A 57,671-nucleotide genomic window follows, 5' to 3' on the forward strand; every position below is an offset into this window, starting at 1 on the left:
AGTTTCAGGCGAAATTACTTTCTGTAGATTTGGAAAATGAACTGATCCAAGTTGAAGTGGAAGGTAAACACGTGCTTGAAATTGATAGCAATAACATTGATAAAGCAAATTTAATCTATCAAGACTAATATTAACTTAATTTTATAAGAAATCGGTAGGTGACTTATGGGCCGCGAAATTCTTACCGTTGCAGAAACGGTTAGTAATGAAAAAGGTGTTAGTCGTGAAGCGATCTTCCAAGCGTTAGAGCAAGCCCTTGTTGCAGCAACGAAGAAAAAGTTTTACGAAGGTACACATTCAGAAGAAGCTCAACTTCGCGTTGAGATTGATCGTAAAACAGGTGATTACCGCACTTTTCGTCAGTGGACAGTTGTTGCGGATGAAGATCATGAAATGCCAGCTTGCCAAGATGCAATTTCAGATGTAGATCCATCGAAATGGTCGATTGGTGATGTGCGCGAACTTGAAGTTGAGTCAATCGAGTTTGGTCGTATTGCTGCACAGATCGCAAAACAAGTGATTGTACAAAAGATTCGTGAAGCTGAGCGTGCATTGGTTGCTGATGCTTATGAATCGAAAGTCGGTGAGTTGATTTACGGTGAAGTGAAAAAGCAAACGAAAGATGGCTTTATCATTGATCTAGGCGACAATGCAGAAGCTTACTTGGCGCGTGAAGAAACGATCCATAAAGAAATTTTGCGTCCTAAACAACGTATCAATGCAATTTTATATAGCGTGAATCGTGAAGGTCGTGGCGCACAACTTTTGTTGTCTCGCTCACGTCCAGAAATGCTGATTGCATTGATGAAAAAAGAAATTCCTGAAATTTCAGAAGAAATCATTGAGATTAAAGCAGCAGCACGTCAACCAGGCGTTCGTGCTAAAATTGCAGTGAAAACTAACGACCACCGTATTGATCCTGTTGGAGCTTGTATTGGTATGCGTGGTACACGTATTCAAGCAGTACAACAAGAGTTAAATGGCGAGCGTATCGATGTTGTGGTGTGGTCTGATGATCCAGCGCAATATATCGCAAGTGCTTTAGAGCCAGCAGATGTATCTGGTATCGTATTAGATGAAGATGCACGCAGTGCAGACATCATTTTTGCGACCAATGATCAATTGGCGCGTGCGATTGGTTCACAAGGACAAAATGTTCGTTTGGCATCTGAATTGACGGGTTATAAACTCGACATGATGTTAGAAGAAGAGTATCGTGCTCGTCAGCAAAATGAAGCTCAACAATATCTCGATATGTTTGTTTCTCGTCTTGATATTGATGAAGATTTAGCAATGGCATTGGTTGAGATGGGCTTTACTTCATTAGAAGAAATTGCTTATGTTCCAGCTGAAACATTTGATGAAATCGAGCTTGAGGCTGATTTAGTTGAATTGTTACAAAGTCGTGCGAAAGAAGCTGCATTAACGGATGCGTTAAAACAGCAAGAAAATATTCAAGAGCCAAGTGCAGAACTTCTCGGTATGGAAGGTATGACGACTGAGATTGCATATGCATTGGCGGCGCGTGGTGTGATTACGATTGATGATTTGGCTGACCAAGCGACTGACGATATCTCAGATATCGAAGGTTTAGGTCATGACAAAGCAGGTCAGTTAATTATGAAAGCACGTGAATCATGGTTTAATTAGGAGATAATAGATGACGGACAAGTCGATTCAAGAGTTAGCGCTCAGCGTAGAACGTCCTGTAGAGAAACTCCTAGAGCAGGTTCGCGATGCAGGTCTACCACAGCGTAAAGCAGATGACATTATTACCACTGAACAGCAAGATACTTTGGTCAATTATTTGAAAAAAGTACACGGTCAGGAAAGTGGTAACACAGGAAAAATTGCGTTGAAACGTAAAACAACGAGTACTGCTAAAGTAACAAGTACATCGGGTAAAGCTAAAAACATTAATGTTGAAGTGCGCAAAAAACAAGTATTTGCGAAACCGAGCCCTGAGTTACTTGCAGCAGAAGCAAAAGCGCGAGCTGAAGCTGATCAGAAAGTACGTGTTGAACAAAAAACACGTGTTGAAGCTGAACAGAAAGCCCGTGATAGTGCTGAGCAAAAAGCTAATGCCACTTTAGAAGCAATGCGTGCAGAGCATACTTCTGACAGTTCAACACAAGCACCAGCTAAAACAGCTGTTGTCGTTAAAAAACGTAACAGCGACAAGATTATTAAAGCACCTGTTGTTAAGCCAACAGAAACGCCAGAACAGAAAAAAGCTCGTGAAGCTCAAGCGGCTCAGTTAAAAGCGACTGAAGAAGCTGTACGTCGTAAAGCTGCTGAAGAAGCACAACAGCGTACACTTGAGCAAATGCGTAAAATGGCATCAAAATATTCAAATGATGATGCTACGACTACGATTCGCGTGATTGATGACTCTCCTTTAGCTGCTGGTCTTGTTGGTCAAGCATATGAAGATTCATTCAACAAAGAAGACCGTGAAATCAAACGTGGTGGTGCAACTGCAAATCCGCGTGCTGGTAAGAAAAGCGGTCGTGGTGGCGATGCTCAAGCAGAGCAAAGTTTCAGTAAGAGCCATCACAAGCGTGGTTTGAAAACGAGCCAAGCGAATAAACATGGTTTTGAAAAACCTGTTAAGAAGCAGATTTATGATGTTGAGATCGGTGAGAAAATCATTGTTGCTGATCTTGCTCAAAAAATGGCAGTTAAAGTCCGTGAAGTAATCAAAACACTCATGAAAATGGGTGAGTTAGTTACTCAGAACCAAGCAATCGATCAAGATACAGCTGTACTTGTCGTCGAAGAGTTGGGTCATAATCCAGTTCTAGTTTCTGATACTCAAGCGGAAGACAACTTACTTGAAGCTGCTGAAGAAGCACGTGGTGAGCAAACAACTCGTCCGCCTGTTGTAACAATTATGGGTCACGTTGACCATGGTAAAACGTCATTATTAGATCGTATTCGTCGCTCTAAAGTGGCAGCTGGCGAGGCGGGTGGTATCACTCAGCACATTGGTGCTTACCATGTTGAAACTGAGAAAGGTATTATTACTTTCCTAGATACACCTGGACACGCAGCGTTTACGTCTATGCGTGCTCGTGGTGCGAAAGCAACAGATATAGTGGTTCTAGTTGTTGCTGCTGATGATGGTGTAATGCCACAAACAGCGGAAGCGATTGATCATGCTCGTGCAGCGGGTACGCCGATTATTGTTGCAATCAACAAGATGGATAAAGAATCAGCTGACGTTGACCGTGTACTTAATGAGTTGACTACAAAAGGTATCGTGCCTGAAGAATGGGGCGGTGATGTTCCAGTTGCAAAAGTATCAGCACATTCAGGTGCAGGTATCGATAGCTTACTTGACCTTATCTTGATCCAAGCAGAATTGATGGAGCTTAAAGCTTCAGCAGAAGGTGCGGCACAAGGTGTAGTAATTGAAGCGCGTGTTGATAAAGGTCGTGGTGCAGTTACTTCTATCCTAGTACAAAACGGTACTTTGAATATTGGTGATCTTGTATTGGCTGGTTCATCTTATGGTCGCGTACGTGCGATGTCAGATGAGAATGGTCAACGTATTACTTCGGCTGGACCATCAATTCCAGTTGAAATTTTAGGTTTACCTGAAGCACCTATGGCGGGTGATGAAGTTCTAGTCGTAAATGACGAGAAGAAAGCACGTGAAGTTGCTGATGCTCGTGCAGATCGTGAACGTCAAAAACGTCTTGAACGTGCAAGCTCTATGCGTCTTGAAAACATCATGGCGTCTATGGGTAAGAAAGATGTTCCGACTGTGAATGTTGTACTTAAGACTGATGTACGCGGTACTTTAGAAGCATTACATGTTGCACTTGATGAGTTATCTACTGATGAAGTGAAAGTACGTGTAATTGGTTCAGGTGTTGGTGCGATTACAGAATCTGACGTTACTCTTGCAGAATCTTCTGAAGCTGTATTATTAGGCTTTAACGTTCGTGCAGATAACACAGCGCGTCAAAAATCTGACCAAGATGGTATCGACATTCGTTACTACAGCGTTATCTATCAATTAATTGATGACGTGAAAGCAGCAATGAGCGGTAAACTTGCTCCTGAACATCGTGAAACAATCTTGGGTGTTGCTCAAGTTCGTGAAGTGTTCCGTTCAAGTAAGTTTGGTGCTGCTGCAGGCTGTATGGTAATGGAAGGTGTAATCCACCGTAACAAACCAATCCGCGTCTTACGTGATGATGTGGTTGTATTCCAAGGTGAGCTTGAGTCATTACGTCGTTATAAAGATGTAGTAGAAGAAGTCCGTGCTGGTATGGAATGTGGTCTTGCGGTTAAAGGTTATAACGACATCAAAGAACTTGATAAAATCGAAGTTTATGATGTTCAATTGGTTAAACGGAGTCTTTAATGGCTGGTAGCCAACGCTTAAAGCGCATGGCGGATTCAGTACAACGTGAGTTGTCAGAGTTGATCCGTCAGGAGCTTAAAGATCCACGCTTAGGTGGTCTGGTGACCATCTCTGCGGTCAAAGTCAGTGCTGACTTAGGATATGCTGAAGTTTATGTAACCGTGATGGGGCGTGAGCTTGGTGATGAGCAAAGTGAAGCAGCAAATAAAGAAACTTTAGATGTATTAAATAAAGCATCTGGTTTCCTGCGTCATGAGCTAAGTCGTCGTATTAAGACACGTATTACCCCTAGATTGCGTTTCCATTATGATAAAACCAATGCATATGGTAACTACATGTTTGGTTTGATCGCGGAAGCTGTCAAGGATCTGCCTGAACAAGGGCAAGAAGATAAAGAATAAATTTAAAAAAGCCACCTTCGGGTGGCTTTTTTATGATGAGAATATATTGTTTAAATCACAAGATTTAGTTCTGATCTTCTTTATTTGCTGTACGACGATAACGTTGCCACGGTAGAGGACGATTTAATGCTTCTGGCACATCACCACTCATAGAACGTAATCGTAAATGTATCGCAGCTTGAGCCATCAAATTGGCTGAAACTGGCGCTGTGATAAAGATAAATAGAGTGATAAGTAATTCTGCAAAGCCAAACTTTCCTTGAGTTGCACCAAAGATCATCGCAGCGATTAAGAAACTACCTAAACCTAGTGTGCTTGATTTTGTGGGTGCATGTAGGCGCATAAATAAATCAGGTAAACGAATCATGCCGATGGAACCCACCAGCATAAAAAATGCACCAAAAATCAAAAAGAAGGAAATAATTATTTCAAAAACAAATTGCATGATATATCTCCTTAATCGATCACATGACCCGTTGTAAAGTAACGAGCAAGTGCCGCAGTTGACACAAAGCCCAACATGGCAACCAGTAGTGCGCCTTCAAAGACATTCGTGCTGACCCAATACACACCTAAAACGATAATCAGACAAGTCGCGTTCAGGAAAAGCGTATCCAACGCCAATAATCGATCAATCACTGAAGGTCCTATGATTAAGCGAATTAGGCAAAGAAACATAGAGATCGTAATCGCAATTAAGCAAATACCAAGAGCATAAGGCAAGATTGTCATTGTTCTACTCCTTGCATTGGCTTGACATTAAAAATCTCCAATAAAGGTGTTTCATATCTATTTTTGATTTCTTGAATATCAAGTTCTGCATTATCTGAACTGAGTGCATGAACTAGAATATCACCTCGCTCTTGATCAATACCTGCTGAAACTGTACCTGGTGTTGTGGTGATGATCATCGCAAGTAATGTATTAACTTCTTCATGTTCCGTTTCAAGCGGCACTCGAAACCATTTAGGTTGTAAGTGATCTATCGGTCCAAGCACCATTCGTGCAACACGAAAGTTTGAAATTACAATATCCCAAAACACAACAAAGAATAATTTGATAGCAGGTATCCAATGTATATGTGGTGTGCGTGCGATAAAAGGGCGTACTAATCGTGGAATAATAATGGCTAACAAGGTTGCTAGAAATAATGTCGATAGTTCAACGCTTCCTGACAACATTAACCAACTGAGAAATACCATAAATGAAACAAATGGGTGTGGAAACCACCGATCAAGCAAAGTGATTTTTTGCATGTTAGTGTTCCTCCATCGGTTTTAGTTGACTGGCATTTGGAATTGTCGGTGCTTCAAGAGTTTGCTCTGCAATCTGACGTTGTTTGTATTCCGAAATGTGCTCACCTTGCAATGTTGGTTTAGAAATCACATTTGGAATCAACAGGGCATTATGATCTTCTACTTCACCACCATATTTCGTTTCTGGCAAATAGCTAGGATCATAAGGTTGTACGCTAATAGGGCGACCTTGATCATCAAGTTTTAATATTGCTTCATTATAAAGTGCATGATTCTGAATTTGCTGAGCGGTCGCAGTCATATAATGTTGTACTGGCGCAGCAAAAACGACATAACTCATCAAGCCGAATAAAATGACATAAATCACGGTGTCATTACGATTAGGTGCTTTTTCAGGTAAATCTTGATAAGTAGCAAATGCTGCTTCATCAGGATTGTCTTCAGGTGAGGTCGCTCGCCAGAACAGAATAAAACCTACACGTGTTAATGCGATGATACTCAGTAAGCTGACAACTAGAATCACAGCAATAATCCAACCTTGATAAGCTGTTTCAGCTGTTGCTTGAAGAATAAAGACTTTACCTAAAAAACCGCTAAACGGAGGTAATCCAGCCATCATAAGTGCGATGGTGAAATAGGTAAATGCAGCTGCTTTTTCTTGCTTTATTTTGGGTGCGATTTTTAAATGATCTTTAAACTCGCCACGTTGTGAAGTCATCCAGCCACAGAATAGATAAAATGCTGCAGCGATTAATGTACTATGCACTAAATAATAAAGACCTGCTGCCCAAGCTTGGGTGTTTAGCATAGCGATCGCAATCAGTAATGTTCCAATTGACGATAGCACCATAAACCCAACAAAACGACGTAAGCGATCTGCTCCAAGCGCACCAATTACACCATATAGAGATGTAATTAATCCAATAACCAGTAAGACATGCTTTAAGATGTCTTTTGCCATCGCATCATCGAATACCGTTCCATTGACACGTAATATGGCATAGATACCTACTTTGGTCATGATTGTGAAAATCGCTGCAACAGGCGTGCTCGCTACAGCATATGTTTTCGGTAGCCAAAAACCCACGGGCAACATTGCGGCTTTGATACCAAAGACAACGAATAATAAAAAACCACCAGCAATCGCGAGTTTGTGCTGATCATTGTCTAGGGTAGGGACAAGACGGCTGACATCAGCCATGTTTAAACTACCGACACTTCCATAGATCATGCCTAAACCGATGAGGAAAAGCGCCGAGGCAAGTAAATTAATCGTGACGTAATGAACGCCAAGTTGAAAGCGAGGACGACCTTGACCATGCAGTAATAATACGTACGATGCCATCAACAAGATTTCAAAAAATACGAATAGGTTGAACAAGTCACCTGTTAAGAATGCACCAGATAATCCCATGAGTAGGAAGTGGAACATTGCATGGAAATAGCGACCACGAGTATCCCAATTATCACTGGCATACCAAAGTACAGGGAGCGCCAAACCATAAGTTAATACCAGCATGAAAGCTGAAAGTCGATCTAAGACTAAAACAATACCAAAAGGTGCAGACCACTCACTGAGTTGATAAACCGTTATCTGACCTGTGCTCGCTAACAGTAAATAGCTCACTGCAGTAATCAGCCCCAAAGTGACTGAACCTAAACTAATACTCCGTCGCCATGGTTGACGCCAATCTTGTTTTAAAGAACCAGAACCAGGATTTCCTAAAATTAATAGAAGGAAACTTGTAAATGCGGGAATTAAAATACTAAAAATTGGAGCGTGACTTAGCCAAAAATTTGAAAAATTGAACATTATGGCTCATCCTCGCGTGGGTCATATGTCAAGGTTGGTTCCTCTTTGGAGTCAACATGATCCGTACCAGACTCATAACGACTGCGTAACGCCAATTGCACAATAAATGCGGTTGTTGCAAAACCAATTACAATTGCTGTCAAAACTAATGCTTGAGGAAGTGGATCGGTTACTTTGGTTGCTTCAGTTAAAATTGCAGGCGCGTTGACTTGTAAGCGGCCCATTGCAAATAAAAATAAATTCACCGCATAACCAATCATGGCAAGTCCAAGAACGACAGGAAATGTCCTTGCACGCAAAATCAAATAAATGCCTGTTGCAGTTAGTAATCCAATTCCCGATGCGAGTAAAAATTCAATACTTACCATTTTATTTATCTCCACTTGGGATTGGACCCGACATACTTGAGTGGCGAGAGTCACCTAAAACTGAAATTAACAGCATCGTGGCACCCACAACAGTGATGTATACGCCTGAATCAAATGCAGCCGCAGAAGCTAAATGCATTTTGCCTAGAAGCGGAGGATCAACATAAATATGAGCACTGGTCAAGAATGGACGTGCCCAATACCAAGCGGCAATCCCTGTTAAACCTGCAATCGTGAGTCCAGAACCAATCCATACCTCATAAAGGCGACCAGATTTAGCTTTGATCATTTGCTCTGCCTGATCTTGACCTAAAACGATATATTGAATAATCAATGCCATCGAAGTAATCAATCCTGCAATAAAGCCACCACCAGGATAGTTATGACCACGCAAGAAAATATAAACACTAACCACTAATGCAAGAGGAAGTACCCATGAAGCAGTAATACGTAACATTAACGGTGACGGATTAAAACGATAGCTAAGACCTTGCGTCATGGTTGTACCATGAGCACGCATACCATCCATTAGACATAGGGCGCCGATTGCAGCAATACCAAGTACTGCAATTTCCCCAAAAGTATCGAAACCACGGAAATCAACGAGGATCACGTTGACAACATTTGAGCCACCGCCTAATGGGATTGACTGTTGTAAGAAGAACCAAGAGATAGAATTATGGTCTCTGGTTAGGATTAACCATGTAATCCAACCAATGCCAAAACCTCCAGCAATTGCCAAGCTTGCATCACGCCAACGACGTGGGCGACTTGATTCGTATGGTGTCAATTGCGGAAGCAAAGATAGGCTCATCAGGAGCAATACAGTGGTGACGACATCAACTGTGATTTGAGTTAATGCAAGATCTGGAGCGGATAAAGTCACGAAAACCATGGTTACGACTAAACCAACGGCTCCACTGATTAACACGGCCTTGATACGTTCATGATGGAACCATAGCATCATCCAACATGCTGAGAATAGAGTAAGCCAAAGAACGATTGCGACCCAAGGTGCATGTGTAAGTTCTCTAGTACCAGTGGTTAAACCTTGATTGAACAAAGGTAAGGCGACCATGATGATGCTGAACAAAACGATCCAGAGCAAATAGCTTTGTAATGAACCATTTTCAGTTTTTTGCTTAATTTTGCGGCTATTCAATAATAAATGTTTAAGGAATAACTCGAATAAAATCTTTCCTTGAAACTTGCCTAAATACGGATCTAAATCGATTTTACGAATGCGACCATCTTTGGCGAGGCTAAAATAGAAAATTGCACCGCCAATTAATGCAACCACACTCATTAGCAATGGAGCATTGATGCCGTGCCAAATCGCGAGATGTGTCCCTTCAAAATTTGGTTGCATGAGACTGGCACGTGTCACGCTGTTGACCATCGTACCTGCAAGAAGGGCAGGGAAAATACCGACTAAAATACATAAAGTCGCAAGAAAAATTGCAGGTAAACGCATACCTAAAGGTGGTTCATGCGCATCTTTATTCGGTACTTGATTCCCAAGCTCGCCGTCGAAAAACACCCCGTGAACTAGACGAATCGAGTAACTGACTGCAAATATGCCTGCCAAAGTTGCAACGATAGCTGAAATGACCATCACTGGTCCTGACAAATTAGCGAGCAATTCGGTAAAGAACATTTCTTTGGAAATAAAACCATTGGTCAGTGGAACACCTGCCATTGAGGCAGCTGTGATCATAGTTAATGTGCCAGTGAATGGTAATAATTGCCAAAGACCACTAAGCTTGCGTAAATCTCGTGTGCCGCTTTCATGATCAATAATGCCAGCTAGCATAAACAATGCAGCTTTGAAGGTGGCATGGTTAATGATATGGAAGATTGCGGCTGCTACAGCAAGAGGAGAACCAATACCAAGTAAACAAACAATTAAACCTAAATGACTAATTGTTGAATAAGCCAATAAACCTTTGAGATCTTCTTTGAAAATCGCAAAACCTGCTGCCATACACAAGGTAAACAGACCAACAAAAGTTACGATATTGTGATAAAGCGCAGCACCAATAAAAATAGGTGCTAAACGAGCAAGTAGAAAAATACCTGCTTTTACCATAGTCGCTGAATGTAGATATGCAGAAACAGGCGTTGGTGCAGCCATCGCATTTGGTAACCAAAAGTGGAATGGAAACTGGGCACTTTTGGTAAATGCACCTAATAAAATTAATAATAGTGTCGGAACGAATAAGGCATGTTGTTGAATTTCATCTTTCATCAACACCAGTTGATCGATTTGATAGGTCCCTGTAATTTGCCCCAAAAGAACAAATCCACCTAGCATCGCTAATCCACCCATCCCCGTAATGGTGAGAGCCATACGTGCACCACGTTGAGCGGCATCGTACTGACTCCAGTAACCCACTAAAAGAAATGATGAAATACTGGTAAGCTCCCAAAAAACTAAAAGGATCATCAAGTTGTTTGAGAGTGAAATCCCGAGCATCGCTGCCATGAACAACATCAAAAGTTGATACAGTTTAGCTAACGAATTTTTAGGACTTAAATAATAATAAGCATAAATATAAATAAGCGTACCGATACCGCTAATCAGTAAACTAAACAATAAACCTAAAGCATCTAAACGAAAGCTTAGATTGATCCCAAATTGCGGAAGCCAGTCCCAGCTTTGTACGAGCGGTGTGCCCTGAAGAACCGTTTCTGCTTGAGTTAGCAGTAATAAAAAACAACTCAGGCTAATGCCTATCGCCCCTAGTGCCGTCACACCACGTGAAAAACGTTGCAGCTGTGAGACAAGGGTGGTGCCGAGTATAAGCGGTAATAAGATAATAATCGGTAGCACACTGGTATCCATGTCGATGATTTAGATCAAAGGACCTAAGGGTGAATTTTCTTCCAAGATTCACAGGCATTCAAAGAGATTGCCAAAGTTTCAAATCTCGAAACCCAATCAAGTTAACGGAGGCAGCAAGTTGTATTGCACAACTTGAAAATAAAAAATGACTTTTATCTTACTATAAAACATCAATAAAAACCCGATGGTATTACATGAAGTAACAACATTCTAGCAACTCAAAAGCCAAAAATCGTTCACCAAAACAATCAATTAAAGTGAAGTCTCTTGAGGGGTATCATCTATTTTTAACAGATTGAATAAATCAGTTTTTTCTTGTGGATTAAGTTCCTGTATTTGATGAAATAACTCATCCACTTTACTTACAAGAGTTTCTGTTTCTAACAAATTATGCGTTTGAGCAACGTTAGTTCCTTCACTCCATACCAGTTGATTATAAAGTTGCGAGAGTTGGTTTTGAGATTGTGCAAGATTGATTTCGTAGATTTCGTTGGCATCCAAACGTAAACATTGATAATCAAGCGCATGTTCTAAAAGCTCATCTCGGTTACCTGTTACGATGATTTGTAGTCTAGGGAATGCAAGATGTAGTCGCTGTAGAATTTCTGCTGAGAAATTTTGATCAAGTTGATGATCAACCTGATCAATTAATAAAATCCCATCACCTTCTAAGCAAGGATCGAAGCAATGTTGGTTAAGTAAACATAAGCGACGTGTCACATCACCGATCAGTGCGATCCATGTTTTGAGGGAGGCTGATAATTGTTGAAATGGAATGAGTTGCTCTTTGTAGCGCACCATCAATTGCAGTTTTGGTACATATTGTATAAATAAATCAGTAACTTCTGGAAAAACTGTGTGTAGACTTTTTTTTAGAGCATATAAGTTTGGTGCAGACAGTTGTTTGGGATGATTGGCAAGTTCTTGTTGAAGCTGCTGTAAAACTTCAGACTGATTTTGTTGTTTGAAATCATTCCCCATTAAGCGTCGAACAATATGAGCAGAGTGCGCATTTTCCACGTCACTGATTTCTCGTAACCATTCAAAAAAACGTGCAAAGGTTGTGTAGGGAAGTGCTGTTAAATCATATGCCGCAATTTCTTGCAAAATACCTGGAACATTTTTGCTTTGTAGATTGACTTCTTGGACGAAGCGTTCAGCAGGGTAGTAAGCAATCAGGGGTAAGCCGAACAAAGGATCTTGCAGGCTGGTTTTCTGATAAAGATTCACCACTTGATCTAGTTGTTGAGTTTCAACCTGACTGATACCAACGCCTTGACTATTAAATGTTTTAAATAATTTCCATGAGCAACTATGCGTATCTGTTTCTAGAGCAGAACTACTTTCAGCAAGAGCACCATTTAACTCAGAACTGATTCTAACGTTGACTTGAACTTTTGCTTGAAGTCGAGTCAGCATAATATCTTGATCAGAGATCACTACGCCTGCGGTTCGAATATCTTTGAAACGTGCTGAAAACCAAGTCAGGGCTTGGTAAATATTTTTTAAAACTGTGGTTTTGCCTGTCGCCTGATCCCCAAGGATTAAGGTAATTGGGCGTTGTGCAGGGTGAAATTCAACAGTTAAATCTCGGAACATTCCGACATGTTTAAATTGAACCGACTCGAGTTGCATAAGCTCACCTCAATCCTGAGCGCTTTATCCTGCGGACTGGCGAAGAGTTGAGGGAGCGCATCGTTTTAATTGTTGTATTAAGTCATATAGATGATGAATATTTAGACTTACTTTAGCACGTGTACACGCAACGTAAAGTAATCTCAGCTCTTCATCTGTAATTTTATGTTCCAAGCCATTTATTTTAAATTGATAGTCATCTTCGATATGCACGCGATTCCACTCTAAGCCTTTAGCTTTATGAGCGGTTGAAATGACATAATCAGCTTGTTCAATCGGGGTGATTTTAGCTAAAGCGCGTTTGAGTGGCTCAGTCCCATGATCATCAACTAGTTTCACTAAGGGTTTGATATCACTGCCATCATTCGTTTCACAGTATTCATGTACATCATGCCATGAATTAAACCAAGCAAGCTCTGGTACATCGGTGATGCGTTTACCTTGTTTGAGTAAACTGGCAGCATCAACAAAACGGCTCAGTTTTTGGTGATCAGCTTGTAAGCTGACTTTATCACCATGAACTAAACCTGAAAGTAACAACTCCATCGCTCGTGCATTCGTCCGACATAGAATCGCATCGCGCATTTTGGTGTGCGGTTTGTTGACGACATTGGACTTAACATTTGGATTGCCGAGTAAAGGGACAGTTTCATTCAACGCACCTAGTATGGAGTTCGCCACATCAGCAATCGCATCACCAAAACGGAATGAAGTTGTCAAGCGACTTTCATGTAAGGGCATTTGCTGCATTGCATTGACTGCGCCACGCCATGCATAAATCTGCTGATGTGCATCACCTACATAAATCACTTGGGTGCTTTTTTGACGAAGTAATATGCCAAGCATCAGAGGATCTGCATCTTGTGCTTCATCAAACAAAACATAATCTGTTGGAATATTGGGTTCTGATAAAGCCCATAATTTCAAATAAATGTCATGCCCAATACCTGCTTGATGATTTGGATCAATTGATTCTAACCAACGTCTTTCTACTGCAGGGTAAAGGTGTTGTTGTAATGACTCAATATCATCTTGGTGCAACCAGCTAGGTGCTTGAATATGACGAGGCGCAGGATATTGCGAACTTGTCGAGCAAAAATAACTGACCGCATTTGCCACTAAACTCGCAAGTCGACTAGGCATCAGTACATATTTTTCATAACGTCCCCCCATAAGGCGACGTAATGTAATCGGCTCAAGACGATATTCTTTAGCGATAAAACTTGGGCTTAAACGTGGTAAGCGTAATTTATCAGTCACGCCACGAGGCACGCTGCGAAAGGCTAGGGAGTGAAAGGTTCTGCAATTCACATTGCCATGAAATTTATTTTGCGCTTCAGATGCGATGGCTTTGTTAAATGCCAAATACATACCACGCCGTTCAGGCATGGCATCACTAATCATTTGTAATGTCGTGGTTTTACCTGTGCCAGCATAGGCAATCACTTTAAATGATTGTCCTAAACGAGCATTATCTATGGCAATCGCTTGCTCGTAGGTAGCTTTGGGTTTCTCGTGATTTGACACAGGCTCTAATTACGCTTCTTTGCTACGATTTGCTTTTTCAACCAAACCAGATAGACCTTGACGGCGAGCAAGTTCATCTAAAACTTCTTGCGGATCAAGATCGAAATAGCCCAACATGACAATACTGTGGAACCATAAATCGGCAACTTCATAAATGAGGTCATGTTTGTTTTCGAGAGAGGCGAGTGCGGCATAATCTTTAGCTGCAATAATGCTTTCAATACTTTCTTCACCGACTTTCTCTAGAATTTTATTGATGCCTTTTTTGTAGAGGCTCGCAATATAAGAACTATCTGCGGCAGCATTTTTACGCTCTTGCATCAAGCGACCTAAATACGCAAGTACATCGACTTGTTCACTGTGGTTATGCTCGTGAGTTTCTACTTTCGCTGATGCGCCATAAATCGCCGTTGGATCTTTCAGCTGAGCATCTACAATCTCCCAACCTTGAGGGGTCAGTTTGCGATAGAAACAAGATTCACGACCTGTATGACAAGCAATACCACCATGTTGTTCAATTTGTAGAATAATAACGTCAGCATCGCAATCTAGACGGATTTCATACACTGTTTGGAAGTGTCCAGATTCTTCGCCTTTGTGCCATAATTTTTGACGTGAACGTGAGTAATACACCGCTTGATTCTTTTCAGCCGTCAGTTGTAATGCTTCACGGTTCATCCATGCAACCATTAACACTCGACCAGTTTGATGATGTTGTGCAATGGCAGGAACAAGACCATTGGAATCAAATTTAACTTCATCTAACCAGTTTGACATGAGTGAAAAATCCATTGAGTGGAAAGCCGTTAGTGTAGCGTTTGTGGCTTAGGTTGGCTATGCTTGTTGGGTAAAAAGTCATGGATCAGGCTTTAAAGGTAGTTTGAGATTTCAATCAAGTTCTGATCTGGATCACGAAAATAAATCGAAAGGGTTTTTCCCATCGTACCTGTTCTTTCGATTGGACCTTCAATGATTTTAATGTGCTGTGCCTGAAGGTGCGCAATCACTTCATGGAGTGGTGTTTCCGCAATAAAACATAAATCGGCCGATCCTGCGGTTGGACAATATGCTTTAGGTTCAAATTCTTTACCAGCTTGATGTAGATTGATTTTTTGATTGCCGAATTGCAGTGCTTTTCGGTTTTCGGCAAAAGTAACGACTTCAAAATTCAGGACTGATTGATAAAACTGGCAGGTGATTTCAATATTAGCAACGGTCAAAACAAAATGGTCTAAATGGCTAATTTTCATATTTAATTCAACTCTCTTTATTTTTTATTCACATTCAGGTAAGGATTGATTGTTTGTAATCAAACGATTTTCATGGTGTTGATACTCAGCAATTTGCTGATAACTCATTTGTTGAAGAGGTCCTTTTTTTAAGCCTGAAATTGTGATTGCCATTTCTTTACGAAAATAGGGGATTTGATACATCCACGGGAAAATTAAGTCACGTAAACTACCTGCCCACCAGTGATTAGATTGATAAAGAGGTGTCAGTAAACGGCTGAGAAATTGATAGAACTGAGTCGAAGAGCGGCGATGTTGGTGATAGTGTTGCCATAATATCGACCAATCAATCTGCTGATTCTTCCGAGCGAGGCGCAATGATTGCGAAAAAGCCCATGCATCTAACAGAGCCATATTGGCACCTTGCCCCAACTGAGGGCTCATCGCGTGCGCTGCATCACCGATGACCCCGATTCGACCTTGCCCAAATTTTGACATCACCACATCACGATATTGAGCTGATAGCCATTGCGGTTGATTTTGCTGGTCTAATAAAAGTTGACTGAACCACTCAGCCACATCTGGCCAGCGATCTGAAACTTGTTTTAGCCATTGCTGCTTTGCAGATTCATCTTTTAAGAAAGATGGTAGTTGCGATGTTGGTAAACTCCAAAACACACTTGAAAGCCGTTGTTGTGGTGTTGCAGGAATAGCCCCTGTCGGTAATATTCCCATCATGATGTTAGAGCGATCATAAAATTGATGCAGAATCTCAGGATTCAAGCTTAAGCATTCAGGCACGATTGTCCATGCAGCTCCCCAAGGATAGGGTTGATCGATTTTAACCCATACTTTAGGGCGAAGTTGGCTTCTTGCACCGTTGGCAATCAGTACCGCATCAAAACAATCATCGAAGAATTGGTGTTTGCATGAGCCAAAGATTCGAACTTCACTTTGTAGTTCCTCAAGTCCGTCGATACGATGTCCCATTCTCCAAGTGACATGACTCGAATATTCAGCCAATTTTTCAGTTAAGACGTGACATAAGGTGGCACGATGGATACCAAGACCAAAACGAAGAGCCTCAGCTTGGTGATAATGACTATTCACCAATAGACGTTTATCTGCAAGTTGACCTTCTAAACCTGTGACTTTTGCACCTAATTTCAATGCTTGATCAAGTACACCAAGATGTTCGAAAACAGCTAAGCCAGCAGGTTGTAAAAGTAAACCAGCACCAACAGGAGAGAGTTCATCAACGTGTTCAAAGATCGTGACTTGATGACCTTCGCGTGCAAGCAAAATCGCAGTGGCGAGTCCTGCTGTGCCTGCACCAATAATTGCAAAATGAGGTGCTTTCATTATTTTTTCTTTTAAAGTATTTGTATATTGATCTAGTCCTGATCTTAACTGATATCTATATTTTGAAAAAGATTAAAAAACTGACTTATAAAAAAGCCCTTGTGTGTACAAGGGCTTTGGAACTTATTTCACAATCCGCCACAGTGCCAAAAGGCTACTTAAGACGATCAGAATGATCGAAACAAACCAAGGGCTTATAATTGCGATCGTTAACATAATCAACATCGTGCTGCCAAACATCCAGCTACGACGTTGTTGCTGTTGCATTTGCAAACGCATTTGTTGTATTTCGCGCAGTTGTTTGTCTTGCCATGCCGACTGGTTTTTTAAACCATTCAAACTATCAATGAGTAAAGTTGGTAAATCCTGAGCACCCAAAAGTAAGTCTGGGATTTGTTGTCCAATCTCTTTGATATTTTTAACTGGGTTCATATTCGCTTTGACCCATTCAGTCAAAATCGGTTTTGCCAATTTCCAAATATCAAGTTGAGGGTAAAGATCAGTTCCTAAGCCCTCTACATGGACTAAGGTTTTCAACAACAACATCAGTTGCGGTGGGATTTCTAAATGGAATCGACGCGCAATATCCATGACTTGAATCAAAATACCTGCGAAATCTAATTGATCCATTGGTTTTGAGACCATTGGGCCTACAGTGCGGCGCATCTCACGAGATAAAGCATCTTGGTCAGTACCAGGTGGAATCCAACCTGCTTGATGTACGATCTGAATCAGTTGCATGAAGTTACTGTTCATGACAGCAAGTAACATACGCGCTACGGTCATTTGGTCATGTTTTGATAACTCACCCATAATGGCGCAGTCCAACGCGATAAAGCGTGGGTTACTTGGGTTAATTGTTTCTACGAAAACATTACCCGGATGCATGTCAGCATGGAAGAAGTTGTCACGGAATACTTGTGTAAAGAAGATCGTTAAACCTTTTTCCGCCAAATCAGCACGATCCATGCCTAGACGATCAAAAGTTGCTGTATCTGAAATTGGAACACCAGTGATGCGTTCTGCGACCATCACGTCTTTACTGTCCATATAGACTTCTGGCACATACATCATGCTTGAGCCAGTAAAGTAATGACGCATGCGGCGAGTGTTGTCTGCTTCTAGACTTAGATCAAGTTCATTTAAGATAATTTGGCGATAATCTTGAATGATTTCAGATAAATGCAGTGCACGTGCAGCTTCTAAACGGTTTTCTAGCCAATCGCCCAACCATGCCAAAATCTCAAAGTCTTGCAAAATTTGACTGCGAATATCAGGACGAGTGACTTTAACGATTACTTCACGTCCATCGTGCAAAGCCGCAGTATGAACTTGTGCAATCGATGCAGCCGCAAGGGGTTGTTCATCAAAACGTAGAAAGAGTGTTGAAATATCTGCTTTTAATGAGTCTTGAATGCGCTGTTTCGCCAATTGTGTGTCATAAGGTTTTACACGATCTTGTAATAAAACCAATTGTGATAACACTTCAGGTGGGATCAAATCTCGGCGAGTCGAAAGCAATTGCCCAAGTTTAATGGCTAAAGGACCCATATCTTCAAGGGCTTCTTTTAACTTAAGTGGATTCTTTTTCTCACGACTTGACCACGCCGCAGGATGCATTTTGATGATGTTTAATGCATGACGTGCTTTAACTGGTAACTCTTCCGCAGGAAACAAGGTGTCAAGGCGGTAATGTGCTGCAATACGCCAGAGTTCGAGTAACCGTGTAATATGCGGAATCATATGGAATTTTACCTAGTCTTGTGTGGGATTAAACTGAGATTTTAATTGCTGAAATTTTGCTTCTAAGCGATCAATTTCTTGATTGAGCTGACGAGTTTCTCGATTCAGATCATCCATTTGCCAACGTGGCGCAAACAAACCACTATCTTCTTTAAGTGTATCTTCGACAAAGAACAAATGACTTTGCAACGAGCGCTTTATTTGCTGAGGCGCAAGCTGAATTTTTCCTAACTCATGTGCGAGTTGTGGACCAATCCAAGGGGATAAATGTGCAGCGAGATCAGGTTCCGCCTGTTGCATGATGCGCTGGATATCTTGCAATAAATGATAATCACCCTGTAAAGGAATATTACCGATTTGATCCATATCACTTAGCAAAAGTCGAATCAGTTCTACCACGTTTGCAACATGTAAGGTTGCAGTGGCATCGGTGATCTTATTTTGATGATCGAAGGGGCGCTGCTCAAAAATAGAAGGAGTTTGACTCTGTCCAGTGACAGTGGGTTCTAGACGAACTTTATTTTCATCAAAGAAAACATCAACTGAGAGTTGTGGACTATCGATCACAACTCGTAATAGTTGACCTTGTAATTGATTCAGTTGGATACGCGTAATCGCATCCAAATCAATCACATGATGAATGATACGTTCGACTGCACCGAGTGCTAAAATCGACCACATATCTTAAGCCTTACAGTTTGAATCCACGGTGAACTGCAACAATACCACCTGTTAAGTTGTGGTAATCACAGCTTTGGAAGCCTGCATTTTCCATCATGCCTTTAAGAGTACGTTGGTCTGGGTGCATACGAATAGATTCGGCAAGGTATTTATAACTTTCAGAATCATTCGCCACCAATTTACCCATCATCGGAAGTGCGGTGAATGAGTAAAAATCGTAGAGTTTTGAAAATGGCTCAAAAACAGGTTTTGAGAACTCAAGTACCAATAAACGACCACCTGGCTTAAGTACGCGATACATCGCTTGTAAAGCCGCATCTTTGTCAGTCACGTTACGTAAACCAAAACTGATCGTCACTAAATCAAAACTATTATCCGCAAAAGGTTCTAATGTTTCTGCATTGGCAAGTACGAAATCAACATTGGTGCAGCCCGCATCAATCAAACGATCACGACCAACATTCAACATAGATTCATTAATATCTGAAAGTACCACATGCCCTTGAGGACCGACTTCACGGCTAAAGACTTTCGCTAAATCACCTGTACCGCCTGCAATATCTAAGACATGCTGCCCACGACGAACACCTGACATATTGATCGCAAAGCGTTTCCATAAACGGTGAATACCAAATGACATCAAGTCATTCATGATGTCGTATTTACTCGCAACTGAATGGAAGACTTCAGCAACTTTTTGAGCTTTCTCATCACTGCTAACAGTCTGATAGCCAAAGTGTGTGGTCGCGCCGACATTGCCCGTATTGGCACCACGCGGTAAGTTGTACTTTGGTACAGAGCCGCCTGTAGGGGGGGATGCAAGTCCTTGTTGTAATGATTGTTGTTGACCTTGCGGTGTACCTTGCGGAAGCGGTGAACTTAGGAATGGACTGACTTTGTCTGAACTCGGTTTTTGCTCAACTTCTGGGGTAGGCTGTTGGTTTTCGTTAGACATTGTTTTCTCCTAAACTCTCGTTCTAGCGATACGAATCAACATGCATGATGACAGATTTTGTAATTTTTTACAGGGCTTAGCATGTAATTGTTATGAATAATATACAGAAAGTCAGTGACTAAAAAGGGTTTCCAAATCGAAAAATGCTTATGCGTCATCTCTCAATAAAAATTAGCAGAGATGACGCTGATGTTTAAGGGCGAAATGGGTCTGGGTGACCTGCATGAACTTTCTCAATAATTTCACGCTCTTTGTCAGTGAAAGTTTTGATGAAGTTAGCCGCTGATTTCATTGGTTTCATCGCTGCAAAACCTTCTTGAATAAAGTCATACATGCGTTCGAACTGGTATTTATTGGCGATGCCTTTACACATTTTAAATGCAGCGTACATCATGGTTGAACGCATATATTTATCTAATGCGACACCTAACTCATCCAAAAGATGTAATTGCTCATAACGATCTTCGCCTTGATCCAATTTGATGAGCGTTTGACGCATAATCTCATCAGTCAATACAGTTTCAGCTGGGTAATCTTGTAAAAGTTGTACAGCAACTTGCTCATCCAAACGTGTTGCTAAGACAGCTAGGCTAACCGATTTGGTTCCCGTTTTAATTGCATTATCTGGCAATAGACTTTCTGCTTTGTGTGCATATTTCAATAGACGTTCGATCTGCTGTGCCATTGCATCAAAATCTGGTCCACCATACAAACGGTTTAAAAAGTATTGTGCCATCAACTGATTTTCAGGTTGGGCAAAAAACTCTTGGTGTGTGGCAGCAATACGTGCTTTCATCCATGCTTGTACGTCATGTAAACGCTGAGCTAGAACTGGATCTTGATGGTAATTTAAGCTTTGGTATTGTAATAAAAGTTGATCAAATGCAGCGAGTTTTGACATGTTCGAACTCAAAAGAAATAAAACCTTAAAATCATAGGCGTGATGATAACTTAGAACTATGACAGCACAAACCTAAAATCTTTAACAATCGGTCAGTCGAGATATGCACTGAATCTAATCTACATAAACTGTACACGGGATTTGATGCCTTTTTATCAGATTTAACTATACTTATTGTTAATAATTAAACATTTAGAATTAAATATGAGCACACAACAACCGACGTTTGAACTACGGTCAGAAGAAGAACTTTCTTTGGATTTGATCGAGGCTCAATATGCTTTAAAAGATAGCCAAGATAAAAAAAATGCCAAAAGCGTATTAATCCTTGTCAGCGGGATTGAACTTGCAGGTAAGGGCGAAGCAGTTAAGCAATTACGTGAATGGCTTGATCCTCGTTATCTTAAAGTGAAAGCTGATGCGCCTAAGTTGTTGAGTGCCGATCAAACATTCTGGCAATCCTATACTCGATTTATTCCTGCTGAAGGGCAAATCGTCGTGATGTTTGGTAATTGGTATAGTGATTTGTTATCTACTGCGATGCATGTTGCGAAGCCTTTGGATGAAACACTGTTTGATGCTTATGTTGAGCAGATGCGATCATTTGAACATGATTTGCAAAACAATAATGTTCATGTCATTAAGGTTTGGTTTGATTTATCTTGGAAATCATTACAAAAACGATTAGACCAAATCGATGCATCTGAGCAGCATTGGCATAAATTGCATGGCTTAGATTGGCGTAATAAAAAACAATACGATACATTGCAGAGTCTCAGCCAACGATTTACGGATGACTGGTATGTGATTGATGGTGAAGATGCAGAGCGACGTGATCAATGTTTTGCTCAATATATTTTGCAGACTTTACAAGAGCTCCCTGTTCATCAAACTAAAGTCACTGAGAAGTGGCAACAAGCCAAAATTCCAAACGAGCTATTAGAGCCATCCAAACAAGTTTTGGATAAAGATCAGTATAAGGATGAGCTTAGTAAACTCACCAAAAAGGTGGCTGATGCACTTCGATATGATGACCGTAAAGTGATTGTTGCATTGGAAGGAATGGATGCAGCAGGCAAAGGCGGAGCAATCAAACGGATTGTGAAGAAGCTAGACCCTCGTGAATATGAAATCCATACGATAGGAGCTCCAGAACGGTATGAGCTACGTCGTCCTTATCTTTGGAGATTTTGGAATAAGCTCAATGATGGGGAGAAAATTACGATTTTTGATCGCACATGGTATGGGCGTGTTTTAGTCGAAAGAATTGAGGAATATGCAACTACTGTAGAATGGCAACGTGCTTATGATGAGATTAATCGCTTTGAGCAAAGCTTAGTCGATAGTCAAACCATAGTCGTGAAGATTTGGCTTGCGATCAGTAAAGATGAACAGGCGGTTCGATTTAAAGAAAGGGAAGAAACACCTCATAAACGTTTTAAGATCACTCCTGAAGATTGGCGAAATCGTGAAAAGTGGGATGATTATTTAGACGCTGCGGCAGATATGTTTGAGCGAACGAATACTGACTATGCACCTTGGTATGTGATTGCGACTGATGATAAAAATACAGCAAGAATCGAGGTGTTGAAAGCGATTCTAAAACAGTTGAAAGTTGGGTAAGACTAAACTTCTGATGAGTTTGTGAATATGTGGAAGAAATTGTTAAAAATAGGATTAACTTTAAGCTCCATACTTCTGCTCGCTTTTGTTTTTTTTATTGGATTTTATATTTACATGATTTATGGAATTCATCCCTCGGATGAAGGAAATATAAGTATTAGCTGTACATGGGAAAATGGCAAGTTGACTACCGAAAGAACGACGATCATACAAGGTGAAAGAGTGGTATCGTCAGGCGAGGTAGATGATTGTGTTCATTGAAAAAGTGTGTAGTAATGACTAGATCACATCTAAGAAATGTGATCTAGTCATTCTTAAATTTAAGCCACGATGGTGCTTCGACTTTTTTGCTGAATACGTTTTGCCAAGTTATAGCAATCTTGGATATGTGCTTCAGTGATTTTACGCATCATAAAATAACCAAGGCTTGCTGCGATCAGTTGACCACCCAAAGGGATAAATTTGGTCACTTGTTTAGTGGCAATTTTGGTAAAAAAGCCGTTAAAAGATTTTTTCATTGCTGTGCGTGCGACAACGAAACCAGAGAACTCAAAACCACGTTTGCGTAATTCGTCCCAATGGATTTTCTTGGTTTCAGGATCGTAAACACTAATATGTTCAGGGGCTAAACCAAAGCGTGCATTAATATGCGGAATGATTTGCGTCAACATGCCTAAGTCGACAACAACGTCAAAAAATGGAATCGGTACAATTGCTGCACCAGCAGACCAATATGCACGTTTTTTTGTTAATTCTAAACATTCCTCTCGGATTTGCTCCAAGTTCAAACTTGGATCTATTGAATCAGGAATTTTTTCGATTTTCATAAAGTTATACCTAATGTCTATCCCTTGATAGTACATTCAATCGTATTGAATGATGAATTTCAAAACAAATTTTTTATTTGATTGTTGGATTAACGTGACATAGTTTGTTGAAGTTGTATAGTGATGATTGTGTACGAATTTGTGCATTCGAATGGTGATTTATTAAAGAGGTTTCTTTAACACATGGGTATTCATGTCATTCAAAGTCAGCGCCTAGATGTATTATTACAAGGGGTGATGGCCTCGATGAATCAGCCGAGTTCGTCACCATTTCAAGTTTTTCAAACGCAGCATTTTATAGTTCCTAGCCCTGCTCAAGAACAATGGCTAACGCAAAAAATTGCTGAGCAGCAAGGCATGTCAGCGAATTACCAATTTCACCAGCGTATTCGTGGTTTTCAATGGTATGCCTATCAACAGGTGCTCGAAAATAAAGAACAAGTCCGTAAAGCCAATATTCCTCGTTTGATTTTAAAATGGCGTATATACCAAGCTTTGCAACCTTTTATTCAGTCTGCACAGATCAGCTTGCTTGAAGATCATCCTTTATATTCGATTGTGCAGCGTATTTATGACAGTGCCGACCAATTACAAGATGGCACAGAGAAGCAGTTAAAAAAGCAAAGCATGCTGTATTGGGTCGCTGAGCAAGTCTCCCATCTTTTTAATAACTACATGATTTATCGCGGAAGTTGCCAACATGGCTGCGTACAGGATTGTAGTTGTGCGAGTAACTGGTTGTCTAAATGGGGGCGTAATCAAGCCCTAGATATTGAAAAGTTAATCTCGACAACAGATCAACAGACGTCTGCGTTTAGTTTGAACCAAATCGAACAGTTAGAGGCTTGGCAGCGTTGGTTGTGGCAGCATTATTTCCATGAGGATTTTGTGGAAATGCAGCGTATTGATACCGATTTTTGGAAACTTTTAGACAATGAGGTTACAAGAACGCAGGCTTTGGCTCAACTTCCCAAGCAGATCATTATATTTACACTATTAGATTTACCACCCAGCCAATTACAGTTTTTACGCCGTTTAGGGCAGTATCTTGATGTGTTGATTTTGCATTTCAACCCGTCACAAGAGTACTGGGCAGACAGTGTCGATCCGCAATGGAAGCAGCGGTACGATCTTGGTGTCAAAGAGCGCTTTATTCTTAAAAATCCAAAGGCGACAGATGCAGAAATAACGGCCTTTTTTGAACAATTCACTTTGTTTTTTAATGCGCAGGCCCGTGAGTCACGTCATCCTTTATTGACTCGACTGGGTAAACAAGCTCGAGATCATTTCTCACTTTTATCACAATTGGCAACAGGTGAGGAAGGAAAATGGGTCGATGCCTTTGTGGATCATTTTCCAGAAACTTTATTGGGTAAAGTGCAGTCAGATATTTTCTATCTTGCTGAACCCAAAGCTGAACAGTATCAGTTAGCTGAAAATGATCAGTCGATTCAGATTCATGTGTGTCATTCCAGTTTAAGACAACTTGAAGTGCTGAAAGAGCAATTGGTGCATTGGTTATCTGAAGCAGATGACATACCACGCCGTGCGAGTGATGTATTGGTATTAACGCCTAATCTAACTGAATTAGAACCTTTAATCCGCAGTGTGTTCCCTGCGGTTGCTCATACTCAAGAGGTGTTTTTACCCGTCAAAATTGCTGGAGTGGCGCAGCTTGATGCACTCAATGCATGGCGAGCTGTTTTAGGTCGGATGCAATTACCACAAGGGCGTTTTACTCAGGATGATTTTGCAGATTGGTTGAATCTAGCCGCAACTCAACAACGTTATGGTCTTGATTATAGTCAAGCTCAACGCATTTTAGCTTTGTTAAATGATGCAGGCTTCAAGCGTGGCTTGGATGCAGCACATTTACAGCAAAGCTTAAGTGCTAACGATGACGACTATCGCTATAGTTTTAAGTTTGCTTTAGATCGATTAGCACTAGGGATTGCCATCCCAGCTCATGTGATGGTGCAGCAGACTTTAAGTTATGCAGATGTTCAGCCAAGTGACTTTGAGTTGATAGGTTTGTTGATTGAAATTTATCAAGATTTATCAGCTCGACGTGATTGGTGGATTGCACATGAGTTAGGGCAGAGTTTTACTGTAGAAGCTTGGTTGAAAAAGCTAAAGGAAGACATCCACGAGTTTGAACAAGCTGATATTGTTGCCTTGAAAGCAGTACGCGATATTGTCCATAAGCAAGAGCGAATGCTGACTTTGGCGAGCTATTATGACGATGCTGAAACTCAATTACGTCAGATTTCACTGCCTTTGCCTTATATCGTTGATGAAATTCAACGAGCTTTAGAAAGCCAATCTGCACAAGTCGAACCGACAGGGCAAATTACATTTAGCCAAATTGGTCAGATTCGCCCGATTCCTTATCGATTGATTGTGCTTTTGAATTTAGATACAGGTAAGTTCCCTAATCGAGATAGTCATATCCCCTTTGATTTAATAGATGCTCTTCGTCAGCAATTAGGTGATCGTTCTCGACTGGAAGATGATCAAGGTGCATTTTTGGATGCAGTTTTGCTAGCACAAGAGCAGCTTTGGCTATTCTATAATGGTTTTGATGTGAATGATGGTGAGGTACGTGAGCCATCAAGTGTATTGCAGGGGTTTCGAGATCATTTGGGACTGATTATAAAGCCTGATCTCGCTGACTCATTTGCCAATACAGAAACTTCTTGCACGGATGATTATAAAGCTTTGCAAATCCCGTCAAAACTTTATCCACTTTATCATTTGCATCGCTTACAACCTTTTGATCCATTAGGATTTATCGCTGAGCAAAGACATATACGCTATCAAGATCATTGGTTTAAGGTGGCATCCCAGTTGCAGCAGGTTAAGGGTGAACGTCAGGCTTGGGTCAATACAAGTTATCCACTTGAACAGCAAGACATGATCATTCTAGATGCTCATTCATGGATTCAGGACGTGATTTTCCCTGCACGTTTGTATCTTAAAACGCTGGGTATTGAAAATCTAAGTGCTACAGAAATGGTGGATCAGACTGAACCTCTGATGCTCGATGGTCTAGGTAAATACGCGATTCGTCATTTTTTACAACAAAACATAGATGCTACGGCACCCGCTTTATTACAAGATCAGTTACCTGTCGGAAAAGTGCAACACAGCGCATGGCAACAAAGTCGTATAGAGCAACAACGTTTGTTAGAACGTTTGCAAGACTATGCAACTTCCCCAACAGAAACCACGCAACGTGTTTGGCGAGTATCGAAACAACTTCAGATCAGTTGCGTTACGCCCAAACACATCGCGCAAGACTGGATTAGCTTAGATGCTTCGAATGCACGTGCTAAACGCTTTGCCAAAGTTTGGCTTGAGTATTTGCTGTGGCTTGTCATTTTGGATCAAGAGACGGCCTCTGAAAAACGTCGTGTGGTGGTATTTAGTGATCAAACCGTGATTTGTGAAGGGGTGAGTTCACATCAGGCGAAGCACTATTTACAGCATTGGCTACAGCTTTGGCAACAGGCCCAACAGCAACCTGTGGTGCTGCCTGCGGCATTGTTATTAAAGCCTTTAGAAAAAGGGAAAGCATATGACTGGGTTGAACAGGATACACTACATACGCTGAGTGAAGAGAGCCAAAATGATTTGCTGAAAATCTGGAAAAATACCTACAACACAGGCTTTGTTGATTTCAGTCAAGATGAGGCGAATCAACAGCATCGAGATTGGCAGTTTATTTTGCAGGAACAGGATGCAACTGCATTGTTGCAATTCGCCTGTGATCATTATTCTTATGCTTTATATCAACCGATTTTTGAATTTTTACGAGTGGAGTAAGACATGCATTCACAATTTCCAGTGTCTTACCAACCGATTCGTGATATTCAATTCGAAGGTTTACATTTAATTGAAGCTTCAGCAGGAACAGGTAAGACTTATACCTTGTCGAGTCTCATGGTGCGGATATTTTTAGAAAAATATTTGCCACATCAGGTGATTGCAACAACATTTACTCGTGCGGCAGCAGCTGAGTTAAAAACGCGGATACGTGCGCGTTTAGTTGAGGTTCAACAGTTTTTAGAACCATTTCGAAATGTATTGGAAGCGGATATTTATCAGTTTGCCTTGCAAGAAAATGATCCATTAAAACAACATGTTCTACAAAATTTCGCACCGCGTATTGCTTATGCTTGTGAACGGTTAAAGCTAGTAATAGATCAGTTAGATGAGTTATTTGTTGGCACATTAGATAGTTTTAGTCAGAAATTATTACGAGAATTCGCTTTTGAAAGTGGAAAGATCGAACGCGCACAAATTACGGAAGATGCAAAAGCCTATACCCGTCAATTGATCCACGATGTACTGCGTGAATGGATTCAAGCCCAGCCCCAACCGTTGATTGATACACTTTATATGGTGGGCGGATTAAAGAATGTCGATTACTTTATTGGTATGGTCGAAAGTTCACTAAATTTTAGTTCAGCACAATTTAAGTTGCCGAATTTTCCTGAGATTGAATGGGCTCAACTGCAACAATGGCGGCAACAAGCACAGCAAATTGAACTTAATTGCTTGGCTGAATATTTTAATTTGGATGGTGCACATTATTCACATATCAATGGAACTTCTTTTCGTAATCATGCATTTAATAAACTGTTCAGTGAGTCTCTGCCTCAACTATTAAAAACACTTATTGAGACGGAGAATTTACAAGTTTTTGATGCTTATTTTTCCAGTCAACGTGATGCCGCATTTAAATTTTTAGATAAGCTCAATGAGCAAAAAATATTTAAGAAATGTCCAGCTGATATTTCAGAAGGTTTTTATCAACATCCAACCCTTTTACAACTACAACGATTACTTCAATCTCTGCAGCAGACTCAACAACAATTCGAACAATTACAAGTTTATTTAAAAGCTTATTTATGTGTTGAGGTTAAAAAACGTTTGCCACAAATATTACAACAAAAGGGAGAAACTACTTTTGCTCAGCAAATTAAAACCTTGTCAGATGCTTTAAAGGGTGAGCAGGGGCAACGTTTTGCAGTCTTTGTACAAGCCCGATATCCGCTTATTTTGGTAGATGAGTTTCAGGACACAAACCAAGATCAGGATGATATGTTGGCTAGTATTTGGCGGCATCCACAGCGTTATCAAAAGGGCTGCATGATTATGGTTGGGGACCGTAAACAGGCGATTTATGGGTTCCGTGGCGGGGACATGCTGACCTTTCTGAATGCCTATCAAGATATTATGGCAAAACAGGGACGTGAATATAAATTGATTCATAACCATCGATCAGTCAAAGAATTGGTCGAAGTGGTGGATGCTTTATTTCAACGACAAATAGATTTTGGCGAGCAAGTGATCTATGACCCGATTCAAGCAGGAGAGCGACCACATCCTGCCTTAATCGATGATCATCAAATTAATCCTGCCCCTTTACGTTGGTTACAGCTCGCAGACTCAAAAGAACAAGCGACTCAGGTCGCATGGAAAATTCAAAGTTTGCTCAATCAAGCACACTTAAATCAACTGTATCTTCAAGGTGAAACTCGGAAAGCAATTGACGAAGATGATATTGCTGTACTTTCACGTAGTCACAGACAACTAGACGAAGTACAACAGGCATTGCAGCATTTGGGAATTCGTGTCAATCGACCATCAAAACGCAGCGTATTTGACTCGCCTATCGCACAAGATGTGGCAGCCTTATTGACGGCTCTACTTCATCCCTTTGATGAGGCTAAGTTGAAACGAGCCTTACTTAGCCGTTTATTTGGATTTGATCTTAACCGTTTGTTAGCACTCGAGCAGAGTCCAATTGGGTTAAGTGAGTACATGCAATCCTTTGATGATCTTCGTGAAATGTGGATTAACCAAGGTTTCTTGGTGGCGTGGCAACAATGTCTAAATCAATTCGAGATTTGGCAGCAATTGGTGATCACTCAAAGTAAAGATAATGAACGTGCCGTGGTAAATTTACGTCATTTGACCGATATTTTGAGTCAGCATAGCGAACATGTACAAGGACCTCAGAATCTCTATCATTGGTATCTTAAACAGCTGAATTCGCCAAGTGATCGAGAGTGGGAGCTGGAACATAAACTATCCAGTGAAGCTGGTGTTCAACTCATGACGATTCATCAATCTAAAGGATTGGAGTTCAAAATCGTCTTTTTATTGGGTGCAAATAAATCACCCTCAAATCAATCAGAAGCTTTAAACTTTTCCACTACAGAGATTCAACTCCCTGAAACAGGACAAATCCGAACACAACGTGTCGTTGCGATCGCCGATAAGAATTTTCTTCAAGATACAGAAATCAATCAGCATCAACAACGTGCTCAAGCCGAACAAAACCGTTTATGGTATGTCGCACTAACGCGTGCTAGTCATCGTATTTATGCTGTTTTTGAACCTGAAAAAGGGGATAAAGCCAAAGCATCTGCCTTAGCTTTTTGGAAAAACCAAGCTGAGGTTTTTCAGCATATCTATAGCGCGGATGAGGCGTGTCTTCAGGAACGTCCTGCAACTCTTCGTACTGCAAAAATGTCTCAAGATTTGACACTTGCCGCACAGCCTTTACCGACACAACGTTTTTATGCACGCGGCAAAACTAGCTTTAGTTATTTGGCACAACATTTAAAACATAAAGCCAATCGTATGGATCGCTTGGCAAATATGGATCAGAATCTACAACAGGCTGAAGATGAATTAGAGCTCACACAAATCATCATTGATGAGAGACCGGTTTCGCAGCCAATCGCCTGGATTAAACAAAATTTTCCAAAGGGTGCTTTGGCAGGTAATTTCTTACATGAGATTTTTGAGCTGATTGATTTTCAACAACCTGATACTTGGGTCGAAGAAATTCGTCGCCGTTTTAAGAATACTTATCAAAGTTTATGGTCTGATCTTTTTAGCTTGTATCAACAGCAGTTTCCAGAACAGCCACAAGCTGAGCAGTTGTTATATCAATGGATTGCGGAATGGCTACAAGATGTTTTGGCTACACCTCTGAATGGTGATTTTCAGTTAAAGCAGTTAATAGCAGGACAGTATCTGTCGGAATGTCCATTTTATCTGTCTTTATCTGATCGTGTATTAGCAATGCAACGCATACAGCAGTTGTTTGAAGAATATGACATTTTTATGCCTGAACTATTGGAGGCGAAATCAGCACGTTATCTAAATGGTTCTATTGACTTGGTCTATTTTGATGGTCAGCGCTACCATATTGCCGATTATAAAAGTAATTATTTAGGTGCAGATCAATCAGATTATGGTGCTGAACAGATTGCTGACAGTATGTCATTGTCCAGTTATTGGCTTCAGGCAGGGTTATATTTAGTCGCTTTGCATCGCTATCTTCGCGTTAAACTGCAAAATTATAATATTGCAGAACATCTAGGTGGTGCATCTTATCTGTATTTGCGTGGTATGAATGGACAGGCTCAGCAAGGCTATTTTTATTGGAAGCCAAATGATGAGTTTATTTTACGATTAGATGCAATACTGGGATATTTTTCTGAGGATAAAAATCAGAAAATAATGTAGATAAAGTGTGTAATTTTAAATTAAACAAAAGTTTATCTTGTGAATAAGTCTGTCTATAACCTTGTGGACAAGCGTGTGGGTAAGTTTGAGGATAACTCTGTGGACAAAAGAATTAGTCAGCAACCAGAACAAAACCAGTGGTTGAATGTGTGGAGTCGCTATCTTTCTCAAGCACCGTTCTCTCAATCTGCTCAACCATCGAATGCTGCGAAAATATTAGAGCAATTGATGGAAGCCAGTTTACAAGGCGACAGTTGTATTGATTTTGAAGCAATACAGCTTGAAGCATTAGGTGATCTAGCGGTTTCCAGTGAAATCGCAATGACTCAGGTTGCCCCATGCGTATATGATCAGCAGGGCTTGGCATTATACCGATATTGGCAATTAGAACAACGCCTCGCTCATCAGATTTGTCGATTAAAGCGACAAATGGTACCAGAGGTTGATATTTCTGTTTATCAACATTTATTGAGTGATGAATTTCAGCAGAAAGCTTTAAGTATGGTGTTGCAACAATGGCTCAGCATCATTACAGGAGGACCAGGTACAGGTAAAACCTATACTTTGGCACGCATTATTGCTGCATTAAATCAAACAATCCCTGATATTCGGATTGCCATGGCTGCACCTACTGGTAAGGCAGCGCAACGTATGCAAGAAGCATTGCAAAACTCATTTAAGGATCCCAAGCTGCTTGAGTCTGGGCTAGTAACGGATAACCTACGACACCAAAGTACCCAAACATTGCATCGATTGTTAGGAATGGGGAATCGACAAGTTCCACGCTTCAATCTCAAACAACCATTACCTTATGATGTCATCGTAGTGGATGAGGCGTCGATGTTAGATTTGAGTCTTGCGACCGCGTTATTTGAAGCGGTTCCTGAGTCATGTCGAATTATTTTATTGGGAGATGCCAATCAATTAGCATCCGTCGATGTGGGAGCAGTTTTAGCAGATTTACAGCAGGTGAAAGGCTTGGCAGATAATCGAGTAGAGCTAAAAAATAGTCGCCGTTTTTCTGATGAAGCCAAAATTGGTCAGTTAGCTCGTTTTATTCAAGCACAATCGGCTTCTGCTGACTCTCATTTAGTTTTATCTAAACTTGAAAGTGAAATTGTAAAGCCTGCTTTACTTCAGCAGATTAAACTCAGTAAAGAAATGCCTGATTTTATTCAGTTGGAATATTTACCTGAGCAACAGGATATAGATGCTGAGCAGTATCAACAAAAACTAATGTATGGCTTTCAAGATTATGTCGACGTATTAAAAAACTATATAGAAGCCGACCAACCAGAATCATATATTCAACAGGTTATTCAGGTCTTTGATGATTATCGAATTTTAGTGGCAGTGAAACATGGTGCTTTGGGGATCGAACAACTCAATCGCTATGCTGAACGTTGGGTGAATCAGCAGCTTAAACAAATTGCAGTTGCAGAATGGTATGTTGGACGCCCTGTGATGATGACCTATAACGACTATCAGTTAGGGATTTCAAATGGTGATATTGGGATTTGTTTTAAACATCGAAGCCAAGCACAACAATTTGAAGTGTACTTTCCGAGTTTAAATAAGTGGATTGCAGCACATCGACTACCGCGTAATATGCAAACAGCGTTTGCATTGACCATTCACAAATCTCAAGGTTCTGAATTCTCTCATACTGCAATTGTCTTAGATGCACATGCAGAAAAATTGTTGAGTCAGGAATTGATCTATACAGCAATTACAAGAGCGAAAAAAGTCGTGAGTATTTTAGCGACACAGAAATCATTACGAGCAGCCCTTACGATTCGAACAGTTCGTCGCAGTGGTTTAGTTCAAAAGATTAATTTAGGTTGATTGTGAAATTAATCTTTAAAATGAGGGCTTTTGTAAGCAAAAGCTTACATAGATTCGAGATATTGTCGCTAGAGCTAAATACGTGTTTTTGAGATTATATAACCACAAACAGCCTAGCAAGGAATGCTAGGTAAATCGCACAAAGATAATAATAAAGTCGGTATGACAGCGAACTTACAGTGAAGTAAGTGATAAAAGAGGAAACTTACAGCCGCTAAGCCTTGTAGTTTTGGGAGAGACTACAGGGCTTTTTTATTTTCTTGATTTTTCTTTATCTGATTTCATCAAATTGCAATTTAGTTTGTTTAACTTGCAACACATTAATATTCACTCTGAGTCATTTTAAAATTTAGATTATTATTTAATCTAAAAAAGTGATTGTAGGACAACAAATTTGTATTATTAAGTTAAATGTTATACAGACCTGTACGTTTTTGCTTACATAGAGATAAGAAAAATGCTATTTTTCTCCACAATTGATTCTGAGAGAATAGTAAGCATAAAGAGGAACAAGCTCTAATAACTGCACAGTACACCAAGAAAATGATGTGCTCATACGTTCAGAGGGTTGAATGTAGCAAAACAAGAAAAGAAAGTGATAACTATAATTACGCGCAGAAGCCCAAGTCTAACTTGGGCTTTTTTATGCGTGAACGCTTCAGATTAAACTTTATCATTTTCAGTACGATCAGTTGCAAACAATGAGCGTCGCTGATTCTTTGGAATTTTTGGACAGTTGGTTGAGATTTGATAGAGGGTCTTTGCTAATGCAGGTAAATGAGTTCCGACGACTGATTTGCCCGTTGTGAGTAGAGAAACACTGATGTCGCGCTCTGGGTCTGCCCAACATAAAATATTTGAGAACCCGATATGCCCAAATGCTTGTCCAGTCATTGGACCAAATAAGCCAATTGGATTGCTTCCAAGCATAGGTCCTAACGCATAGCGCATAGGGGCTAATAAGGTACGATCTAAGCTAACTCCAGAAGTTGGCAGGGTTGAACGGAATACCGTTTGTGGCGACATAATTTGTTTGCCTTCATATTCACCACCACTCAACAACATTTCAAAGAAACGTCCTGCTTGTTCAGCACTGGTGTAAATATTTCCCGCTGGACAGATGGTATCCATAAAACGGTTGTCATTGGTTACATCAACTGCAAGTTGTAGTCCACCACCTAATACGTGGTGTAGATAGTGATCCGTCCCTAAACTTGGATGGATTCCTGTGGCATAGTTTAATGCCGCATCGGCACGATATTCTGGTTTGAGACCGTAGTTAAAATAGTTAAGCCCCATTGGTTTTTCGATTTGTTCAGCCAAAAAGTCACGAACATTTTGTCCTGTTACACGTTTAACGATTTCACCCAAGATATAACCTGCGGTAACTGCATGATAGGCGAGGTGAGTACCTGATGGTGAAACAGGTTTAGCAGCACAAAGTAACTTTAAAACTTCATCTTGGTTGAACAGAAGTTCTGGAGTAACTTCTTGATCAATACGAGGGATTCCACCACGGTGAGAAAGTAAATGAAAAATGGTGGCACGACGCTTTCCGTTGACACCATATTCAGGGATATAGTAGCTGATTGGATCTAGTAAATTTAGATCACCACGCTCATCTAACATATGGATGAGCATCGCTGTGACCATTTTCGATGCTGAAAATAAACAAATTGGAGTATCTGGTGTTCCGATTTGCGCATCAGCAGCTAAACCTTCTGGCGCATTTCCCCGTGCATAGCCAATACTTCGGTTGAGTAGAATCTGTCCATTACGACGTAAGCACAGGGTTACAAGCGGGTAATTACCTGTTTTATAAAGTTGTTCGACACTATTCCAAATTTTTTGGATTTGACGTTCCGTCATCCCACCCAATTCAGCTGCGACCTCATCTTTGGAGCGAATAACTTGATTCAGGTCTTTTGGAACATAACAGGTATTGGTAGATAAAATTTTCACGATTCCCTCGAATTTTTTCGTTTTCTTTCACTTCTGTTATAAATTGAAAACAGATTCATCCTAGTGTGCCGTTTTTGTTCAACGCTGTCAGCTGCCGAATTGCCAGTAAACATAAAACATTTTTGCAATATAACGATAGATCACTTAAAATAGCACCTTGCTGTAGTGATGCACGGCAGTCGGTTGCTCGCAACTGATCATTATCATTTAACTTTTAAGCATCTCGGAGAAATCGAATGGCTTTAACTAATACTGATCGCGCAGAGATCATCGCTAAATTTGCTCGTGCTGAAAATGACACTGGTTCACCAGAAGTACAAGTTGCTTTGTTGACTGCTCAAATCAATGATTTGCAAGGTCACTTTAAAGAGCACAAACATGACCACCACAGCCGTCGTGGTTTGATTCGTATGGTTAACCAACGTCGTAAATTACTTGATTACTTAAACGGTAAAGATCACGGTCGTTATGTTGCTTTGATCGGCGCATTAGGTTTACGTCGTTAATTCGATTTTACTTTGTTTTCGCTATTTCGCATGTTGTTATGCTTTATCGCTGAAAAGAGAGTTTCATCTAATTTATTTTAGGTGATTTTAAGAAGGGGCGCTTGTTCGCTCCTTCTTTGCGTTTAACTTTTTTAAATATTTGATCTAGTGCGATGGCTTCTAAGCTTTGTCATTTATCTACACAGCAGTTGTGGTCTGAATGCCAAACCTTAGGGGTCTCACTAGAATAAAATTAGGAAAATACAATACATGTCTATGTTTAATATAGTTCGTAAAGAATTCCAATTTGGTCAACACCAAGTTGTTTTAGAAACGGGTCGCGTTGCACGTCAAGCAAATACAGTTTTAGTCACTATGGGTGGTGTAACTGTTTTAGTTGCGGTTGTTGCGCAACCTAAAGCAAAAGCAGGTCAAGATTTTTTCCCGTTGACTGTTAACTATCAAGAAAAACAATATGCAGCGGGTCGTATTCCAGGTGGTTACGGTAAACGTGAAGGTCGTGCATCTGAAGCTGAAACTTTGATTTCACGTCTAATCGACCGTCCAATTCGTCCGTTATTCCCAGAAGGTTATTTCAACGAAATCCAAGTAACAGCGACTGTTGTTTCTTCTGATAAGACGATGGATGCTGATATTGCCGCTATGCTAGGTACATCAGCTGCATTATCAATCGCTGGTACACCTTTCCGTGGTCCAATCGGTGGTGCTCGTGTTGGTTTGATCAATGGCGAATACGTTTTAAACCCGAACTTTGAACAACTTGCACAATCTGATCTTGATTTAGTTGTTGCGGGTACAGAATCAGCAGTATTAATGGTTGAGTCTGAAGCGAAAGAACTTTCAGAAGACCAAATGTTGGGTGCTGTACTTTTCGGTCATGACGAAATGCAAATTGCAATTCAAGCCATTAAAGAATTTGCTGCTGCCGCTGGCGCAGTTGAATCAACTTGGGTTGCCCCAGTTAAAAATGAAGAGCTTCGTGCAAAATTGAAAGAGGCTTTCGAAGCAAAAATTTCAGAAGCTTATACGATTGCAGTTAAACAAGATCGTTATACAGCATTAGATGCATTGTATGCTGAAGCTGTTGCACAGTTCGTTCCTGAAAATGACGAAACTGGTATCGCTGATGAAGTAAATGAATTATTTGAAGATCTTAAATATCGTACAGTACGTGACAACATCTTGTCAGGTAAGCCACGTATTGATGGTCGTGATACTAAAACTGTTCGTGCGATCGATGTTCAAGTCGGTGTATTAGATCGTGCTCACGGTTCTGCGTTATTTACACGTGGTGAAACTCAGGCCTTGGTAACAACAACTTTGGGTAATACTCGTGATGCGTTGATGGTTGATACCCTTGCTGGTACTAAAACTGACAACTTCATGTTGCACTACAACTTCCCTGCATACTCTGTAGGTGAGACTGGTCGTGAATCGGGACCTAAACGTCGCGAAATCGGTCATGGTCGTTTAGCACGTCGTGGTGTTCAAGCTGTTCTTCCTGCTGCTGATCGTTTCCCGTACGTGATTCGTATCGTATCTGATATTACTGAATCAAACGGTTCATCTTCTATGGCTTCTGTATGTGGTGCTTCATTATCACTTATGGATGCAGGTGTTCCACTTAAAGCGCCAGTTGCTGGTATTGCAATGGGCTTAGTGAAAGAAGGTGAACGTTTCGCAGTTCTTTCTGACATCTTAGGTGATGAAGATCATCTTGGTGATATGGACTTTAAAGTAGCAGGTTCAGCAAACGGTATTACTGCGCTTCAAATGGACATTAAGATTGAAGGGATCACTGAAGAAATTATGGAAGTTGCGTTAAACCAAGCATTTGCTGGTCGTATGCACATCCTTAATGAAATGAACAAAGTAATTTCACGTGCTCGTCCTGAAATTTCAATGCATGCTCCTACTTTTGAAGTGATCAGCATTAACCCAGACAAGATTCGTGATGTCATTGGTAAAGGTGGCGCAACGATTCGTGCCATTACAGAAGAGACTAAAGCTGCGATTGATATCGAAGACAATGGTACAGTTCGTGTATTCGGTGAAACTAAAGCTGCTGCTCGTGCTGCGATTGCAAAAATCCAAGCACTTACTGCTGAAGTTGAACCAGGTAAGATCTATGACGGTAAAGTAATCCGTATCGTTGAGTTTGGTGCGTTTGTAAACATCATGCCAGGTACTGATGGTTTACTTCACATTTCGCAAATCTCAAATGAGCGTATTGCAAACGTGACTGATGTATTGAAAGAAGGTCAAGATGTGAAAGTACAGGTTGCGGATGTTGATAACCGCGGTCGTATTAAGTTAACAATGAAAGATATTGAACAAGCGTAAGCTTCTCAATATACAAAAAGTCCGCTAAATGCGGACTTTTTTATGGCATCATCTTTTTAAAATTTAATCTGAACATTAGAGTTATGCAGCTTTATTATTTTTATCGACATAACAGTGAAAATACGATTTTTATTAGTGCAGAAGAACAAGCAGAACATCATCTAGAGTTTTTATGGGTCGATAGTTTAAGACAAGATTTAGTGAATCATAACGAGATGTGGCAAAAGAACATTTATGAGCATACTGGTGTGGTGCTCAATGAATTTCATATGCGAGATTTATTAAATATCGAACATCCGTGTGCTTTTGATAGTGTTGAAGAATATGATCTTCTGGTTTTTCGTAAGTTAATCACGCCAGATGACCAAATTTATGAAAATGAAGCATCTGAATCTCATGAAAGCGTTTTTGGTTTGGCGACAACGCCTATCAGTTTTATTTTAACGCCTCATATTTTGATTAGTCTTAGAGAGCAGGGCAATAAAGCGGTAGAGAGTTATATCCAACGTATTCAGATGATTATGGAAAAACCCATAGCTGAACAAAACAAACCGCGTAAATTACCAAGTACACCTGCTGATTTATCACTTCGTTTATTAAACAGTATGATTGATGGTTATCTAAACCTAAGAACTCCATTAACACGACGTGTTGAATATTGGCAGCAACAGTTATTGCAAGGAAATCGTCGATTTAAACAATGGCATCAGTTGTTTCATGAAGATATGGCATTTCAGCAGATTGAAAATCTATGTGAAGAGCAAATTGAAACTTTACAAGAGTTTCGGGATGAGCTTGTAGATAATTATCATCATGTGGTTGGAGAACATAAGCACAAAACTCAAGATATTCTGTTAGTTCGTTTAAATGATTTGATGAGTCATGTCGAACGCGTGCAAAAGCATACTTTGAGGCTTCGCAATGCCGTTCAATCTGCAATTGATCTACATTTTTCTGCGATTGCGAACCAAACTAACGAGAATATGCGAATACTGGCAATTATCACGGCAGTTTTTGCACCATTAACTTTACTTACGGGAATCTATGGAATGAACTTTGAGTTTATTCCTGGTCTCAAATCACCCGTAGGTTTTTGGATTATGTTAGGTGTGATGTTGCTGAGTACAGTCTTGCTACTTTATTACTTTTATCAGCAACATTTGGTTGGTCGTGGTGAGCGTAGTGTGATTGATTTGCTCGCACAACAAAACAAGCAGCGAAATATTAATCTGCTTTGGTTCTTAGATTATGAGCCAATCAAACAAACACTGAAGGAAGTTGAGAAAATGACCAAATTAAAATGATGAATTTGGTCTGTGTATTTTACTCAGTGGAAATGTTTGAGTTGTCTTCTTAATTGTTGAACTTCATCAATTAAATCCAACATTACCGCCACAGCTGAGAGACTAGCATCGAAATCTCGTTGCAGGCGATAGGCACGACGGGCGCGAGCAACATCTTCACCAATAAACTGGTGGCTTTGTGGATCAACCTGAATCTGCAAAATATCGTAGTCGATCAGCTTGAGTACCCAGTCGGTGCTTTGACCACAGGCTTCGGCAAAGTGCTCAAGATCAAGTGCCAATTGTTCATCAATGATTTCAACTTGGCAGTGACCGTCATATTGAATTTCTTTGTATTGAATAGTTGTCATGATCTTACTCCTTATGATGCACGAGGTCTGAATGAAGCAAAAGCATCTGCAAACTGTTGATAAGCTCGTTGCTCTTGTTCGCTGTGTGCTGGTGGTAAAACAATATTAATAATTAGATATAAATGCCCTGCAGTTTTATTTGGTATCCCTTTATCTTTGAGACGTAATTGTTGTCCATTTTTAGCATTTTTAGGTAAATTGACTTTGAGTTGCCCTGCGGGAGTATTGACTTCAATGCTTTGTCCTAGAGCTGCTTCCCACGGAGTTACATCAATAGTTTGGTAAACATCTACACCATCGACATGGATACGATTGGTATCTTTGTATTGGATTTCGATATATAGATCGCCATTTGGTCCTCCATTGACTCCTGATTGTCCTTGTCCACTGAGACGGATTTGTTGTCCTTCTTTCATTCCCTTCGGAATTTTCACCTCAAGTGTTTTACGTTGAATTTCGGGTTCGCCATAGACGTTATAAGTTGGAATTTGCAAGGTAATCTGCTGGGTTGAACCGTGATAGGCAATATCTAAATCAACTTGAATGCTGGCATGCTGGTCTTCGCCCTTGTAACTGCGTTGCTGGCGTTGCGAACGCTGCTGCCCGCCACCAAACCCTGCGCCAAAACGGCCAAACAAGTCTTCAAAACCACTAAAGTCTGCACCCCCATCGCCTGAACTTTGGCGATAGAACTGGGAACCGTCAAAACCACCCGTGCCTTGACCAAATCCGCCTGCACCCTGACCAAAGCCAGCAAAACCCTGTGGATGATCCAGCATCTGGTCATATTCAGCCTTTTTAGTGGCATCACCCAAGGTATCGTAGGCGACATTAATCGCCTGCATTTTGGCTTCAGCATCTGCCTCTTTACTAATATCTGGATGATATTTCTTTGCCAGTTTACGATATGCTTTTTTGATTTCGTCTGCTGAAGCATCTCTTGAAACACCGAGCTCTTCATAATAATTTTTTGCCATGATCTTAAATATAATAATGAGATGTTTCTTTTATTATGAAACGAATTGCCAAGATTTCAATAGGCTGGATTGTATAAGACTTGTTTTGTTGTTTTGGAAAAAATGCCAGCACTTTGGCTTGGCTGACACCGATCATGATATCCATTGGGCTATAACTTTAACTGAGATAGAGTTTTGGATAATGCCTTATCCAGTAGACCTTAACGTAAAATAAAAAAAGACGGCAGCCCGTCTTTTTTATGAGAAAAATCAATTAACTCAAATGTTCACCAAATAAGCCTAATGCTTCTTCGGCGGTAAATTCATAGCGTGCATTACAGAACTGGCAATCCATTTGGATTGGGTTTTGTGCTTCAAGCGTTTCATGAACTGCATGAACACCAATTTGAATCAATGCATTGGCACAACGCTCTTTTGAACAAGTACAGCCGAATTTGAGCTGTTCAACTTCTGGTAAGCGAACCTCTTCCTCGTTGTATAGTCGATACAAAATCTCATTGGCTGGAAGATCTGTTAGTTCTTCTGATTTGAGTGTTTCAGTTAACATTCTCAAACGTGGCCATATATCTTCATCAACAAGTTTTTGTTCTTCCTCATCGTTTCGAGGTAAGAGCTGGATTAAAAGACCACCAGAACGCTCTCCATTGGTTGCTAGTACAATATGTGTTGGGATTTGCGCTGACAAATCATAATATTGCATTAGACAACCTGCTAAAGTCGGTTGATCAAGAGGTACAATCCCTTGGTAACGTTCACCATGTTCAGGTTCGATATTGATAAAAAGAACAGGGGTGGTGAGGGCTGCCAAAACAGTTCGACTGTCACTACCTTCATTAAATCTTGGATCTTCTTCGTAATCAGCTAATGCACGTACTTCACCTAAATGATTACACTCCGCCATTGCCCATTTGAATGTCCCGCTCGCCTGAATTTGTAGGCTGATGCGCCCACGAATTTTAAGCGTGCTTGCAAGTAATGCCGTTGCGCTGAGCATCTCACCTAAAAGGCTTTTAACCGCAGGCATGTATTCTCTTTGAGCCAAAATCGTTTGTAATGTTTCTTCTAGATGAACCACTTCACCACGAACAGGACAGTCTTCGATATAAAAGCGTTGGCGTAAATCAGACATATTTTTCTCCAATACCCCGTTAGGGGAAAACAAAGCAATGCTTTGCCTTGAAAAGCGCTTATGGCTTTATAAGAAGGTGAATGGTTATGCAGTCAATAATGGTGTCAGTTTGCAAAAACTCAAGATATTTCCTGCTGAGAATTTGCTTCACTTTGTGTATTTTGCTCATTCATCAAACGATGTTTTGCAGAAATAGATGTGTTTTCAAATAAATTTTCAAGTTCTGCAAGTGCATTCGGGTAACGCTCTATTTGATCGTCTTCATCATATGTACTGTAATGCGATCTCAAAAGCACCTGATCGTGCTGTTTAAACTCTTCAATTCGAGTTTTTGTCTCATCAATTGATAGACCTGTTTCGATCAGCACATCTTCTGCCATACCTAAAGATGAGAGATAGGTTTCACGATAAATTTGTTGCACGCCTAATTGATGCAGTAGGTGGGCATGATGTCGATCACGAGCACGTGCAAATAAAATTAATTCTGGATAATTCAAACGAAGGTGACGAGCGAGATTCATACTATCCTCAACATCATCAATCACTAAAATTGCCAGCTTACAGTGTTCTATACCAGCGATACGAAGATTCTCGATTTGAGTCACGTCAGCATCAATAAAGCGATGTCCATATTGTTCTATAAAATGAGCAGCAGGTTGATTGCTATCAATGACGCTAAAGTGTTGACCTTGCGCATGTAATACTCTAGCGATGATTTGCCCAAAACGCCCGAAACCTAGAATTAGAATTGGATGTTGCGCAACTTCGTCTGAATCGGGCTGAACTGGCTTTTTCAAGATCAAAGGTAAAACTTTAGAATTCACCAGCCAAAATAAAGGTGGAGTCAAAAGCATTGACCCAAATACCACGACTAGAGTTGGCTGTAATATTTGCGTACTGATGACTTTTTCACTTTCAGCAATTTTGAGCAAGATAAAGGTTAACTCTCCACTTTGTGCCAGCAATACAGCGGACAGGTTACTGAGTTTTAGTTGGCGTTGTTGAAAATAGCTTGTCACTCCAATAATGCCTGCTTTAATCACCACAAGCCCAACGATCGCAGCGACAATAAAAACAGGAGTTTGGAATAAGGGATTGAGTGTTAGGTTCAATCCTAAAGCAAAAAACAGAAGTCCGATGAGCGCATGTTTAAAGGGTTGAATAAAGTTTCCGATCTCAGTACGAAAATCAGTTTCAGCAAGCACTAGACCTGCTAAAAAGGCAGCGATTAAGATATGAATATTTAAAATCTGTAGTATCAAAAAAATACTGAGTAAAACCAGCGTGCTGAGGATGGGAAGAAGTTCCAGACTTTTATGACGCGCTAAATAATGAAAAGCTGGACGCACTAGATAGCGGCTTGCTAAAAATAACCCCGAGATTGTTGCAATGATTGCAGCAAAATAGGCGATACCATGACGTGTAGTTGCGGTATCTTCGAGTAATGGAAACAGGATAATAACAATAACAGCGAAACAACTTTGTAGTTGAGCTGCGGTTAAACTATTTTGTCCTAATTGATTACGAACCTGATTTTTTTGCTCTATAAATTGTTGTACTAAAAAGACAGATGAAAAGCTCAGGGATAGCCCCAAAAGACAGCCTAGTAACAACTGATCCAACAAGAGAAAGCATACGACACATAGGACAATGCTAATTAAAGCCAAAGGCGTAGCATAGAGCTTTAAGACACGATGACGTTGTTGCCACAGTTGTTTAGGTTTTAAATAAAAACCTAGGAAAAACAAAACGGCCAACATGCCTAAGTCGGTTAAAAGTTGAATTTCATCAACATCATCAATCAGTTTGAAAACACTAGGACCTAACAACAGTCCTGCAATCGTAAAGCCTAAAATGGTTGAGAATGTATAACGCTTTGCGATAGGTGCAAAAATTAATGCTGCTACGAGGAAAAAAAGGACAGTAATCAATAAAGACATTTAATGCCTCGAATCTAAAATTCTTATCGTGAATTCAACTAAACTCTTGTGGATCAACATCAATTGATAATCTGAGTTGATGTTGGCGAGGTAAATGTACCACTTGTTGCCACCATTGACGTAAATAAAAATGCAGTTTTGCTCGGTCGGCAGATAAAATCACCATATGCGCTCGATAACGCCCTGCTTTGCGTTCCATTGGGGCAGGAATAGGTCCCCAAATTTCAATAATATCTGCTGCAATAGCTCTTAAGCCTTGTGCTGCTTCCATCAAAAACTGTTGACTGTAATCACGATCTTTCGACTCCACACGGACTAAAACAGCGTAACGATAAGGCGGTAACATCGCAACTTTACGCTCACTCAGCATTTGTTTTGCAACAGCACGATAGTCTTGTTCAATCAAGGTTGTGAGCATTGGATGATCGGGTCTTAAACTTTGTAAATACACGCTGCCTTTATGTTCACCACGTCCTGCACGTCCTGCAACTTGTATGATTAATTGTGCTGTGCGCTCAGGTGCTCTTGGGTCTACGCTTAATAATCCTGAGTCGATATCCAGAATAGCGACTAATGTGACGTGTGGGAAATGATGTCCCTTCGCCAGCATTTGAGTGCCTAACAAAATGCTTGGTTTATTCTGTTGAATTCGATCATAGATTTTTTGCCAACTACCCACACGACTTGTACTGTCACGATCTACCCGAATTACTTCATGATGGGGGAATAACTCGTGTAACTGTTCTTCAACTTTTGCAGTTCCAGCACCAATGCTTTTTAACGTTTGATGTTTACAAGCAGGGCATTCGTCTGGCAGGCGATTGATCGTACCGCAATGATGACAGTGTAAATAAGAATAAGGCTGTGAATGTACAGTGAAATGTGCATCACAATGTGGGCAATTTGCTTGCCACCCACAACTTTCACACAGTAAAACAGGAGCGTAACCTCGACGGTTTAGAAAGATAAGAACCTGTTCTTTGCGCTCTAAAGTTAATTTAATTTGATCAATTAGGTTTTGACTGATGCCATTTTTCTTCTTTGCTACTTTTAGATCAATCACATGCATTTTCGGTAAGACCGCAGTTCCAGCACGTTGATTGAGTTCAAGTAAATGTAATTTGCCAGACTCCACTAGATGATAACTATCAATACTTGGTGTAGCTGAACCCAAAATCACAGGGCAATTGTGTAAATGACCACGATAAAGGGCAACATCACGAGTATGATAACGGAAACCCTCTTGTTGTTTATAAGAGAGATCGTGTTCTTCATCTAAGATGATCAAACCTAGATGCGGCAAAGGGGTGTAAATCGCAGAGCGCGTTCCAATGATGATAGATGCTTTACCAGTTTGTGCATGTTGCCAAGCTTGCAAACGTTTTGAATCATTAAGTCCCGAGTGTAGTAAAGCAACATCGCAATGAAAACGTGATTTGAAGCGTGCGACTGTTTGAGGTGTCAAACCAATTTCAGGCACCAACACCAAAACTTGTTTACCTTGCTTTAGGACCTCATGCATTACTTGCAAATAGACTTCGGTTTTACCACTGCCTGTAAGTCCATCTAGTAAAAAGGCTTGGTAACGTTGTTGAGCTTTGAGTATTTGTTGAATTGCTCGCTTTTGATCTTCGTTCGGCGTTAAAGGCATTTGTGCAAGTTGTATAGGCATCGGTGTAAAGTCATGAGCTTCAAGCTGACATTCAATCAGTCCCTTTTTTTCCAATGCCTTTAATGTTGCAGTTTCTACACCACTAAGATTTAAAATATTTTCGGTAGCGCCATGTGGATGAAGTTTTAGAATCTGATAGGCATCGTATTGCTTTTGAGAACGTTTTAATAAAGATTCTGGATCGTCATGCGCGAGAATATTCCAGTGGTGAAATAAGATATCTAAAGCACGACCCTGTCTTAAAAGTGCAGGAAGTGCACTTTGCATCACTTCACCAATCGGGAATTGATAATACTGCGCAGACCATGTCAACAAAGTTAAAACTTGTTGGTCTAAGATAGCATCTTCATCAAGAAGTGCTGTAATCGGTTTAAGTTTGAATTGCCCTGTAAACGGCTCATTTGGATCAACTTTCTCAGTAATGATACCGATCAGGTTTTGGCGACCAAATGAAACAGAAACACGTGCGCCTATTTGAGCTTGCAGGTATTGCTCTGCACTGACCGTATAGTCAAACGTGTCATACACATAGACGGGTAATGCAACTCGAATACGGTAAAGAATAGCGTTAGAATTTTCGGTAGGCATATTGGCTTTATTCACGTGTAAAATGGCATGACGTCATATCATGGAATTATGCTAAAGTGCTGTGCACAAGGCGTATCAAATATTCAAATCAAAACAGTAATTTTACGATCTTGATGAATATAGAATGGAACTATCGTTCCTTATTCCTTACATGGATGCAACAGTAACGACAACTATTTTTGGACAATTAGAACAGAACCATGCCTGCTTATCAATTTACTGCAATCGATGCTGCTGGAAAGCAACACAAAGGTGTGCTGGAAGGCGATTCCGCTCGACAAATTCGTCAACAGTTGCGTGACAAAGCGTGGACACCGATTGCTGTTGATGCGGTTGAGCAAAAAGACAAGCAACAACAGCGATCATGGTTTAGAAAAAGCTTTAGTGCTTACGATTTGGCACTGATGACACGACAGTTATCCGTTTTAGTCGCAGCAGGCATTCCTTTGGAAGAAGCACTGCGAGCTGTGAGCAAGCAGAGTGAAAAGTCACACGTTCAAAATCTTTTAATTTCGGTTCGATCAAAGGTTTTGGAAGGACATTCACTGGCACAGGCAATGCAACAATCAGGACGGTTTCCAGAATTGTATATTGCGACGGTTGCTGCTGGCGAAAGGTCTGGACATTTGGATCTGATCTTAGATCAGCTTTCTGATTACACTGAAAATCGTTTTGCGATGCAGAAGAAAATTCAAGGTGCAATGATCTATCCGATTATCCTGATGTTGATGTCATTTGGGATCGTGATGGGATTGATGACTTATGTTGTTCCTGAAATCGTAAAAACCTTTGAACAAAGTAAAGAGGCATTGCCTTGGATCACCGTGTTATTGATGAAAATTAGTGCGTTTATTCGTCAAACATGGATAGGTATGTTGATCATTGGTTTTATTGCTCTCATTCTGTTTACGAGGTTTTTAAGAACAACTGCAGGGCATTATGCATTTGACCGATTAACACTCAAATTGCCACTATTTGGTAAACTTTCACGTGGTATAAATGCTGCACGGTTTGCCAGCACACTATCAATTTTGACACGTTCAGGTGTTCCTTTGGTTGAAGCTTTGCGTATTGGTGCAGAGGTGAGTAACAATTGGGTGATTCGTGATTCGATTGAAGTCGCAATGGAGCGTGTAACAGAAGGTGGTAATTTGGCAACACAGTTAGAACGTTGCGGTTATTTTCCACCAATGATGGTACAAATGATTCGTAGTGGTGAGGCTTCAGGTGAGTTAGACCGCATGTTGGATCGTGCATCTACGATGCAAGATCGAGAAGTCACGACTTTTATCTCCACCTTATTGGCACTGCTAGAACCTCTGATGTTGGTTTTCATGGCAGCGATTGTATTGGTGATCGTGATTGCGGTAATGTTGCCAATTATTAATATGAACAATATGATTTGATGAATTGCATGAAAGAGATGAAAATGAATAAGCAAAAAATGTATATGAAGCAATCTGGCTTCACCTTAATTGAAGTGATGGTTGTGATTGTCATTTTAGGTGTTCTGGCTGCATTGATCGTTCCGAACGTGATGGGACGCGGCGAAAAAGCTAAAGTTGATACCACGCAAATTACTTTAAAAGGTGTTGCTGGCGCTTTAGACCAATATAAATTAGATAATGGGCGTTACCCATCGATGCAAGATGGCGGTCTAGATGCATTAGTGAATCAACCTGCAACCGCAAAAAATTGGTTGCCTGGTGGCTATGTCAAAGGTGGTTATCCTAAAGACAGCTGGGAAAATGACTTACAATATGTGATTCCAGGTCGAGAAGGTCGCTCTTTTGATTTGTATTCGTTTGGTGCAGATGGAAAAGAGGGTGGTGAGGGTAATGATGCAGATATTTATTATCAACCATAAATTCTAATTAAAACGATCACTTCACTTTTAGAATAAATAAATCAAGAGTGAAGTGATAATGTTTCTTAATTCATAAAATAATCATAAATTTATGAAAAACATGATAATAATATAATTAAACTAATTTGAGATTTATAATAAGAATTATTCCCATATTTAATAGTTACAAGAAACAGAAGTGATTCATTAAATTAAACTTTTTATTTAGATTAAAGCTTTGCATAATAAATTCAGATCATTTAAATGGGTGGTGGAGAAATCAGATGAAAGCATTTTTTTTGTTAGATGAACCGAATCAGTTTCATTGGGCAATGCTTAAATCTGTATTGCTCATTTTAAGTTTACTACCTGTCTGTGAAGGGGCATTAAACTTATGGCAAACGGCTGAAGGAAGTAGTCAGATCGTCATTGGCTTTTTTGCGATCAGTTTATTGAGTACGTGGTTTATCGTTTGTTTCTTGAGTGCTTTGAAAACTAGTATTTGGAATATTAGTCATCTAATTCCAAAATATGAACAATTCATTTTTAAAGCGTATCGAGCTTTGCCGATGTTTTTCTTATCTGGTTTAGTCGCTTATCTCACGGTACAGTTTTCAATCTTATTTTAATTTGAATATTATGAATAAAAAAAGAGCGCTTTGGATTCAAAACGCTCTTTAGAAATTATCGACGTGATTTAAATGAAATATCGACTTTTCTAGGGCGATATATCCAACCGATAATTAAAAGTAGAACAGAGAAAATAAGAATCGGGAAATCACTTAAACGATTATAAAGTGTTTGACCTTGCATCGCTGGTAAATCACCACGTAATACTGCTTCGTGATCCATAGGAGCCTGTTTCACAATATGACCATTCTGATCAATAAAGGCCGTGACGCCTGTATTGGTTGCTCGAATAAACCAACGACCATTTTCTTTGGCACGCATTTGCACCATTTGTAAATGTTGCCAAGGTCCAGCCGTTCCTGTAAACCAAGCATCATTTGAAACTGTGATTAAAAAGTCGCTATTGAGTGCATTACGGCGAGTGAGATTTGGATAAGCCACTTCATAACAAATTGCAGCTGCAAGCGCATGTCCTTTCACAGACAATGGTTTTTGATCTGGTTCTCCGCGAGAAAAACCACTCATACTTACATCGTTCTGCATTGCAGGAAGTACCCATTTCAACATTCCAGACAACGGAATGTATTCACCAAAGGGTACGAGGCGTTGCTTTTTATATAAGCCAGACGATTCACTACCAGAAGCCATGATACTGTTGTAGTACAAAGGCTCGCCTACTTGTTGTGATTTAGGGATGTCCCAATAAGGAATACCCGTAACCCAAGCAGTATCTGATTTTTTAGCCTGTGTATCCATTGCTTTTAAAAAGTCAGGAATGTCTGTTTGAAACAGAGGAATCGAAGATTCAGGCCAAACAATTAAATCACGTCCCCATTCAGCACGACTCAGGTTGGCATAGATTTCCAAGGTTTTAATTTGATATTCAGTCAACCATTTCAAGTCTTGAGGAATATTGCCTTGGATTAATGAAACACTGAGCGGTTTTTCTGTTTTGGGTTGTACAAATTGAATGAAACCCGCACCCCATGCACCTAAGATCAGTAAACCAGATGGAATGGCCCAAAACCAACGACGATTAAGGATTTCGACAAGAGCACATGCGAGCACGATCACGACAAACGATACAGCATAGACTCCAAATAAAGGCGCATAACCATCGAGTAAGCGTTCAGTGAAGGCATAGCCTGCAAAAAGCCATGGAAATCCCGTGAAGACCCATGTTTTTGCCCATTCAAATAAAACCCAAAGTGGTGCAAATGTCAGTGGAGTTTCAGGGAAAAATCGACGGTAAAGCCAAGTCTGAAAAGCGGTAAATAAGCCCATTGCGGCTGCCATAAAGGCAATCATCAAAACGCTTAAAAAGGAGTTAGTATCACCATAGACGTGAATGGAGGTATATAACCAAAATGCACCTACGAACCACAATCCGAATCCGTATGCCCAGCCCAATACAAATGCCTGTCTAGGATTACGCTGGCGTAATACGGCATAGAGTAAAGCAGGAGATAAGATTGCTAACCACCAAAAGTAATACGGTGCGAGCGAAAAACTAAAAATTGCACCTGAAATAAGTGCAATCAGGAGTGGAAAGATAAACGGAAGCTGTTTTTGGGTTTGGGATGGGTTGAACAGCTTTTCAAAGTAGCTTCTCATTGACGGACAGCTCGAATCAGATGAATAGTGCGTGCATCTGCTTCAATAATGGTAAATTCCCAATCACCAAGCTCAATCGTCTGACCTTGTAGATCGCTCACTAAACCGATTTCTTGCAGCAGTAAACCGCCCATAGTTTCAACTTCATCGTCAGAAAAATCTGCATCTAAAATTGTGTTGAAATGTTCAATTGGTGTAAGTGCTTGAACAATCCAAGTATTTGCTGTGGTTGGATCATTGTCAGGAACAATGTACAAAGCTTCTTCATCAGCAATGTCATGTTCATCTTCAATTTCACCAACGATCTCTTCAAGAATATCTTCCAGAGTAACTAAACCAGAAGTTGAACCATATTCATCAATCACAATGGCGATATGCGTTTGTGTGTTTTTTAGCATACGAAGCACTTGATCTGATCGCGCACTTTCAGGAACAAACACAGGTTGGCGCATCAATGAGCGAATGTCGACTTTGACATTGCGTTCAGTGAGAAATGGCAATAAGTCTTTTGCAAGAAGAATGCCCACAACATTGTCAGTTTGATCAGCAGAAAAAACGGGAAAGCGAGAGTGTGCTGATTCAATTAAAACATGCAAGATGTCAAGCAGCTGATCATCTTCTTGTAAGCTAATAATTGCAGTACGAGGTGTCATAACCTCTCGAATCTTCGTTGCTGGCAGATCTAGAACACCTTCAAGCATTGCGACTGTGTCGGGTTCTAAGAAGCGACGTGAATCTTGAACTAACTTAAGTAATTCATCGCGAGTTTCAGGTGCAGTACCTAACCATTTTCTTAAGCCACGCATACCCCACGACGGACTGGATTCATCGACCATGATCTTTCCTAAAGACTCTCTATATCAATTAGATGATTTTCATCATACCGAAGAAAAAGCGGATATGCATCAATAAAACGATGCAAGAAATGTACAGTTTTTCAAAAAAGTGCAGGTGATTTCTACAGTATGACTTTATGATAAAATGTGAAAATTAGCATATTTGAGTTATATGATGTCTGAACAAACCAAACTCCCAACAGTACAACTTAATACCCGTGGTTTACGTTGTCCTGAACCAGTGATGATGCTGCATCAAGCGATTCGTAAAGCAAAATCTGGGGATGTGGTAGAAGTTTTTGCAACAGACCCTTCAACTTCTTGGGATATTCCTAAATTCTGCATGCATCTAGGGCATGAATTACTGTTGAAAGAAGAGTCTTTAGATGAAAATAGCAATACTGAATATCATTATTTAGTACAAAAAGGTTAATCGTTTGCTTTCGACCTATTTCTCAGGTTTTGCGCTGGGACTTTCACTTATTGTCGCAATTGGTGCACAAAATGCTTTTGTTTTAAAGCAGGGATTGCTCAAACAGCATGTATTTTGGGTATGTCTGATCTGTGCTTTATCTGACGCATTTTTAATTTGTTTAGGTGTGTTTGGATTTGCTTCAATATTGAGTCAACAAGCATGGTTGATTCAAGCTATGAAGTATTTCGGCGCACTCTTCTTGTTTATGTACGGCGCCCGCAGCTTTTACAATGCTTATAATTCGCAGTCAGGTTTAATTGCTTCTGAACAAGAAACAACGACTTTCTGGCAAACGATAGTTTTATGTCTCAGTTTCTCTTGGTTAAATCCGCATGTCTACTTAGACACGGTTGTATTATTAGGTTCAATATCTGCTCAATATGCAGATAAGATCTCTTTTGCTAGTGGGGCAGTATCAGCGTCATTTTTATTCTTTTTTAGTTTAGGATTTGGGGCGAGATTATTGCGTCCTGTATTTGCAAATACTAAAGCTTGGAAAGTCTTAGATCTATTGATTGGCTGTACCATGTGGTTGATCGCACTTTCACTATTAAGATAGGTGTTTATGCACCTATCTTTTTGATTTAATTAGTTTTCGACTGATCCAGTAATCACAACTTACATATCTTCCACCGCCAAGAACCAGTAGTGCACCCAACATAACCAAATAGGTCACTGCAAACTCAACGCCATTATTCAATATGACAAATGAGCCACTTGATGTAAGCCAATCATAATTTCCATAAGTGCTCAGAATCTCTCTCGCTTTCTCTAGTTTTTCAGCCGATTCAATCACTTGCATATTTGCAAAAGGAGCGTGTGGATCAGCAATCGCTTGCCATCCATTTTGAATGTGTACAGTAAAGATAGCGACCAGCATAGTGATGATCAATGGAATACAAATCAGTCGCGTTGCAAGACCTAAGGCAAGTAAGACAGCACCACCTAACTCAGCCGAAATTGCAAGGCTAGCCATAACCAATGGGAAGGGTAAGCCCAAGCCCCATTCACTATTGCCAAGCCATTCAACTGTATCATTGAAATGTTGTAGTTTATTGTGTCCAGCCATCCAAAAAATAGGAATTAAATATAGGCGAAGCGCTAAAGAAGCGATTCCATCAAAATAATTTAAGTTGGAACCCAAATTCTGATAGCGTTTATGTAAAGAATAAATTAGATTTTTCATGAGAAATTCACAACGAATAAGTTTTATTAGTTATTAGTCGTTTGAATTTTTGATTTCTTACACAAAAAAAATCTAAATTTGACTGTAATAATTTGATTGTTCGCACGTCTAATTTTATGTACCTAGTACAAAAGCAATATTTACTTAAAAGGAACTTCACAATGAATAAATTAAACTCAATGACTTCGGTTGCCGCTTTAGTTGCATTATCTATGGTTGGTGCAGCAACCCAAGTTTCGGCAGCATCGACGACGACTGAAACACATGTGACTAAAACTGCAGATGCAAAATGTGGTGAAGCGAAATGTGGTTCAGATAAAGCGAAAAAACAACACAAAACTACTGATGCAAAATGCGGCGCAGATAAAAAAGCTGCGGATGCTAAATGCGGTGCAGACAAAAAGATGGCAGATGCAAAATGTGGAGCAGACAAAAAAGTGGCTGATGGGAAGTGTGGCGCTCATTAAGCCTTATGCAGACGGTAGATGACAGCATCTAAAAAGATGGCTGTCATTCACCAAAAGGATTCTTTATGGATGCAATCACAAGTGTGGGTCTTGGTCTAAGACGAGATTTTATCGAGGCATTTTTAGGTGTGACTCACCATCCTGACTTTATTGAAGTTGCTCCAGAAAATTGGATGGGCTTTGGTGGTCGACATGCGAAACTTCTAGCTCAGTGTGTAGAAAAATCTCCATTAATTTGTCACGGACTCTCTTTGTCGATTGGTGGTCCTCATCCCTTAAATATTGATTTTATTCATCAAATAAAAAAATTCTTAGATACTTATCAAGTCGAGATTTATTCGGAACATCTGAGTTATACCAATGATGGTGGCTATCTATACGATCTCTTGCCTATCCCAATGACTGAAGCTGCTGTGAAGTATGTAGTGGAACGAATTTCTCAAGTTCAAGATATTTTAGGGCGAAGATTAGTATTAGAAAATGTTTCTACTTATCTTATGCCGAATGCTGAAATGTCCGAGGCAGACTTTGTCCGTGAAGTCATCACACAAGCAGATTGCGAATTATTGTTGGACGTGAATAACGTTTATGTAAATAGTATCAACCACCAAGCAGATGCTTATGCTTTCATTGAAGCGATGCCGAAACAACGTATTCGTTATTTACATATAGCAGGGCATGAACAGGTGAGTACAGATTTACTCATTGATACGCATGGTGCTGAAGTATGTGATTCCGTGTGGGCATTGTTGGAATACACTTATCAGTTTTGTGGTGTGAAACCAACGTTATTAGAGCGCGATTTTAATATCCCAACATGGCAGCAACTTCAGAGTGAATTGAATAAGATTCAGCAGTTACAGCATCAATATTCAAATCAACATACACTAATCCGAATGAGCCAGAATTTGGTCGATGGGGTGAATGTATGAGTATGAATGAGCATACTTTTCAGCAGACCCAACATGTTTTTTGTAACTGGCTGCGTGATCCAAATTCAGTAAAAGCAGTGTCTTTTGCTTTGGATCGTATGCAAGTTTATCGAGAACTGTTGTTCAACAATGTTTGCTCATTTATCAATTTGGTTTATCCGGTGGCTCGATCTTTATTGCCTGAGCAGCAATGGCAACAGTTACTGGCGGATTTTTTTCGAGAATCTCAGAATCAGTCTCCGCTTTATAACGATATCTCATTGCAATTCAGAGAGTTTCTCACAGAAAAACAGCATCCTATTTTATTTGAATATCCGTGGCTTACTGAGCTGTTGCAATACGAATGGCTTGAACTGTACTTGGATACACTTGAAATTGAAGATGTTACTTTGAATGCCGAATTAAATTGGCAGCTGACTACACAAGTTTGGGTGTTGGTGTATCAATATCCTGTTTACCAGTGGTCAATCAATCAAATTAACAAAGATCCCGCTCCAAGTGCCATCATGGTTTGGCGAAACAAACATGATCGGGTTTGTGTTGAATTATTGACTCCATTAACCGCTTATCTAATAGAGCAATTAGCACAACAACCATTGCCGCGAATAGCACTCGCTGAGTTTATCCAGCAAATAATTCCTGATCTATCGTTCAGTGAAGTGAATACTCAACTGGATGAACTTGCAGAAGATTTGATCCGCTTAGAATTGTTATACAAACCTGACTAGCATAGTGAGAAACGCGATGCCTGAAATGACAACATCGAATGCTAATGCATCGCAGCAACTGTATAACGATGATTTTCTGATGGAACTACGACAACAAATGATGAAATTTGCAGTATTGCAACTTTCTTCATTTCATCAAGCTGAGGATGTTGTGCAAGAAGCTTTAGTCAGTGCTTTACAACATTCAGGTTCTTTTTCTGGTCGATCAGCATTTAAAACATGGGTATTTGCTATTTTAAAAAATAAAATTGTTGATCTGATTCGTCAGAAGCAACGTTTAGTCAGTATGTCTGAATTGTTTGATACGGAAGAAAATGAGCGAAGCGTGGATGAGTTGTTTGATGCTTCAGGGCATTGGCAAAAATCAGAAAGACCAAAAGCATGGTTGAATCCTGAGGAAATGATGGAGCAGCAAGATTTTTGGATGATTTTCGATACCTGTTTGAATCATTTACCAGCAAAGTATGCACAAGTGTTTATGTTGCGGGAAATGATAGAACTTAGTTCAGATGAAATCTGTGAGAAATTAGAGCTAAGTGTCTCAAACTTGAACGTTTTAATGTATCGCAGTCGAACCAGACTACGTGAATGCTTAGAAAACAAATGGTTACTTCAGGAGGATTGTTCATGTTGACGTGCCGAGAAGCGACCCAATTGCTTTCAGAAAAACAAGATCGGACACTGAACTTCAAAGAAATGAGTGCCTTACAGTTTCATGTGGTGATGTGTAGTTCGTGTCGACGTTTTGGCAAGCAGATGAAGAGCTTAAGTTTGTTATCAAAACAATATAAAAAATTTGATGAAAAACAGAAAGATTAAAATAAGAAAGCCTCATATTTCATGAGGCTTTCTTAGCTTAATTCGTACTAAAAACTGAGTTTCAGCACAAATTAAAAATTACATATTCGGGTAGTTTGGACCACCGCCACCTTCTGGCGTTACCCATGTAATGTTCTGTGATGGGTCTTTAATATCACAAGTCTTACAGTGTACACAGTTCGCAGCGTTGATTTGGAAGCGTTTAGAACCGTCATCATTTTCCATCACTTCATAAACACCAGCAGGGCAATAACGTTGAGCAGGCTCATCCCATTTTGGTAAGTTTACGTTGACTGGAATAGATGGATCAGTCAGCTTCAAGTGAGCTGGTTGATTCTCTTCGTGTACAGTATTTGAAATAAAGACAGAAGATAAACGATCAAATACTAACTTACCATCAGCTTTCGGATAGTTAGGTTTGAATGTTGACGCATCTACAGTTTTAAGAGCAGCAAAGTCTTGTTTTAAGTCATGTAATGTAAATGGTACTTTAAAGACATTTTGGTCAATAAAGTTGAACGCACCACCAATCCATGTACCAAACTTATGCATCGCTGGACCAAAGTTACGCGCTTGATATAACTCTTCTTTTAACCAAGAGTTGTTATATTTATCTGTATAAGCAGTTAACTCTTTAGCAAAATGATCATCGCCTTCAAGTACACGAGCAATGGCAAGATCACCACCTTTTGCTACACCAGCAGCGATAGCTTCAAATACAGCCTCGCCACATAACATGCCTGACTTCATTGCAGTGTGTGAGCCTTTGATTTTTGAGAAGTTCAAGAAACCAGCATCATCACCGATCAAGCAACCGCCTGGGAATGTTAGTTTAGGTAAAGAGTTGAAACCACCTTTCACTACCGCACGCGCGCCGTAAGAAATACGCTTACCACCCTCTAGGAATTGCTTAATCGTTGGGTGTGTTTTCCAACGTTGCATTTCCATGAATGGATACATGTGAGGGTTTTCGTAAGATAAGTCTACAATCATACCCAAAGTAACTTGGTTATTTTCAGCGTGATATAACCACCAACCACCTGCAGAACCTGTCTCAGACAAAGGCCAACCCGCACCATGCATTACAAGACCAGGCTTGTGTTTTGCAGGATCGATTTCCCAAAGTTCTTTGATACCAATACCGTAATGTTGTGGATCAGCATCTTTATCTAAGTTGTATTTAGCAATTAAACGCTTACCGAGGTGACCACGGCAACCTTCAGCGAATAATGTATATTTCGCATGAAGTTCATAACCAGGAGTAAAGTTGTGTGTTGGCTCACCATTTTTGCCAATACCCATATCACCTGTTTGGATGCCTTTTACAGTACCATCTTCATGATAAAGTACTTCAGATGCAGCAAAACCAGGGAAAATAGAAACTTCTAATTCTTCAGCTTTTTGACCTAACCAACGAACAACGTTACCAAGAGAAATGACATAGTTCCCTTCGTTGTGCATTGATTTAGGAACCATCCAATACGGCATCTTTTGTGCTTTAGTATCAGATAATAAGAAATAAGTTTCGTCATCCGTTACAGGAACATTCAGCGGAGCGCCTTCTTCTTTCCAGTTCGGGAACAATTCATTCATGGCACGTGGTTCAAGTACAGCACCAGAAAGGATATGCGCACCAACTTCAGAGCCTTTTTCAACCACACAGACTGAAAGGTCAGGTAGGTTGTTTTCAATCGCTAATTGACGAATTTTAATCGCAGCAGATAAACCCGCAGGTCCAGCGCCTACGATCACTACGTCAAACTCCATCGCTTCACGTTCGATGTGTTCCATGTAGGACTCCTCATATTTTAAGGGTGGCAACCGTAATCATTGCTATTCGGTGCTGCCATGAGTGTTCTGAATTGCCAAGCACAAAACTATCTATTGCGCTTGCAAACGTTTGGGATAGTATAGTTTTAAACCTTGATCTCGCCAATTGGCTGAGTGGTCATATTTTCCCGTCAGCAAGGCATAAACTATGATAAATGAAAATGATTCTCCACAGAATACAGGAAAAATCGTGTTGTCTGATGATAAAAACTTAATGAACATTGCACAATACTTAAAAGATGTACAGCAAAGTCACAAAAGGTCAATTCCACCTTTAGACCAATGGCATCCAAAGCATTGTGGCAAAATGGATTTGAAAGTAAAAGCCAATGGAGAGTGGTGGCACGAAGGTCAATTGGTTAAGCGTCAGGCACTCTTGGATCTGTTTAGTAAAGTGCTTTGGAAAGAAGATGGAAAATTCTACTTAAAAACACCAGTTGAACAGATTGAAATTGAAGTTGAAGATGAGCCTTTACTCATCAATCAAGCTGATCAAATAGAACTAAATGGAAAAAAATATCTACAACTTACGACCAGTAATCAAGATGTCGTCATTGTGGATGAACAGCATCCGATTTTTATGCGTGAATATGCAGGTGAGTT

At 40.2% G+C, this 57,671-nt stretch carries 48 protein-coding genes (2 of these 48 only partly in view); 22 read left to right on the top strand and 26 right to left on the bottom strand.

The window, feature by feature from the left end; genetic code table 11:
* The 4 genes in view from rimP to F948_RS00795 are tightly spaced (at most 37 nt apart) and all read left to right on the top strand, a layout consistent with a single transcriptional unit that may run on beyond the window.
* Nucleotides 1-128 carry the 3' end of a ribosome maturation factor RimP gene (gene rimP / locus F948_RS00780; RefSeq protein WP_004916844.1) on the top strand. Its footprint begins 397 nt before the window's first position, so 128 of the gene's 525 nt are visible here — the last part of the coding sequence; the start codon falls outside the window, past its left edge; its stop codon occupies nucleotides 126-128.
* 37 nt (nucleotides 129-165) lie between these two features.
* Nucleotides 166-1,650, top strand: a complete 1,485-nt coding sequence (gene nusA, locus F948_RS00785; RefSeq protein WP_004916840.1) for a transcription termination factor NusA — start codon at nucleotides 166-168, stop codon at nucleotides 1,648-1,650.
* 10 nt (nucleotides 1,651-1,660) lie between these two features.
* Nucleotides 1,661-4,375, top strand: a complete 2,715-nt coding sequence (gene infB / locus F948_RS00790) for a translation initiation factor IF-2 (RefSeq protein WP_004957499.1) — start codon at nucleotides 1,661-1,663, stop codon at nucleotides 4,373-4,375.
* Entirely contained in the window at nucleotides 4,375-4,776 is a 402-nt protein-coding gene (locus F948_RS00795; RefSeq protein WP_004916834.1) for a ribosome-binding factor A, read from the top strand. Before infB ends, F948_RS00795 begins: the two co-directional genes overlap by 1 nt.
* A gap of 64 nt (nucleotides 4,777-4,840) precedes the next feature.
* Here the strand turns inward: F948_RS00795 and F948_RS00800 are convergent, their stop codons facing one another.
* The 15 genes from F948_RS00800 to F948_RS00870 form a co-directional block, all read right to left on the bottom strand.
* Nucleotides 4,841-5,221, bottom strand: coding sequence for a Na+/H+ antiporter subunit G (locus tag F948_RS00800; RefSeq protein WP_004916830.1), 381 nt, complete (start codon nucleotides 5,219-5,221; stop codon nucleotides 4,841-4,843).
* Nucleotides 5,222-5,232: 11 nt separating this feature from the next.
* Complete coding sequence (locus F948_RS00805) at nucleotides 5,233-5,508, bottom strand: monovalent cation/H+ antiporter subunit F (RefSeq protein ID WP_004916826.1); 276 nt, start codon at nucleotides 5,506-5,508, stop codon at nucleotides 5,233-5,235.
* Complete coding sequence (locus F948_RS00810; protein WP_004958624.1) at nucleotides 5,505-6,032, bottom strand: Na+/H+ antiporter subunit E; 528 nt, start codon at nucleotides 6,030-6,032, stop codon at nucleotides 5,505-5,507. Before F948_RS00810 ends, F948_RS00805 begins: the two co-directional genes overlap by 4 nt.
* Nucleotide 6,033: 1 nt before the next feature.
* Nucleotides 6,034-7,845 carry a monovalent cation/H+ antiporter subunit D gene (locus F948_RS00815; protein ID WP_004958626.1) on the bottom strand — a complete coding sequence of 604 codons (1,812 nt, stop codon included), beginning with the start codon at nucleotides 7,843-7,845 and terminating at the stop codon, nucleotides 6,034-6,036.
* A complete protein-coding gene (locus tag F948_RS00820) occupies nucleotides 7,845-8,213 on the bottom strand; it encodes a Na+/H+ antiporter subunit C (protein WP_004876507.1) in 369 nt (122 codons plus the stop codon). The genes F948_RS00815 and F948_RS00820 overlap by 1 nt, the downstream gene beginning before the upstream one ends.
* A gap of 1 nt (nucleotide 8,214) precedes the next feature.
* Complete coding sequence (locus F948_RS00825) at nucleotides 8,215-11,058, bottom strand: monovalent cation/H+ antiporter subunit A (RefSeq protein WP_004958628.1); 2,844 nt, start codon at nucleotides 11,056-11,058, stop codon at nucleotides 8,215-8,217.
* Nucleotides 11,059-11,310: 252 nt separating this feature from the next.
* Nucleotides 11,311-12,693, bottom strand: coding sequence for an AAA family ATPase (locus tag F948_RS00830; RefSeq protein WP_004958629.1), 1,383 nt, complete (start codon nucleotides 12,691-12,693; stop codon nucleotides 11,311-11,313).
* 24 nt (nucleotides 12,694-12,717) lie between these two features.
* Complete coding sequence (locus tag F948_RS00835) at nucleotides 12,718-14,220, bottom strand: UvrD-helicase domain-containing protein (RefSeq protein WP_004916813.1); 1,503 nt, start codon at nucleotides 14,218-14,220, stop codon at nucleotides 12,718-12,720.
* A gap of 9 nt (nucleotides 14,221-14,229) precedes the next feature.
* A complete protein-coding gene (gene hisIE / locus F948_RS00840) occupies nucleotides 14,230-14,997 on the bottom strand; it encodes a bifunctional phosphoribosyl-AMP cyclohydrolase/phosphoribosyl-ATP diphosphatase HisIE (protein ID WP_004958631.1) in 768 nt (255 codons plus the stop codon).
* 92 nt (nucleotides 14,998-15,089) lie between these two features.
* Entirely contained in the window at nucleotides 15,090-15,470 is a 381-nt protein-coding gene (locus F948_RS00845) for a VOC family protein (RefSeq protein ID WP_004958632.1), read from the bottom strand.
* Nucleotides 15,471-15,494: 24 nt separating this feature from the next.
* Nucleotides 15,495-16,811, bottom strand: a complete 1,317-nt coding sequence (locus F948_RS00850) for an FAD-dependent oxidoreductase (protein ID WP_004958636.1) — start codon at nucleotides 16,809-16,811, stop codon at nucleotides 15,495-15,497.
* A 123-nt stretch (nucleotides 16,812-16,934) separates the two neighbouring features.
* Nucleotides 16,935-18,554 carry an ABC1 kinase family protein gene (locus F948_RS00855; RefSeq protein WP_004916803.1) on the bottom strand — a complete coding sequence of 540 codons (1,620 nt, stop codon included), beginning with the start codon at nucleotides 18,552-18,554 and terminating at the stop codon, nucleotides 16,935-16,937.
* Between the two features lie 12 nt (nucleotides 18,555-18,566).
* Entirely contained in the window at nucleotides 18,567-19,235 is a 669-nt protein-coding gene (locus F948_RS00860) for a ubiquinone biosynthesis accessory factor UbiJ (RefSeq protein WP_004958639.1), read from the bottom strand.
* A 10-nt stretch (nucleotides 19,236-19,245) separates the two neighbouring features.
* The gene (ubiE, locus tag F948_RS00865; RefSeq protein WP_004958643.1) at nucleotides 19,246-20,190 is read right to left on the bottom strand and encodes a bifunctional demethylmenaquinone methyltransferase/2-methoxy-6-polyprenyl-1,4-benzoquinol methylase UbiE; all 945 of its coding nucleotides are present in this window, start codon (nucleotides 20,188-20,190) and stop codon (nucleotides 19,246-19,248) included.
* Nucleotides 20,191-20,383: 193 nt separating this feature from the next.
* Nucleotides 20,384-21,091, bottom strand: a complete 708-nt coding sequence (locus F948_RS00870; protein WP_004958645.1) for a DUF8198 family protein — start codon at nucleotides 21,089-21,091, stop codon at nucleotides 20,384-20,386.
* 204 nt (nucleotides 21,092-21,295) lie between these two features.
* Here F948_RS00870 and pap point away from each other — a divergent pair, with 204 nt between their 5' ends.
* Nucleotides 21,296-22,714, top strand: coding sequence for a polyphosphate:AMP phosphotransferase (gene pap / locus F948_RS00875; protein ID WP_004958647.1), 1,419 nt, complete (start codon nucleotides 21,296-21,298; stop codon nucleotides 22,712-22,714).
* A gap of 320 nt (nucleotides 22,715-23,034) precedes the next feature.
* Here pap and F948_RS00885 read toward each other — a convergent pair whose 3' ends face one another.
* Nucleotides 23,035-23,541: a hypothetical protein gene (locus F948_RS00885; RefSeq protein ID WP_004916789.1), complete on the bottom strand. Its 507-nt coding sequence runs from the start codon at nucleotides 23,539-23,541 to the stop codon at nucleotides 23,035-23,037.
* Between the two features lie 183 nt (nucleotides 23,542-23,724).
* Here F948_RS00885 and F948_RS00890 point away from each other — a divergent pair, with 183 nt between their 5' ends.
* From F948_RS00890 to recD, 3 genes are all read left to right on the top strand, one after another.
* Complete coding sequence (locus tag F948_RS00890) at nucleotides 23,725-27,366, top strand: exodeoxyribonuclease V subunit gamma (RefSeq protein WP_004958656.1); 3,642 nt, start codon at nucleotides 23,725-23,727, stop codon at nucleotides 27,364-27,366.
* Nucleotides 27,367-27,369: 3 nt separating this feature from the next.
* Entirely contained in the window at nucleotides 27,370-31,089 is a 3,720-nt protein-coding gene (locus F948_RS00895) for a UvrD-helicase domain-containing protein (RefSeq protein ID WP_004958657.1), read from the top strand.
* A 99-nt stretch (nucleotides 31,090-31,188) separates the two neighbouring features.
* Nucleotides 31,189-32,934 carry an exodeoxyribonuclease V subunit alpha gene (recD, locus tag F948_RS00900; protein ID WP_017397474.1) on the top strand — a complete coding sequence of 582 codons (1,746 nt, stop codon included), beginning with the start codon at nucleotides 31,189-31,191 and terminating at the stop codon, nucleotides 32,932-32,934.
* Nucleotides 32,935-33,597: 663 nt separating this feature from the next.
* Here the strand turns inward: recD and F948_RS00905 are convergent.
* Nucleotides 33,598-34,896, bottom strand: a complete 1,299-nt coding sequence (locus F948_RS00905; RefSeq protein ID WP_004958664.1) for a serine hydrolase domain-containing protein — start codon at nucleotides 34,894-34,896, stop codon at nucleotides 33,598-33,600.
* A gap of 236 nt (nucleotides 34,897-35,132) precedes the next feature.
* Here F948_RS00905 and rpsO point away from each other — a divergent pair, with 236 nt between their 5' ends.
* The 3 genes from rpsO to F948_RS00920 all read left to right on the top strand — a co-directional run bounded on the left by rpsO (nucleotide 35,133) and on the right by F948_RS00920 (nucleotide 39,049).
* Nucleotides 35,133-35,402, top strand: coding sequence for a 30S ribosomal protein S15 (rpsO, locus tag F948_RS00910; RefSeq protein WP_004656162.1), 270 nt, complete (start codon nucleotides 35,133-35,135; stop codon nucleotides 35,400-35,402).
* A gap of 255 nt (nucleotides 35,403-35,657) precedes the next feature.
* Nucleotides 35,658-37,745, top strand: coding sequence for a polyribonucleotide nucleotidyltransferase (gene pnp, locus F948_RS00915; RefSeq protein ID WP_171053834.1), 2,088 nt, complete (start codon nucleotides 35,658-35,660; stop codon nucleotides 37,743-37,745).
* 83 nt (nucleotides 37,746-37,828) lie between these two features.
* Nucleotides 37,829-39,049, top strand: a complete 1,221-nt coding sequence (locus F948_RS00920) for a magnesium transporter CorA family protein (RefSeq protein WP_004916768.1) — start codon at nucleotides 37,829-37,831, stop codon at nucleotides 39,047-39,049.
* A gap of 23 nt (nucleotides 39,050-39,072) precedes the next feature.
* On the opposite strand, the gene F948_RS00925 is transcribed toward F948_RS00920, so the two are convergent.
* The 5 genes from F948_RS00925 to F948_RS00945 all read right to left on the bottom strand — a co-directional run bounded on the left by F948_RS00925 (nucleotide 39,073) and on the right by F948_RS00945 (nucleotide 45,705).
* A complete protein-coding gene (locus tag F948_RS00925; protein ID WP_004763725.1) occupies nucleotides 39,073-39,399 on the bottom strand; it encodes a chaperone modulator CbpM in 327 nt (108 codons plus the stop codon).
* An 11-nt stretch (nucleotides 39,400-39,410) separates the two neighbouring features.
* Nucleotides 39,411-40,376: a DnaJ C-terminal domain-containing protein gene (locus F948_RS00930; protein ID WP_004958669.1), complete on the bottom strand. Its 966-nt coding sequence runs from the start codon at nucleotides 40,374-40,376 to the stop codon at nucleotides 39,411-39,413.
* Nucleotides 40,377-40,629: 253 nt separating this feature from the next.
* On the bottom strand, nucleotides 40,630-41,505 hold the full coding sequence (hslO, locus tag F948_RS00935) for an Hsp33 family molecular chaperone HslO (RefSeq protein WP_004958672.1): 876 nt from the start codon (nucleotides 41,503-41,505) through the stop codon (nucleotides 40,630-40,632).
* A 119-nt stretch (nucleotides 41,506-41,624) separates the two neighbouring features.
* Entirely contained in the window at nucleotides 41,625-43,445 is a 1,821-nt protein-coding gene (locus tag F948_RS00940) for a cation:proton antiporter domain-containing protein (protein ID WP_004958675.1), read from the bottom strand.
* A 34-nt stretch (nucleotides 43,446-43,479) separates the two neighbouring features.
* Nucleotides 43,480-45,705: a primosomal protein N' gene (locus F948_RS00945; protein WP_004958678.1), complete on the bottom strand. Its 2,226-nt coding sequence runs from the start codon at nucleotides 45,703-45,705 to the stop codon at nucleotides 43,480-43,482.
* 200 nt (nucleotides 45,706-45,905) lie between these two features.
* Here F948_RS00945 and gspF point away from each other — a divergent pair, with 200 nt between their 5' ends.
* The 3 genes from gspF to F948_RS00960 all read left to right on the top strand — a co-directional run bounded on the left by gspF (nucleotide 45,906) and on the right by F948_RS00960 (nucleotide 48,180).
* Entirely contained in the window at nucleotides 45,906-47,111 is a 1,206-nt protein-coding gene (gene gspF / locus F948_RS00950) for a type II secretion system inner membrane protein GspF (RefSeq protein WP_004957567.1), read from the top strand.
* 23 nt (nucleotides 47,112-47,134) lie between these two features.
* The gene (gspG, locus tag F948_RS00955) at nucleotides 47,135-47,572 is read left to right on the top strand and encodes a type II secretion system major pseudopilin GspG (protein WP_004916750.1); all 438 of its coding nucleotides are present in this window, start codon (nucleotides 47,135-47,137) and stop codon (nucleotides 47,570-47,572) included.
* A 263-nt stretch (nucleotides 47,573-47,835) separates the two neighbouring features.
* Nucleotides 47,836-48,180 (top strand): hypothetical protein, encoded by a 345-nt coding sequence (locus F948_RS00960; RefSeq protein ID WP_004958681.1) that lies wholly within the window; start codon nucleotides 47,836-47,838, stop codon nucleotides 48,178-48,180.
* A 55-nt stretch (nucleotides 48,181-48,235) separates the two neighbouring features.
* Here the strand turns inward: F948_RS00960 and lnt are convergent, their stop codons facing one another.
* The gene (lnt, locus tag F948_RS00965; RefSeq protein WP_004958685.1) at nucleotides 48,236-49,795 is read right to left on the bottom strand and encodes an apolipoprotein N-acyltransferase; all 1,560 of its coding nucleotides are present in this window, start codon (nucleotides 49,793-49,795) and stop codon (nucleotides 48,236-48,238) included.
* The gene (locus tag F948_RS00970) at nucleotides 49,792-50,631 is read right to left on the bottom strand and encodes an HlyC/CorC family transporter (protein ID WP_004916742.1); all 840 of its coding nucleotides are present in this window, start codon (nucleotides 50,629-50,631) and stop codon (nucleotides 49,792-49,794) included. The genes lnt and F948_RS00970 overlap by 4 nt, the downstream gene beginning before the upstream one ends.
* 175 nt (nucleotides 50,632-50,806) lie before the next feature.
* On the opposite strand from F948_RS00970, the gene tusA reads away from it, so the two are divergent.
* Together tusA and F948_RS00980 are read left to right on the top strand one after the other, a co-directional pair.
* On the top strand, nucleotides 50,807-51,064 hold the full coding sequence (gene tusA / locus F948_RS00975; protein WP_004916739.1) for a sulfurtransferase TusA: 258 nt from the start codon (nucleotides 50,807-50,809) through the stop codon (nucleotides 51,062-51,064).
* A 4-nt stretch (nucleotides 51,065-51,068) separates the two neighbouring features.
* Nucleotides 51,069-51,665 (top strand): LysE/ArgO family amino acid transporter, encoded by a 597-nt coding sequence (locus F948_RS00980; protein ID WP_004958688.1) that lies wholly within the window; start codon nucleotides 51,069-51,071, stop codon nucleotides 51,663-51,665.
* A 12-nt stretch (nucleotides 51,666-51,677) separates the two neighbouring features.
* Here F948_RS00980 and F948_RS00985 read toward each other — a convergent pair whose 3' ends face one another.
* Nucleotides 51,678-52,292: an HvfX family Cu-binding RiPP maturation protein gene (locus tag F948_RS00985; protein WP_004958691.1), complete on the bottom strand. Its 615-nt coding sequence runs from the start codon at nucleotides 52,290-52,292 to the stop codon at nucleotides 51,678-51,680.
* Nucleotides 52,293-52,453: 161 nt separating this feature from the next.
* Here F948_RS00985 and F948_RS00990 point away from each other — a divergent pair, with 161 nt between their 5' ends.
* The 5 genes from F948_RS00990 to F948_RS01010 all read left to right on the top strand — a co-directional run bounded on the left by F948_RS00990 (nucleotide 52,454) and on the right by F948_RS01010 (nucleotide 55,238).
* Nucleotides 52,454-52,759 (top strand): HvfA family oxazolone/thioamide-modified RiPP metallophore, encoded by a 306-nt coding sequence (locus F948_RS00990; protein WP_004916729.1) that lies wholly within the window; start codon nucleotides 52,454-52,456, stop codon nucleotides 52,757-52,759.
* Nucleotides 52,760-52,824: 65 nt separating this feature from the next.
* Complete coding sequence (locus F948_RS00995; protein ID WP_004958694.1) at nucleotides 52,825-53,691, top strand: HvfB family MNIO-type RiPP peptide maturase; 867 nt, start codon at nucleotides 52,825-52,827, stop codon at nucleotides 53,689-53,691.
* The gene (locus tag F948_RS01000; protein WP_004958695.1) at nucleotides 53,688-54,419 is read left to right on the top strand and encodes an HvfC family RiPP maturation protein; all 732 of its coding nucleotides are present in this window, start codon (nucleotides 53,688-53,690) and stop codon (nucleotides 54,417-54,419) included. The genes F948_RS00995 and F948_RS01000 overlap by 4 nt, the downstream gene beginning before the upstream one ends.
* Nucleotides 54,420-54,435: 16 nt before the next feature.
* Nucleotides 54,436-55,053: an RNA polymerase factor sigma-70 gene (locus F948_RS01005; protein ID WP_004958699.1), complete on the top strand. Its 618-nt coding sequence runs from the start codon at nucleotides 54,436-54,438 to the stop codon at nucleotides 55,051-55,053.
* Nucleotides 55,047-55,238: a zf-HC2 domain-containing protein gene (locus F948_RS01010; protein WP_004916718.1), complete on the top strand. Its 192-nt coding sequence runs from the start codon at nucleotides 55,047-55,049 to the stop codon at nucleotides 55,236-55,238. The genes F948_RS01005 and F948_RS01010 overlap by 7 nt, the downstream gene beginning before the upstream one ends.
* A 78-nt stretch (nucleotides 55,239-55,316) precedes the next feature.
* Here the strand turns inward: F948_RS01010 and F948_RS01015 are convergent, their stop codons facing one another.
* The gene (locus F948_RS01015) at nucleotides 55,317-57,029 is read right to left on the bottom strand and encodes an electron transfer flavoprotein-ubiquinone oxidoreductase (RefSeq protein WP_004916716.1); all 1,713 of its coding nucleotides are present in this window, start codon (nucleotides 57,027-57,029) and stop codon (nucleotides 55,317-55,319) included.
* 187 nt (nucleotides 57,030-57,216) lie between these two features.
* On the opposite strand from F948_RS01015, the gene F948_RS01020 reads away from it, so the two are divergent.
* A protein-coding gene (locus F948_RS01020; RefSeq protein ID WP_004958703.1) for a DUF1285 domain-containing protein crosses the window boundary here: on the top strand, nucleotides 57,217-57,671 show its 5' portion. 157 nt of this gene lie beyond the right edge of the window; the window shows 455 of its 612 coding nt (coding positions 1-455); its start codon is at nucleotides 57,217-57,219; the stop codon falls past the right edge of the window.

The organism is Acinetobacter junii CIP 64.5 (assembly GCF_000368765.1).
Classification (GTDB): domain Bacteria; phylum Pseudomonadota; class Gammaproteobacteria; order Pseudomonadales; family Moraxellaceae; genus Acinetobacter; species Acinetobacter junii.

Coding starts and splice junctions, on each gene's coding strand:
- nusA (WP_004916840.1), top strand. CDS start 166: ATGGGCCGCGAAATTCTTACCGTTGCAGAAACGGTTAGTAATGAAAAA.
- infB (WP_004957499.1), top strand. CDS start 1,661: ATGACGGACAAGTCGATTCAAGAGTTAGCGCTCAGCGTAGAACGTCCT.
- F948_RS00795 (WP_004916834.1), top strand. CDS start 4,375: ATGGCTGGTAGCCAACGCTTAAAGCGCATGGCGGATTCAGTACAACGT.
- F948_RS00800 (WP_004916830.1), bottom strand. CDS start 5,221: ATGCAATTTGTTTTTGAAATAATTATTTCCTTCTTTTTGATTTTTGGT.
- F948_RS00805 (WP_004916826.1), bottom strand. CDS start 5,508: ATGACAATCTTGCCTTATGCTCTTGGTATTTGCTTAATTGCGATTACG.
- F948_RS00810 (WP_004958624.1), bottom strand. CDS start 6,032: ATGCAAAAAATCACTTTGCTTGATCGGTGGTTTCCACACCCATTTGTT.
- F948_RS00815 (WP_004958626.1), bottom strand. CDS start 7,845: ATGTTCAATTTTTCAAATTTTTGGCTAAGTCACGCTCCAATTTTTAGT.
- F948_RS00820 (WP_004876507.1), bottom strand. CDS start 8,213: ATGGTAAGTATTGAATTTTTACTCGCATCGGGAATTGGATTACTAACT.
- F948_RS00825 (WP_004958628.1), bottom strand. CDS start 11,058: ATGGATACCAGTGTGCTACCGATTATTATCTTATTACCGCTTATACTC.
- F948_RS00830 (WP_004958629.1), bottom strand. CDS start 12,693: ATGCAACTCGAGTCGGTTCAATTTAAACATGTCGGAATGTTCCGAGAT.
- hisIE (WP_004958631.1), bottom strand. CDS start 14,997: ATGTCAAACTGGTTAGATGAAGTTAAATTTGATTCCAATGGTCTTGTT.
- F948_RS00845 (WP_004958632.1), bottom strand. CDS start 15,470: ATGAAAATTAGCCATTTAGACCATTTTGTTTTGACCGTTGCTAATATT.
- F948_RS00850 (WP_004958636.1), bottom strand. CDS start 16,811: ATGAAAGCACCTCATTTTGCAATTATTGGTGCAGGCACAGCAGGACTC.
- F948_RS00855 (WP_004916803.1), bottom strand. CDS start 18,554: ATGATTCCGCATATTACACGGTTACTCGAACTCTGGCGTATTGCAGCA.
- F948_RS00860 (WP_004958639.1), bottom strand. CDS start 19,235: ATGTGGTCGATTTTAGCACTCGGTGCAGTCGAACGTATCATTCATCAT.
- ubiE (WP_004958643.1), bottom strand. CDS start 20,190: ATGTCTAACGAAAACCAACAGCCTACCCCAGAAGTTGAGCAAAAACCG.
- F948_RS00870 (WP_004958645.1), bottom strand. CDS start 21,091: ATGTCAAAACTCGCTGCATTTGATCAACTTTTATTACAATACCAAAGC.
- pap (WP_004958647.1), top strand. CDS start 21,296: ATGAGCACACAACAACCGACGTTTGAACTACGGTCAGAAGAAGAACTT.
- F948_RS00885 (WP_004916789.1), bottom strand. CDS start 23,541: ATGAAAATCGAAAAAATTCCTGATTCAATAGATCCAAGTTTGAACTTG.
- F948_RS00890 (WP_004958656.1), top strand. CDS start 23,725: ATGGGTATTCATGTCATTCAAAGTCAGCGCCTAGATGTATTATTACAA.
- F948_RS00895 (WP_004958657.1), top strand. CDS start 27,370: ATGCATTCACAATTTCCAGTGTCTTACCAACCGATTCGTGATATTCAA.
- rpsO (WP_004656162.1), top strand. CDS start 35,133: ATGGCTTTAACTAATACTGATCGCGCAGAGATCATCGCTAAATTTGCT.
- pnp (WP_171053834.1), top strand. CDS start 35,658: ATGTTTAATATAGTTCGTAAAGAATTCCAATTTGGTCAACACCAAGTT.
- F948_RS00920 (WP_004916768.1), top strand. CDS start 37,829: ATGCAGCTTTATTATTTTTATCGACATAACAGTGAAAATACGATTTTT.
- F948_RS00925 (WP_004763725.1), bottom strand. CDS start 39,399: ATGACAACTATTCAATACAAAGAAATTCAATATGACGGTCACTGCCAA.
- F948_RS00930 (WP_004958669.1), bottom strand. CDS start 40,376: ATGGCAAAAAATTATTATGAAGAGCTCGGTGTTTCAAGAGATGCTTCA.
- hslO (WP_004958672.1), bottom strand. CDS start 41,505: ATGTCTGATTTACGCCAACGCTTTTATATCGAAGACTGTCCTGTTCGT.
- F948_RS00940 (WP_004958675.1), bottom strand. CDS start 43,445: ATGTCTTTATTGATTACTGTCCTTTTTTTCCTCGTAGCAGCATTAATT.
- F948_RS00945 (WP_004958678.1), bottom strand. CDS start 45,705: ATGCCTACCGAAAATTCTAACGCTATTCTTTACCGTATTCGAGTTGCA.
- gspF (WP_004957567.1), top strand. CDS start 45,906: ATGCCTGCTTATCAATTTACTGCAATCGATGCTGCTGGAAAGCAACAC.
- gspG (WP_004916750.1), top strand. CDS start 47,135: ATGAATAAGCAAAAAATGTATATGAAGCAATCTGGCTTCACCTTAATT.
- F948_RS00960 (WP_004958681.1), top strand. CDS start 47,836: ATGAAAGCATTTTTTTTGTTAGATGAACCGAATCAGTTTCATTGGGCA.
- lnt (WP_004958685.1), bottom strand. CDS start 49,795: ATGAGAAGCTACTTTGAAAAGCTGTTCAACCCATCCCAAACCCAAAAA.
- F948_RS00970 (WP_004916742.1), bottom strand. CDS start 50,631: ATGGTCGATGAATCCAGTCCGTCGTGGGGTATGCGTGGCTTAAGAAAA.
- tusA (WP_004916739.1), top strand. CDS start 50,807: ATGTCTGAACAAACCAAACTCCCAACAGTACAACTTAATACCCGTGGT.
- F948_RS00985 (WP_004958691.1), bottom strand. CDS start 52,292: ATGAAAAATCTAATTTATTCTTTACATAAACGCTATCAGAATTTGGGT.
- F948_RS00990 (WP_004916729.1), top strand. CDS start 52,454: ATGAATAAATTAAACTCAATGACTTCGGTTGCCGCTTTAGTTGCATTA.
- F948_RS00995 (WP_004958694.1), top strand. CDS start 52,825: ATGGATGCAATCACAAGTGTGGGTCTTGGTCTAAGACGAGATTTTATC.
- F948_RS01000 (WP_004958695.1), top strand. CDS start 53,688: ATGAGTATGAATGAGCATACTTTTCAGCAGACCCAACATGTTTTTTGT.
- F948_RS01005 (WP_004958699.1), top strand. CDS start 54,436: ATGCCTGAAATGACAACATCGAATGCTAATGCATCGCAGCAACTGTAT.
- F948_RS01010 (WP_004916718.1), top strand. CDS start 55,047: ATGTTGACGTGCCGAGAAGCGACCCAATTGCTTTCAGAAAAACAAGAT.
- F948_RS01015 (WP_004916716.1), bottom strand. CDS start 57,029: ATGGAACACATCGAACGTGAAGCGATGGAGTTTGACGTAGTGATCGTA.